The sequence below is a fragment of the Pirellulaceae bacterium genome (assembly GCA_029243025.1).
Lineage (GTDB): Bacteria > Planctomycetota > Planctomycetia > Pirellulales > Pirellulaceae.
The window spans coordinates 1-48,008 of sequence record JAQWSU010000048.1; the positions used below are offsets into that span (position 1 = coordinate 1).

Annotated in this window: 33 protein-coding genes; 16 read left to right on the forward strand and 17 right to left on the reverse strand. The window is 51.9% G+C overall.

All coding sequences use genetic code 11. From position 1 onward, the window contains the following. Positions 1–307 (forward strand): tyrosine-type recombinase/integrase (locus P8N76_23705; GenBank protein ID MDG2384694.1); only part of this gene is annotated, 307 nt, incomplete at its 5' end. Positions 308–332: 25 nt separating this feature from the next. On the opposite strand, the gene P8N76_23710 is transcribed toward P8N76_23705, so the two are convergent. Beyond that, a complete protein-coding gene (locus P8N76_23710) occupies positions 333–1,391 on the reverse strand; it encodes an MBL fold metallo-hydrolase (protein MDG2384695.1) in 1,059 nt (352 codons plus the stop codon). A gap of 327 nt (positions 1,392–1,718) precedes the next feature. Here P8N76_23710 and P8N76_23715 point away from each other — a divergent pair, with 327 nt between their 5' ends. Both P8N76_23715 and P8N76_23720 read left to right on the forward strand, forming a co-directional pair. Further along, entirely contained in the window at positions 1,719–4,787 is a 3,069-nt protein-coding gene (locus tag P8N76_23715; GenBank protein ID MDG2384696.1) for a DUF1553 domain-containing protein, read from the forward strand. A gap of 59 nt (positions 4,788–4,846) precedes the next feature. Then, complete coding sequence (locus tag P8N76_23720) at positions 4,847–6,289, forward strand: DUF1501 domain-containing protein (protein ID MDG2384697.1); 1,443 nt, start codon at positions 4,847–4,849, stop codon at positions 6,287–6,289. A gap of 28 nt (positions 6,290–6,317) precedes the next feature. Here P8N76_23720 and polA read toward each other — a convergent pair whose 3' ends face one another. After that, positions 6,318–9,137 (reverse strand): DNA polymerase I, encoded by a 2,820-nt coding sequence (polA, locus tag P8N76_23725; GenBank protein MDG2384698.1) that lies wholly within the window; start codon positions 9,135–9,137, stop codon positions 6,318–6,320. 230 nt (positions 9,138–9,367) lie between these two features. Here polA and ggt point away from each other — a divergent pair, with 230 nt between their 5' ends. Together ggt and P8N76_23735 are read left to right on the forward strand one after the other, a co-directional pair. Further along, positions 9,368–11,098, forward strand: coding sequence for a gamma-glutamyltransferase (gene ggt, locus P8N76_23730; GenBank protein ID MDG2384699.1), 1,731 nt, complete (start codon positions 9,368–9,370; stop codon positions 11,096–11,098). A 97-nt stretch (positions 11,099–11,195) separates the two neighbouring features. Beyond that, positions 11,196–12,062, forward strand: a complete 867-nt coding sequence (locus P8N76_23735; protein MDG2384700.1) for an oxaloacetate decarboxylase — start codon at positions 11,196–11,198, stop codon at positions 12,060–12,062. An 8-nt stretch (positions 12,063–12,070) separates the two neighbouring features. Here P8N76_23735 and P8N76_23740 read toward each other — a convergent pair whose 3' ends face one another. Then, positions 12,071–12,994, reverse strand: coding sequence for a dihydrodipicolinate synthase family protein (locus tag P8N76_23740; protein ID MDG2384701.1), 924 nt, complete (start codon positions 12,992–12,994; stop codon positions 12,071–12,073). Positions 12,995–13,208: 214 nt separating this feature from the next. Between P8N76_23740 and P8N76_23745 the strand changes: the two genes are divergently transcribed. After that, a complete protein-coding gene (locus tag P8N76_23745; GenBank protein ID MDG2384702.1) occupies positions 13,209–14,321 on the forward strand; it encodes an SMP-30/gluconolactonase/LRE family protein in 1,113 nt (370 codons plus the stop codon). A gap of 76 nt (positions 14,322–14,397) precedes the next feature. Here the strand turns inward: P8N76_23745 and P8N76_23750 are convergent, their stop codons facing one another. From P8N76_23750 to P8N76_23770, 5 genes are all read right to left on the reverse strand, one after another. Further along, complete coding sequence (locus tag P8N76_23750) at positions 14,398–15,762, reverse strand: DUF1501 domain-containing protein (protein ID MDG2384703.1); 1,365 nt, start codon at positions 15,760–15,762, stop codon at positions 14,398–14,400. Between the two features lie 126 nt (positions 15,763–15,888). Continuing rightward, positions 15,889–18,246: a DUF1553 domain-containing protein gene (locus P8N76_23755; protein MDG2384704.1), complete on the reverse strand. Its 2,358-nt coding sequence runs from the start codon at positions 18,244–18,246 to the stop codon at positions 15,889–15,891. A 296-nt stretch (positions 18,247–18,542) separates the two neighbouring features. Next, entirely contained in the window at positions 18,543–19,193 is a 651-nt protein-coding gene (locus P8N76_23760; protein MDG2384705.1) for a hypothetical protein, read from the reverse strand. 190 nt (positions 19,194–19,383) lie between these two features. Then, positions 19,384–20,547 carry a fasciclin domain-containing protein gene (locus tag P8N76_23765; GenBank protein ID MDG2384706.1) on the reverse strand — a complete coding sequence of 388 codons (1,164 nt, stop codon included), beginning with the start codon at positions 20,545–20,547 and terminating at the stop codon, positions 19,384–19,386. 204 nt (positions 20,548–20,751) lie between these two features. Beyond that, positions 20,752–21,690, reverse strand: a complete 939-nt coding sequence (locus tag P8N76_23770; GenBank protein MDG2384707.1) for a sigma-70 family RNA polymerase sigma factor — start codon at positions 21,688–21,690, stop codon at positions 20,752–20,754. A gap of 227 nt (positions 21,691–21,917) precedes the next feature. Here P8N76_23770 and P8N76_23775 point away from each other — a divergent pair, with 227 nt between their 5' ends. After that, on the forward strand, positions 21,918–22,781 hold the full coding sequence (locus P8N76_23775; GenBank protein MDG2384708.1) for a helix-turn-helix domain-containing protein: 864 nt from the start codon (positions 21,918–21,920) through the stop codon (positions 22,779–22,781). A 48-nt stretch (positions 22,782–22,829) separates the two neighbouring features. Here the strand turns inward: P8N76_23775 and P8N76_23780 are convergent, their stop codons facing one another. Then, positions 22,830–23,555 carry an endonuclease/exonuclease/phosphatase family protein gene (locus P8N76_23780; protein ID MDG2384709.1) on the reverse strand — a complete coding sequence of 242 codons (726 nt, stop codon included), beginning with the start codon at positions 23,553–23,555 and terminating at the stop codon, positions 22,830–22,832. Between the two features lie 288 nt (positions 23,556–23,843). On the opposite strand from P8N76_23780, the gene P8N76_23785 reads away from it, so the two are divergent. Next, positions 23,844–27,107, forward strand: a complete 3,264-nt coding sequence (locus P8N76_23785; protein MDG2384710.1) for a hypothetical protein — start codon at positions 23,844–23,846, stop codon at positions 27,105–27,107. Positions 27,108–27,169: 62 nt separating this feature from the next. Here P8N76_23785 and P8N76_23790 read toward each other — a convergent pair whose 3' ends face one another. The 3 genes from P8N76_23790 to P8N76_23800 form a co-directional block, all read right to left on the reverse strand. Continuing rightward, complete coding sequence (locus P8N76_23790; protein ID MDG2384711.1) at positions 27,170–28,627, reverse strand: DUF1501 domain-containing protein; 1,458 nt, start codon at positions 28,625–28,627, stop codon at positions 27,170–27,172. A gap of 3 nt (positions 28,628–28,630) precedes the next feature. Next, positions 28,631–31,117: a PSD1 and planctomycete cytochrome C domain-containing protein gene (locus tag P8N76_23795; GenBank protein ID MDG2384712.1), complete on the reverse strand. Its 2,487-nt coding sequence runs from the start codon at positions 31,115–31,117 to the stop codon at positions 28,631–28,633. A gap of 176 nt (positions 31,118–31,293) precedes the next feature. Beyond that, a complete protein-coding gene (locus P8N76_23800; protein ID MDG2384713.1) occupies positions 31,294–32,004 on the reverse strand; it encodes a PilZ domain-containing protein in 711 nt (236 codons plus the stop codon). 649 nt (positions 32,005–32,653) lie between these two features. Between P8N76_23800 and P8N76_23805 the strand changes: the two genes are divergently transcribed. Both P8N76_23805 and P8N76_23810 read left to right on the forward strand, forming a co-directional pair. After that, positions 32,654–33,811 carry an AI-2E family transporter gene (locus tag P8N76_23805; protein ID MDG2384714.1) on the forward strand — a complete coding sequence of 386 codons (1,158 nt, stop codon included), beginning with the start codon at positions 32,654–32,656 and terminating at the stop codon, positions 33,809–33,811. A 128-nt stretch (positions 33,812–33,939) separates the two neighbouring features. Next, the gene (locus tag P8N76_23810) at positions 33,940–35,178 is read left to right on the forward strand and encodes a PQQ-binding-like beta-propeller repeat protein (GenBank protein MDG2384715.1); all 1,239 of its coding nucleotides are present in this window, start codon (positions 33,940–33,942) and stop codon (positions 35,176–35,178) included. A 128-nt stretch (positions 35,179–35,306) separates the two neighbouring features. Here P8N76_23810 and P8N76_23815 read toward each other — a convergent pair whose 3' ends face one another. From P8N76_23815 to dinB, 4 genes are all read right to left on the reverse strand, one after another. After that, the gene (locus P8N76_23815) at positions 35,307–36,818 is read right to left on the reverse strand and encodes a hypothetical protein (GenBank protein MDG2384716.1); all 1,512 of its coding nucleotides are present in this window, start codon (positions 36,816–36,818) and stop codon (positions 35,307–35,309) included. A gap of 196 nt (positions 36,819–37,014) precedes the next feature. Next, entirely contained in the window at positions 37,015–37,491 is a 477-nt protein-coding gene (locus P8N76_23820; GenBank protein MDG2384717.1) for a hypothetical protein, read from the reverse strand. Between the two features lie 18 nt (positions 37,492–37,509). Next, positions 37,510–38,544 carry a ChbG/HpnK family deacetylase gene (locus tag P8N76_23825; protein MDG2384718.1) on the reverse strand — a complete coding sequence of 345 codons (1,035 nt, stop codon included), beginning with the start codon at positions 38,542–38,544 and terminating at the stop codon, positions 37,510–37,512. 506 nt (positions 38,545–39,050) lie between these two features. Further along, positions 39,051–40,271: a DNA polymerase IV gene (gene dinB, locus P8N76_23830; GenBank protein ID MDG2384719.1), complete on the reverse strand. Its 1,221-nt coding sequence runs from the start codon at positions 40,269–40,271 to the stop codon at positions 39,051–39,053. A gap of 156 nt (positions 40,272–40,427) precedes the next feature. Here dinB and P8N76_23835 point away from each other — a divergent pair, with 156 nt between their 5' ends. The 6 genes from P8N76_23835 to P8N76_23860 all read left to right on the forward strand — a co-directional run bounded on the left by P8N76_23835 (position 40,428) and on the right by P8N76_23860 (position 47,543). Continuing rightward, on the forward strand, positions 40,428–40,889 hold the full coding sequence (locus tag P8N76_23835; GenBank protein ID MDG2384720.1) for a superoxide dismutase [Ni]: 462 nt from the start codon (positions 40,428–40,430) through the stop codon (positions 40,887–40,889). 451 nt (positions 40,890–41,340) lie between these two features. Continuing rightward, positions 41,341–43,284: an extracellular solute-binding protein gene (locus P8N76_23840; protein MDG2384721.1), complete on the forward strand. Its 1,944-nt coding sequence runs from the start codon at positions 41,341–41,343 to the stop codon at positions 43,282–43,284. Between the two features lie 14 nt (positions 43,285–43,298). After that, positions 43,299–44,405 (forward strand): ABC transporter permease subunit, encoded by a 1,107-nt coding sequence (locus P8N76_23845; GenBank protein ID MDG2384722.1) that lies wholly within the window; start codon positions 43,299–43,301, stop codon positions 44,403–44,405. 17 nt (positions 44,406–44,422) lie between these two features. Then, positions 44,423–45,526 (forward strand): ABC transporter permease subunit, encoded by a 1,104-nt coding sequence (locus P8N76_23850; GenBank protein MDG2384723.1) that lies wholly within the window; start codon positions 44,423–44,425, stop codon positions 45,524–45,526. Further along, the gene (locus tag P8N76_23855) at positions 45,523–46,545 is read left to right on the forward strand and encodes an ABC transporter ATP-binding protein (GenBank protein ID MDG2384724.1); all 1,023 of its coding nucleotides are present in this window, start codon (positions 45,523–45,525) and stop codon (positions 46,543–46,545) included. Before P8N76_23850 ends, P8N76_23855 begins: the two co-directional genes overlap by 4 nt. After that, positions 46,542–47,543 (forward strand): ATP-binding cassette domain-containing protein, encoded by a 1,002-nt coding sequence (locus tag P8N76_23860; GenBank protein MDG2384725.1) that lies wholly within the window; start codon positions 46,542–46,544, stop codon positions 47,541–47,543. Before P8N76_23855 ends, P8N76_23860 begins: the two co-directional genes overlap by 4 nt. On the opposite strand, the gene P8N76_23865 is transcribed toward P8N76_23860, so the two are convergent. Further along, on the reverse strand, positions 47,531–48,008 hold a 478-nt coding region (locus P8N76_23865), incomplete at its 5' end, for a hypothetical protein (protein MDG2384726.1). The genes P8N76_23860 and P8N76_23865 overlap by 13 nt on opposite strands.

Consider the following 48,008-nt stretch of genomic DNA (forward strand, 5'->3'; position numbering starts at 1 on the left):
TTTCGTTGCTGACGTCCATACCACTAGAGGTCATCGCCCAGCCGCAACCTGGGCCGCAAGAATCTTGGGCAAAGTAGGCGAAGAAGCCGGCATCATCGTTAACGACTCGGGCAAGTATGCAAGCTGCCATGACCTTCGACGAACCGCACTGCAGAACTGGTTAGACGCTGGGCAAGACTCGGAAACTATTCAGTTTCTAGCCCGTCATGCTAGTTTCGCGACCACGCAGAAATACTACGTCGAAAACAAAGCAGACATCATCGCTGAGCGATTTCGTCAGGTACAGTCTAGGTACAACGGTAGCTGAAACGCTATGTATAGAGTCTAGGCCTTTAGATTTGCAAACACATGCCTTCTTTGGCAACTTCGACGCGGCAATCGTCAGGGCTGCGGCCCTTGTCGACGAGTAGATTTTGAGCGAGCTTGACAGCCATCGTTTCAATTTCGACGAGATCCTGGTCGGTTCGTTGAGGATCATGATGTCCCAGGTGCAGTCGTCGAACTCCCGCCGCAACGGCGCTCTGAACCGAAGATTCGATTGTGCTGTGCCCCCATCCACGTCGACTCATGGCTGACTTGCCTGAAACCCCTTCTTCTCCCTCATATTCGGCCTGACGGTACTGCGCATCGGCATAAAGCAGGCTGGCGTTTTTCGCAAAATGGGTCAGTGTCGGATCTGGCGTCTCCGCCTGTTCGTGGTCGGATGCGAACACGACCGAGCTTGAACCGCGCTCAAATCGGTAACCAACGCAGTCTCCGGGATGATTTAGAGTGCATGTGTGGATTTCAAGGTCTTCGAGTTGGACGGTTTGGTCTACCGACAGTGGCTGCAACCGTTTGACGCCCTTCAATTGATCGAAGTCAATCGGAAAGTAGGTTTGTCGAAGTGAAGAATGCGATCCAAACAAGGTGGTGAGGCTGTCCAGCACATGTTGAGGAGCCCAAATTGTTACGCTATTGGCCGCATCAAAAAATGGCTCCGCAAAAGCTGTTGCCAGCGTGTGATCCATATGGGCGTGCGTGATGAACAGATTGGCTTCGCGATTTCCTTTGTAGTCTTTCGCATTCCAGACTCGATTTAGGTGAGCTCCTAAATTTCGGAGTCCGCTACCGGCGTCGACAATACACAGCGTGTTGGGTGTTTGAATTTGGATGCAGCTTGTATTACCACCGAGGGTTGAGCAGCGATCTGTCGGCACGTTCTGACGGATCATTCGTTCGATCTCATGACGTGAAATCTGTTTGTCACGGTAATGATCGAGCTGATTTGTATCTCGTAAGTATTCAAGCGTCGATGCAATTTTTTGGCCGACGTCGTCTGGCGTTAGCGGACGTGGAATGGTTCCGGTCGTACCCCAGTATCGGATTTCGAAGTCGTACCGTTCAGTCATGAGTTCGCAATATGGATGTCCAAGGATGCACGCGTTGGGCTGCATTGTACCCCGGATCTGACTCGATGTTTGTCCTGGCAGTTCGTGATCCGGCCAATCGGCGTCATTTTTCGCGCCGTTCGAATTCGAACGGTGGGTTGGATTCTGGTATACTGGGCAGGTAACACGATCGGTCTGTCTGAGTGGGTAGAAATTTGTCGCGATCTGATCGTGATTGCGGGAATTCCTCCCCAAGCAAAGATTTTTGTCAAACCACGTTGATTTTGGAAACAGCTGCTGTTGGCTGGTTTTCCTTGCTTTGCCCAGCCACCAACCCATTTGATTGCGATGAAATCAACAAACTCTTTCGTCGTTCCTCTCCTTTTCGTCTCGATACTCCCCGTCTTTTGTGTGGCGAGCGAGGCGCCTGATTACCAACGGGATGTCCGTCAAATTTTGTCGGATAAGTGTTACGCCTGTCACGGACCGGACGAGCAGTCGCGCGAAGCCGATTTGAGACTTGATCGACGTGAAGATGCTTTACATGTTCTCTCGCCTGATACGCCTGCCGAGAGCGAATTATTGTTACGTATCATCAGCCAAGATCCGGATGTGCGCATGCCGCCGCCTGATAGCAAAAGGAGCTTGTCATCGGCCGAAATTAAGATTCTCAGAGAGTGGATCGAAGCGTCTGCGCCTTTCGAGCAACATTGGTCGTTTCAGCCGCTTCGCTCGATCCCACCACCTCAAGTCAAGTCACAGCAATGGGTAACCAATCCGATCGATGCGTTCGTGTTAAATAAACTTGAACGTGCCGAACTCACACCCGCGACAGAGGCGGAACGTGAACAGTTGATCCGTCGCGTTAGTTTTGATCTCACCGGCTTGCCTCCAACGCTCGATGAAATACGTTCGTTTCGGAATGATCAATCGCCCGGTGCGTACGAGCGAATGGTTGACTCATTTTTAGAGAAGCCGCAATACGGCGAGCGAATGGCGGCGACCTGGCTGGATATTGCTCGCTATTCAGACACCTATGGATATCAAGTCGATCGCGATCGATTTGTTTGGCCATGGCGAGACTGGGTTCTTAAGGCATTCAATGACAACATGCCGTATGACCAGTTCATCATCAAGCAATTAGCGGGTGACCTGTTGCCGAATGCGACTGATCAGGATGTGTTGGCGACCACCTTCAATCGATTACATCCGCAAAAGGTCGAGGGTGGAAGTACGCCGGAAGAATTTCGGGTTGAGTATGTGGCGGATCGGAATCACACCTTTGCAACCGCTTTTCTAGGGTTGACTCTTGAATGCGCTCGCTGCCATGACCATAAGTATGATCCCATCACGCAAAGCGAGTATTACCAATTCTTTGCGTTCTTCAACACGATCGATGAGGCGGGGCTTTACTCCTATTTTACCTCTTCTGTTCCGACACCAACGCTCTTGTTGGGTGACGAAGCCACGCGTCGCTCGCGAGCAGAATCCGAACAACTTATTACTCATGCCGAGCGCGATTTGGATGCCTTTATTGCGAAACGCCATGAGTCGTTTGAGGGCTGGTTGTCTGAACGTCCTCAGCAGGTTGAGATGGTGGGGCAAGTCGCTCACCGTAGTTTTGACGAACCAATGGAAGGTGCGAATCACACGGTGGAAGGTCGGTTTGACAAGGCCGTGCGAATGTCGGGTGATGATGGAATCAGTTTGAAAGTGGGCAACTTCAGTCGTAACCAGCCCTTTACTGTCTCGCTTTGGATCCGGGTTCCGGATGTGAAAGAGAGGGCCGTCGTATTTCACCGATCGCGGGCTTGGACCGATGCGGGCAGTCGCGGTTACCAATTACTTTTAGAAGATGGCAAGCTCAGCGCATCCTTGATTCATTTTTGGCCGGGTAATGCCATTCGGGTACGGTCGATCAATCCGGTTGCGGTGAATGAATGGACACACGTTGTTATGTCCTACGATGGTTCCAGTACTGCTTCGGGGTTGAAGCTCTTTGTCGGCGGGCTGCCGGCTGATGTCGATCAAGTGCGGGACAATTTGTACAAAAATATCACGGGAGGGGGTGGTGACAATATTGTGATTGGCCAGCGGTTTCGCGATCGTGGCTTCACCGACGGCGAGGTGGACGAATTTCGTGTCTATGATCGTGAACTGACTGAGATCGAAGTGGCCCAGCTATTCGATGGAAAAACACTGGAAAGCAGTTTGCAAACGCCCGCCGCTCAACTGACCGGAAGCCAGCGTCAGGCTTTGTTTGCCTATTATTTAGCGACGGTTGACTTGGAATATAAGGAGCGGTTAGCGAGTTTGCAGGAGCTACGTCAAAATCGCAGCAAGATGGTGGATGGTGTTCAAGAAATTATGGTCATGCGCGAGATGACACGCCCGCGCAGGACTTATCGACTCGAGCGTGGTGCTTATGATGCACCTGCCGAACAAGTGACAGCCGATACCCCCGATTCCTTACCTGAATTTCCCGCAGGACAGCCACGCAATCGATTGGGATTGGCACGTTGGCTGACTGGGGCGAATCACCCTTTAACTTCTCGCGTCGCTGTGAATCGATTGTGGCAGCAGTGTTTTGGGCAGGGGCTGGTTCGAACGCCCGAGGATTTTGGCAGCCAAGGTGAGATCCCCTCACATCAAGAACTGTTGGACTGGCTCGCTTTTCGATTTGTGGATTCCGGTTGGGATGTAAAGCAATTACTAAAACTGATGGTCATGTCCTCAACTTACCGTCAAAGCTCCGCTGCCGGTGACCTGATGGAAATCGATCCCGAGAATCTGTTGTTAGCTCGAGCTCCAACCTATCGCCGATCAGCTGAAATGATCCGAGACAACGCACTTGCGGTCAGTGGCCTGCTCGAACAAAAGATAGGTGGGGCGCCAGTCAAGCCCTACGAGGTGGCCGTTTCTTTTAAGCCGCTCAAACGCGACTCCGGAAAGGGGCTCTATCGTCGCAGTCTTTACACCTTCTGGAAACGAACGGCGCCAGCACCTGTGATGATGACGCTGGATGCGGCGAAACGGGAGGTTTGTGTCGTAAAACGTGAACGGACCTCTTCACCGCTTCAGGCGCTGGTTTTATTGAACGATCCTCAGTTCGTTGAAGCGGCCCGGGTCATGGCCGAGCGCCTGTTGCAAAAGTTGGGTGATCAACCTGCCGAGATTGTCCGCGAAGCTTTTGAAGAACTGACGAGCCGTGCGGCGACTGAGCGGGAAGTGCAAATTTTGATCCGCTTATGGGATCAGCAGTTGAAATATTTTCAAGCAAACCCGAAACGTACGGCTGCTTTTTTGCAGATGGGAGATTCGGCGCAAGACGAATCGCTCGATGCGGCCACCGTGGCGGCCGCAGCCAGTGTGATGAGTACGTTACTGAACTATGACGAATGTGTTGTGAAACGTTAGTTATTCACGACGATCGTTAGTGAGATGTTTTCACGCTTTAAACCGATAGGGAAATGCAGATGGCAACTCACTCGTGTGTTGGCTACGAAGATTCGCAAGGGATGACCAGGCGTGGTTTTTGGTCGCGATTTGGTATGGGGCTCGGAGCCGTTGCGCTCGGTGACCTTATGCATCGCGATCTCTCGGCTGCTAATTCGACCACGCTTTTGCCTCATTTTCCGCAACGGGCAAAGCGAGTGATTTACCTGTTTCAGAGTGGTGGTCCATCCCAAATGGACTTGTATGATTACAAGCCACTTCTCAACCAAAAACATGGAACGGAATTGCCCGAAGAAATTCGTCGTGGGCAACGGCTGACGGCGATGTCTGGGAACCAAGCCAGTTTGCCGCTTGCAGGTTCGCCTTTCAAGTTTGCTCAACATGGGGACAGTGGTGCGTGGATCAGCGATTTGTTGCCCCATACGTCAACCGTTGCTGATGATCTTTGCTTCGTTAAGTCGATGCATACTGAAGCGATCAATCATGGGCCGGCAGTGACCTATCTTCAGACGGGATCGCAGTTCCCAGGACGACCTAGTATGGGGGCGTGGCTCAACTATGGCTTGGGTGCCGAGACGGAGAATTTGCCCGCCTTTGTCGTGATGGTAACAAAAAACAAAGGTGGCCAACCGCTTGTCTCCCGCCTGTGGGGTAACGGGTTCCTACCTTCTAAGTATCAAGGTGTGCGGTTTCGATCCGGAAAGGATCCGGTGCTGTATCTGAGCAATCCTGAGGGTATTGATGCGGCGAGCCGTCGACGAATGTTGGATGCTCTAAACCAACTTCATCAAAACGAGATGCGGCAGAACCAAGATCCGGAAATCGAAAATCGAATTGCTCAATACGAACTTGCGTTCCGAATGCAAGATTCCGTGCCAGAAGCGACCGATTTATCGAATGAGCCTGAGTACGTCTTCAAGGAATACGGAGATGATGCCAAAAACCCCGGCAGCTTCGCGGCAAACTGTTTGCTGGCGCGTCGTTTGGCGGAACGAGGGGTGCGATTTATTCAGCTTTATCACCCGGGCTGGGATCAACATGGGGGACTGCCGTCCGGGATAAAGAACCAGTGTCGAGAAACGGATCAGCCGGCCGCCGCGCTTGTACGGGACTTGAAACGACGCGGTTTGTTAGAGGACACGCTTGTGGTTTGGGGGGGCGAGTTTGGACGCACGAATTATTGCCAGGGCAAACTTTCAGGCAATAACTTCGGACGGGATCATCACCCTCGCTGTTTCACGATGTGGATGGCCGGAGGCGGCATTCAGCCGGGAGTAAGTTACGGGCAAACCGACGAATACGGTTACAACGTCGCTGAAAACCCGGTGCATATCCATGATCTGCACGCGACTCTCTTGCATTTGTTGGGAATCGACCATGAGCGACTTACCTTTAAGTACCAAGGTCGACGATTTCGGTTGACCGACGTAAAAGGCGAGCTTGTCAAACCGATCATCGCTTAAACCAACCGAGTCGTTTGGCAGCGTTTGGCTAATGGGCTTCGAGCCAGTTCTGGCCGACGCCCATCTCGACAACAATTGGCACTTTCATCGGAAGAGCGCTTTTCATACATGCCTCGATGCGTGGAATCACGGTTTCGCGTTCTGGTCGATAAAGGTCGAAAACAAGTTCATCATGGACCGTTAGCAACATCTTGGTCTTGAAATCACCTGCTCGGAGTTCCTGATCGATTTTGATCATTGCTAGTTTGAGTAGATCTGCGGCTGTTCCTTGAATTGGACTGTTCATTGCCAGCCGTTCGGCCGCTCCACGAACAGAGAAATTCTTCGAGTTAATATCTCGCAGATACCGGCGGCGACCCGTCATCGTCTTGACGTAGCCATGTTCTCGGGCGTATTCGATGGTCTGATCGATGTAAGCCTGCACGCCAGGGTATTTTTCGAAATAGTTTTTGATGAGTGAAGATGCTTCTTTGCGAGGAATATTTAGTCGTTGTTGAAGCCCAAAAGCCGAGATGCCATAGATAATGCCGAAATTGACCGTCTTGGCCTTGTCTCGCATTTCTCGTGTAACTTCCTCCATCTGAACCTTGTAAACCTTGGACGCGGTCACGGCGTGGATGTCGGTATTTGTGTTGAAGGCATCCAGCATGCCTTCGTCTTCGCTCAATTCCGCCATGATGCGTAATTCGATTTGCGAGTAATCGGCGGCCAGCAACAGGTACTCGTCATTGCGAGAGATAAACGCGGCACGAATTTCTCGCCCTCGCTCCTTGCGAACGGGAATGGTTTGCAGATTGGGGTTATTCGATTGCATGCGCCCCGTGGCGGTCCAAGCTTGGCTATAGTGCGTATGAATGCGCCCTGACTTTTCGTCTACCGCCTCTGGCAACTGGTCGACATAAACCGTCTTCAGTTTGACGGCACTCCGATAATCCATGACGTCTCGGACAATTTGATGTCGGCTGCTTAAACGAATTAGTTCTGCTTCTCGTGTCGAGTATTGTCCTGTCGGCGTTTTCTTGGGGTTTTCCTCGATCTGCAATTCCTCGTAGAGGACGACGCCCAATTGTTTGGGGGAATCAATGTTGAACTCGTGGCCAGCAGCTTCGAAAATGCGACTCTGGAGTGATTCGATCTCTTGCGCTAGCTGTTTTGAGTAGGCATGTAATGCATCTGTATCGATTCGAATGCCTTCGTATTCCATCCTGACCAGCACAGGAATCAATGGGCACTCAACGTCATAGCAAACTTGAGCCACACCACGTTTTTCAATGTCAGGACGAATTAGATTGCTGAGTTGTAGGGTGATATCGGCATCTTCACACGCGTATTCGGCGATCTGATCGAGAGGCACGTCTCGCATGTTTTTTTGCTCTTTGTCGCGTTCCCCAATGAGATCGCGGGTGGGGATTGGCTTGTAGCTGAGATAGAGATTTGCCAAATAGTCGAGACCATGTTTCATTTCAGGCTCTTTCATTGAATGAGCCAGCATCGTGTCAAATAATCGTCCCTTGACTTCGATTCCATGCCATTGAAGCAGCGTGATGTCATACTTCAGGTTATGACCGATTTTTTCGATCTTTTCATTTTCGAAAAAAGGCCGGAATTCATCGAATAACTCCAAGGTGGCAGATCGATCTTCAGGGCAGACAACATAGAACCCCGTATGTGGAGTGCATGAAAACGCGAGTCCGAGTGGAGCTGCAGTGCGTGCATCCAAGCCGGTCGTCTCCGTGTCAAAGCAGACCGCGGTTTGATCGAGCAAGGTTTCGAGCAGTTCTGCACGCTCGGTTTCGGAGCGGATGATTTTGTAGTCGTGTGGTGTTGTTTCGATTGTTTCATATTCTTCAGGGACGTCGTCAAAAAGAGTGGCTTGAATCTCTTTTTCGCGTTTCTCGCGAATGACGGCTGTCCGTGTTGCGCTGGCGGAAAATGAGTTTCCAAACAAGCGTTTGCCAAGGCCATCAAATTCGAGTTCGATAAACAGTTCTTTGAGAGCCTCTTTGTCATAGTTTTGGAATTCAAAATCCGTGAGTGAGCTCTCGTGGGGAACATCGGTGATGATGGTGACGAGTTCTTTGGATAGAAGGGCTTGGTCCGCAAATGTTTCGACTCGCTCCTTTTGCTTGCCCTTGAGTTTGTCTGTGTTTTTTAGCAGGTTTTCGACTGTATCGTATTGAGCAATCAGCTTCTGTGCCGTTTTTTCACCGATGCCAGGCACTCCCGGTACGTTGTCAGAGCTATCCCCCATCAAACCCAAAATGTCGATGACTTGATCAACTCGTTTGATTTTCCAGCGTTCCAGGATTTCTTCGACACCCAGCATTTCAAACGTCGCGCCTTGACGACCAGGTCTCCAGATCCAGGTTTTGTCACTCACCAGTTGATGGTAATCCTTGTCAGGAGTTACCAAGAAGGACTCATAGCCCTCGTCCGCCGCTTCGTAAGCGATCGTTCCGATCACGTCGTCGGCTTCGAATCCGGGTAGCCGGATAATTGGCATGCGAAACGCTTCCAGCAATCGAAAGACGTAAGGGATTTGAGCACGGAGATCTTCCGGCATTTCTTGCCGCTGTGCTTTATATTCCTCATACATCTTGTGCCGATGCGTTGGGTCGGATGTGTCAAAGGCGGCGCCAATGTGTGTCGGTGATTCGCGTTTGATAAGATCGAGTAGCGTGTTGCAAAAGCCAAATACCGCGGAGGTGCACAAGCCACTTGAGGTATGCCTGGGGCTCCGAACGAGCGCGAAGTGGGCTCGGTAGATCAACGCCATCCCATCCAACAGGAATAGACGTTTTCGCGGATTGCGATCGGAATCCTCTTGAGCCGCGGACGACTTGGCCATCGCGACCTCCTCATAATCGTGCTTGAAGCGGAAAACCGTATGATAAGATTGGCTTGGGTCGGGCGGTAGGTGGCGATCGCATGGTTCAGCTCACTGCGATCTCGCTGAGCTACCGCATTTCACCGGCCCACTCGTGTTGACCTGCTTGCGGCGGCCGTTGGAATTGTGATCGCAAGTCATTCGAATTCTTCTGCAGCATCGATTATGATGGCCCTAGGAGGACTTTTTCTATGGATCGTCGAGAGTTATTGAAGTGGGCCGGAGCGATGGCATGTGCGCCAGGCATGTGTCGTGATGTTTGGGCAGCACCCGAAGAGAGACAAGCCCCTTTTCTCGATAGGGGAAGAATCCAAGCGAGAAATCAAAACCGTTCAACGGTCGTTTGTCAAAATGGAATCGTTTGCGCGAGTCAACCGCTTGCGGCGATGGCCGGTATCGATGTGCTGAAGGCTGGAGGCAATTGCATTGATGCGGCGATTTGCACCAATGCGGTGCTGGGCGTTACCGAACCAGCCAGTAATGGGATTGGTGGAGATCTGTTTGCGATTGTCTGGATCGAAAAAGATCAGCAGCTTTACGGATTAAATGCTAGCGGAAGAGCGCCTTACGATTGGAATTTGAAGGCCGCCGATCGGTTGGGATTGAGCTCAATTCCTCGCCACAGTCCGCTGAGTTGGAGTGTGCCTGGCTGCGTCAGCGGCTGGGGTGCTTTGAGCGAACGATTCGGAAAACTGACGCTGGACAAATCCTTGCAGCCAGCAATCGACTATGCCCGCGAAGGGTTTCCCCTTTCGCCGATTATCGCGGGGCATTTTGGCTTTGATCCGCAACTCGACGCAGGCCTCGCTGCGCTCTATCAGCCGGGTGGGGAAATTCCCAAGTATGGCGATATCTTTCGAAATCCGCTGTTGGCGAATAGTTACGAGGCGATTGCGAGGGATGGTGCGTCGGCGTTTTATCAGGGAACAATCGCTGAACAAATTGTTAAAAAGTCGAAAGAACTTGGGGGAGTGATGAGTCTGAAAGACCTCAAAGATCATCAACCCACATGGGTCGATCCCGTCAGTTCAAGTTATCGCGGGTGGGATTTGTGGGAGATTCCGCCGAATGGACAGGGCATTGCGGCCTTGCAGATTCTGAATCTGCTCGAAAACTTTGACCTGGGAGAGCTCGAACCTAATTCGGCTGAGCATTTACACCTGTTTGCAGAAGCGAAGAAGTTGGCTTTTGAAGACCGTGCTCAATACTATGCTGATCCGGAATTTGCCGATGTCCCAATCGAATGGTTGATTTCCAAAGCGTATGCAAAAAAACGCGCGGCGCTGATCGATCCAAACCAAGCGAGAAAAGAGCTTCGATTTGGCGATCCGCCACTCGACTCCGATACGGTCTATCTGACGGCGGCAGACAATGAAGGCAATATGATTTCGCTGATCCAAAGTATTTATTACGGCTTCGGATCGGGGATTTGTCCGGATGGAGTTGGTTTTGTGATGCAGAATCGGGGGCAAGCTTTTTCGCTTGATCCCAAGCATCGCAATCGATTGGAACCTCACAAGCGACCATTCCATACGATCATTCCTGCTTTTCTTACTCGTGATGGTCAACCGGTTATGTCATTCGGGGTGATGGGGGGAGACTTTCAACCACAAGGTCACAGTCAGGTGTTGATGAACATGGTGGATTTTAAAATGTCACCGCAGCAGGCAGGTGAACAGCCCCGAATCGCCCACACCGGCAGCAGCAGTCCCTGGGGGGCAAAGGCTCTTGGCGGTGGTTCTTTGGTATTGGAACGCGGAATTCAGCCGAAGGTCAAGCAGCAGTTGGCCGATATGGGACACGTGATTCAGCCGCAGTTGGGCGCCCACGGTGGCTATCAAGCGATTTGGCGTTTGGAGGAACCGCGTCGTTATTTTGGTGGCTCCGATCCACGTAAGGATGGAGCTGCAATCGGCTATTGAGTCGATCGTCAACTACCAACCATCGATCGGGCCTTTGAGAAAACGCTCCGATTCATTTTCGATATTCATCGAATTACGCCAAATTGGAGGTCGTAGTATGCCGCATGCAGGAGTGCAAGCCATCTTGGACGAGGTGGGAACGCTTGTCTTTCCCGGTGTCTACGATTGCTTGTCGGCCCGGATCGTTCAGGACGTTGGTTTTCCGATGTCATTTGTGTCAGGGTATGGAGTGTCTGCGACGTCTCTGGGTGAGCCCGATATGGGGCTGATGACGCAAACTGAAATGTTAGAACGGGCACGACGTATCTGCGGGAGTGTCCAGATTCCGATCCTGGTAGATGCCGATACGGGCTATGGAAACGCGATGAATGTTTATCGCACCGTCTCCGACTTAATCGATGCGGGTGCCGCGGGCTGTTTTCTAGAGGATCAAGTGTGGCCGAAACGTTGCGGGCACATGCAAGGCAAGCGAGTGATTGAGCGGAGCGAGTATGCTGACAAGATTGCAGCAGCAGTCGAAGCACGCGGTGATCGTCCGTTCTTTATCGTGGCAAGGACCGATGCGGTCGCCGTCATCGGCTTCGAAGAAGCTCTGCATCGAGTAGAAGATGCCGTCGAAGCGGGTGCGGACGCAAGCTTTATTGAGGCTCCGGTTACTCGTGACCAATTAGCGCAGATCGGACGTGAAGCTCCCAAGCCGACGGTTGCAAATATGATTGAGGCAGGAAAGACGCCTTTAATGACTCGGGAAGAACTTTCGGAACACGGATTTCAATTAGTGCTTTATCCGTTGTCAAGTTTGTTTTCTGCCGCACACGCGATTCGCGAAGCCTGCCAGCAAATCCGCGATCAACAGTCCACATCAGCGTTGCACTCACGCATGATGACGTTTGGTGATTTCAATTCGTTAATCGGACTCGACGGCCGTCATCAATTGGCCAAGCGATTGGACTCATCCCGTTAGTCGATTTGCTAAACTGTCGCGGTCGAAGCGAGTTCCTCTTCCGCGGCCAAAATCGGTGCAACGATCGAGTCAATCTCGTGTTTCTCAGCGATTGTGAGTCGGCGATACGGAGGACGTGGGTCGCCAAAGTCGAGTCCGAGACTGGTGATCGCGTGCTTTAAGAATGAGACGTTATAGGAGTTTTCAGCACGTGCTCGGTAACTCTCGATGGGAAGAAGAATGCTCTGGAGTCGCAAGGCTTCCGACCAATCTCCTCGTGCCAGAGCTGCATGCATGGCAACGGTTACTCGAGGACAGATATTTCCGGCGCCGCTGGTGTAGCCAGGTGAACCTGCGAGTGCAAAGAATGGAGCGTATCGTTCGGCACTACCGCAAAACCAGTCAAGCCGATTTTGATCACGGGCAACCACATGCTGGAAAGTGCTTATTTCGTTGACTGAGTATTTGATGCCGACGAGGTGGGGGTGATCTGCCAATTCCAGCAGCAACTCATCGGATGGGACCGGTGCCTTTTTGTAGATGATTGACGGGCACTGTAATTCCCCCATGAGTTGCGTGTAGTAATCGTTCGCACCGGTGTCGGATAAATAGGGAAAGTCCAGTGGCATCACCAGCACCCCATCGGCTCCCGCTGCTAACGCTTGCTGGCCTAAGTCAATCGCATTGCAAAGTTGCAGCCCGACAGGACAAAGGACCCTCGCCTGTTCTCCAACGACTTCTCGCGTCATCTTAATTGCCGCAACAATTTCACTTGTCATCAAGGTGTGGAATTCAGAGCTCCCCGCACAGGGGATGAAGACTCGCACCCCCGAGTCGAGTAATCGTTGTGTTTGCTGACGCATGGGATCTAATGCGATTTCACCATTTTGGCTAAATGCAGTGATCGGGACGAGTTGAACGTGATGCAATGACTCGCGTGAAAATCCGGCCATCCGATTTCTAACCTTTCGCTGAATCAATTCCTTAACGTCTTGCGGATTTGCCTATTGCAAATTCAGCCTTCATCTTTCTTCTGCATTTGCCTTCCGCAACTCAACAGCTCATAGTATAGGGTTGTGCGACAGTATCGCCAGCCAGCGCCGTGCCCGCTCGTTCCAAAATGTCAGCAAAACCTTGAATGTATTCCGAGCCTTGAAAGGATCCCCAATGCAGAACGATCGGATCAAACTCGAATCTGTTTCGAATGATGACTTACCTAATGGTCGTCACATGCCCCGTCGCACTTTTTTGGCCGCTTCTGCTGCCGCAACGGTAGCTGCGATTTCCCGGCCGGCCGTTTCACGAGAATATGGTCCTGACGCTCCACCTATCCGGTATCCTGATCCGGATATTGTTGTGCTGGATGAGCGTTTTTCGAAATATAAACTCGGCAATACACCCATCCAACGAGTCCATCGAGGAAACCTTTGGGCCGAGGGACCCGCGTGGAATGGCGTCGGAAAGTATTTGCTTTGGAGCGATATTCCCAGCAATGTTCAACGGCGGTTGAATTTAGATAACAATCAAGTCAGCATCTTTCGAAGTCCCTCGCAAAATAGTAACGGCAACACGTTTGATTTTCAGGGGCGGCAGATTTCCTGTGAGCACGGTACACGACGAGTCGTGCGCTATGAATATGACGGCACCGTGACTGTGCTGGCAAGCGAATGGGAAGGAAAGCCGTTGAACGCTCCGAATGATGCGGTTGTTCATCCGAATGATGGTGCCATTTGGTTTACTGACCCAGGTTATGGCAGCCTGATGAATTATGAAGGAAATCGTGGGCCTTTGCATATTAAAGAAGCCGTTTATCGCATCGACGCCAAGACAGGGAAAATGTCAAAGGTGACGGACGACATCTTTAAGCCAAATGGCCTTTGCTTTTCTCCCGACTACAAAATGCTGTATGTGGCTGATACGGGTGCGAGTCATTACCAAGATGCAAAACGTCAGATCAAAGTCTGGGACATAGCCGATGGCGTGAAGTTAGCCAACGGTCGGACCTTCACCTCGATGGAAATGGACGGTCAAGCCGGGATGGCCGATGGCATTCGATGCGACGTCGATGGCAACATCTGGTCCAGTGCGGGCTGGGTGGGAGAGGGCTATGATGGAGTCCACATCTTTGCGCCCGATGGCGACCGAATCGGATTGATTCGGTTACCAGAAATCTGCAGCAACGTTTGTTTTGGTGGCAAAAAACGTAATCGACTATTCATGACGGCCAGTCAATCAGTCTATGCTGTCTACGTTGAGACTCAGGGAGCTCACATCAGTTGACCCGATCATGAGCGGACCGAGCCCAGCTTAATGAGGTGGCTCGGTCGCTGTAACACGATCGTGAAGCGATCACCGCCTAGCTCAGCACATCGTGCACGATATTGCCGTGTACATCGGTGAGGCGGAAATCTCGGCCCTGCGATCGAAACGTCAGTCTTTCGTGGTTCATGCCGAGTGTGTGAAGCATCGTGGCGTGCAGGTCATGCACGTGGAAGACGTTTTCCGTCGCATTGTAGCCAAGTTCATCGGTCGAACCGTAGCTGGTGCCGCCTTTTGTACCACCGCCTGCCATCCACATCGAAAAGCCTTTGATGTGGTGGTCTCGGCCGTTTCCTTGCGCCATCGGGGTGCGTCCGAATTCTCCGGCGTACACGACCAATGTGTCGTCGAGCATGCCACGTTGCTTTAAATCGGTGACGAGTGCTGCAGTACCTTGATCGACTAGGTTTGCCGTGTGAGCAACAGCATTCTTGATTCCACCGTGATGGTCCCAGCCTCGATGGTAGAGCTGGACAAATCGTACTCCACGCTCCGCCAGGCGACGAGCCAGCAGGCAATTGCTGGCAAACGTTCCATCGCCGCCTTGCGTTCCGTACATATCGAGGATGTGTTGTGGTTCGTCTGACAAATTCATTAATTCCGGAACGCTCGTTTGCATGCGGAAAGCCATTTCGTATTGCGAAATCCGCGTGGCTATTTCAGGGTCGTCGACGACGTCGGCATGCAGTTCGTTCAACCGGTTAATCGCGCCGACTAGCTGTCCTTGATCCTGACGCGTGACTCCACGTGGCTGATCGACATACAATACGGGGGCACCGGTCGATTGAAACTGCACACCCTGGAGTCGACTTGGGAGAAAGCCGCTGTGCCATTGCCTGGCTGCAATCGGTTGGTCTTGGCCACCTCCACTCGAAGTCAGCACCACGAAGCCAGGCAGGTTGTTGGTTTCGCTACCAAGTCCGTACAGGATCCACGAACCCATGCTTGGCCGCCCGGAAATCGCGGTTCCGGTGTTCATGAACGTATGGGCCGGATCGTGATTAATCTGCTCCGTTTTCATCGATCGAATAATGCACATCTCATCGGCAATTTTTGGGATGTGTTTGAAGACCGTGCAAATCTCTTGTCCCGATTCGCCATAGCGGCCGAACGGGTGTTGGGGGGCAAGACAGGTGAGTTTTTTTCCTTGTAACTGAGCGATCGGCTGTCCGTCTGTAAAGGAGGCAGGCATGGGCTTGCCGTGCATCGCTGCCAACTTTGGCTTGTAATCGAATGTTTCCAGATGGGATGGCCCACCTGCCATGCAGAGAAAAATAACTCGACGAGCTCGACGTGGAATGTGGAGTGGTCGGGCCACACCTTCCCACTTGGCAGCAGAAGTGTCTGCGGCCTTGGTGTCGGATTGCAGGAGCGAGTTCAGCGCAATTCCACCGATTCCCATCGCTCCGCGACGAAGAAAGCTGCGTCGTGTTGCAGCGATGATCGACTGTTGATTTCGTTCAAAGTTCACAGCGTCCACCTGCAGATCGAGGTCCTAGGGCCAAAAGGAAAATAGGGTGTGAATTGATCAATAACGAGTGATCGTTTCATGTAGATTCAAGATGACTCGGCACACGGCTGTCCATGCGGCTAACTCAGCTAGGTTATCCGGCTGGTCAGCCCCGAGTGTTTGTGCAATTTGTTTCGCACTTTCGGTATCTTTGCTGTAGCGTTTAAGTTGTTCATCGTAGACGGAAGCCAAAATGTCAGCTTCTTTGCTGGTCGGGTTACGTGCCAAGACTTCGTTGAAGATCCATGGAATGCGATTTTGGGAATCAGAATTGGTTTCTGCGAGAACCCGGTGTGCGAGTTGAGTTGCCGCCTCAACGTAGGTGGGGTCATTAAGGAGCACCAACGCTTGTAGCGGGTTGTTGGATCTTGTTCTTTGCGCCGTACATTCCTCACGAGTGGGCGCATCAAACGCCGCCAAGCTTGGGTGTAAGAATGTTCGGCACCAGTAGGTGAATACACCCCTGCGGTATTGGTTGTCGCCCTGATCCGCGACGTATTTCCGCTTAGGGAAATTTAGCTCTGCCCAATAGCCAGCCGGTTGGTAGGGCTTTGCACTGCCTCCTGTTTTGGAGGTCACCAGTAAGCCACTGACGGCCAAGGCTCCATCTCGAATCATTTCTGCGTCAAGACGAAAACGATTCTGTCGTGCCAGCCATTGGTTTTCCAAGTCGCGCTGTTGCAGCTCCTGATTGGATTCGGACGACTGTTGGTAGGTTCGGGAGGTTACCATCAGTTTTAAAATGTGCTTCGTGTTCCAGCCACTATCGATCAATTCGCACGCTAACCAATCAAGAAGTTGAGGATGAGTTGGATAGTTTCCTTGTGAGCCGAAATCATCTGGGCTACGCACGAGCCCTTCTCCGAACATTAAACGCCAGAGGTGATTGGCGTAAACGCGTGCCGTGAGTGGGTTGTCGGGCGATACAATCCAACGCGCTAGCTCTAATCGACTCGCCGATTCTGCTTCATTTAAAGAACCGAAAATTGCTGGGATTTCCGGCGCGACTTCAGGCCCCGATTCATCCAGCCAATTGCCGCGTGGCAGGATACGTGTCATGCGACGTTCGACGGAAGTTGTCGTTAGCGTCTTCTTGATCTTGCCATTGGCTTGCTTGCGTTGATCTTCAAGTTGCTTCAATTTGTTCTTGAGATCGTCAATCTCACTTTTGGAGTCCGAGTCCTGGTCTGAATTTGTCGTTTCTGGCGACGCGGCTTCGCTGTCAGCTAACTTGGATTTTAACTCAGTAATCTCAGTATCAAACTTTTTCAGCGTGTCAGATTCTTCCTCTGTCGGAAGTGTAAGATTTGCAGGCTGGGCGCCCACAGCGATCTCTTGGACGTCAGCAAAGAACGCCGCGAATCGGTAGAAATCCTCCGCTGAGAATGGATCGAACTTGTGATCATGGCACTGGGCGCAACCGAGCGTGGTGCCGAGCCAGACCGTAGAAGCATTGCGCACTCGATCCGCCGCATAGATTGCACGATACTCTTTGGCTTGAGCTCCACCCTCCTGCGTCGTCTGGAGCAGCCGGTTGTAGCCGGATGCAATACGATCTTGAATCGTTGGATTGGGTAAGAGGTCACCCGCGATTTGTGCAATCGTGAACTTGTCGAATGGCAAATTGCTGTTAAATGCGTCAATTACAAAAGAACGATACGCCGAAATCTCGCGATGTTGATCGCCATGATAACCACATGTATCAGCAAAACGAACAAGATCCAGCCAAAAGGCGGCCATCCGTTCTCCAAATCGTTTCGAACTGAGCAAGTTGTCGACGATTTGATGATAGGTTTCTTGCGATGCGTTGCTTTGATATTGACTGACCACATCAGTCGTCGGAGGCAGTCCGGTCAAATCAAAGTAAACTCGACGAATTAGTGTGCGGGGATCTGCGTCTTTTGACGGTGGCACCGACCTGGATTCGTTCTGTGCTAGTACAAAGTGATCCAGAGCATTGATCGGCCAAGCATTTGCGGAAACGGTCGGCAGCTCGGGTCTTTCCGGTTTGTCGTAGGACCAATGGCTTGTGAATTTTGCGCCCTGATTAATCCACTCCCTGACCAAGGCAATTTGATCCGCATTCAGCCCTGGTCGGTTGGATTCAGGAGGCGGCATTTGCTCTGTGTCGTCGCTACTGGTTAAACGGCGGATGAGTTCACTTGAGTCAGCATCGCCCGGAATGATTGCTGTTTCGATGGCATGCTTGCGGAAATCGAGTCTTAATTCATTCTCTTGATTCGAGCGGTCGGGTCCGTGACATGCGTAACAAGAATTCGATAGAAGAGGACGGATTTGTCGGCTGTAATCAATCTCTTCCGCCGAAAGGCCCTGGGTTGTAAGACCAATCATTGCGATCAAAAAAATTCGGTTCATCCGATTGCTCTCGAAGCTAAGGTCCGTCAATTGTCTTGATTGGCATCCGCTACGTCCCATCCCGATCAAGCATGTGCATCGCGAAGACTCGGGGTAGCCCGAGTTGCCTAAGGTTTGACGAGGCAATACTTGTTGGGAAACCTGACGGTGGATCCTGCCCCATTGTAAGCGATTTGGAGGCAATTTGCGAAGTGATCCCTGCTTTCTCGCCGGTTTCCCCGAGAAGCAGATCGATCAAGCGGATGTCCAAGAGGACTTAGCGTCTCAGTGAGGCTTGCCGCGAATTTAGAAGCTGGTTAGGAGACGTTAGCGGGGCTTGTTGTGAAAGTTCCTGTCTCCAGGAAACGGTGAACGCATTCCGCCGTGTCTCGTCGCCATGGGAGGACACCGTGATGACCGGGTAGCACAATATGCTCCCGTTGGCACTGCAAATGAGTGCTGTCACGTGGGACGACCAGGTCTTCTGCTGCGGCGATAACGCCGATTTCCAGACCGGTGGGTTCGTTGAGCCGATTCACAAAACTATCGCTCACGTCCGAAAGCTCTCTTAAGGGAGGGCAAAACCAGCCGAGTGGACGAGACAGGGCTCGTGCCACGTGCGAACCATGGTTGGGGGGGCCCAGCATAACAATTCGAGAGAGTTTATCGGGAGTGCCGTCAAGCAAGGCGCAGCGGGCGATGATACTTCCCATGCTATGAGTCACCAAATGAATGCTCTCGACGCGTGGATCTCGATCAAGCTCAATCAGGTCGCGACGCAGGGCAGTGGCATGCAATTGAATTGAGCTTCTGAGACTCGCGTAACCCCAATTGCGAGCAAGATAGCCCCGATGATTGAGGTAAGTTGTCAGCCGTGACATGACAAGCCGAGGTGCGGCCAAACCATGGAGTAGGAAAATACTTTCGTTGTTCGATGGTCCTAAACCACTGTCGTGAGTAAGCTTCATGATTGAGATTTTCGGTGCGTTGGTGAAGACACGTGCCAGCAGTCTATCGTCTTGTTGTCTATCCTATTGTATCGCCTGGACTGGCATCATGACCTTAGATTGCTTGGTTGATAACTGGATAAATAGAAAAAGCTGGTAGCCCCGACAGGAAGACTACCAGCTTTTCGTTAACGATTCGGATGGTGACAGCTTACTTCACGTCGTTGTAAGCCATATCCAGAGCGTGGCGTAATGTCCATGCCTGGGTGTGGACACAGGAGGTTGATTCGGCCTTAGCCATTGCCATCTTCATAACTCGCATCGTATGGGGGCTCATCTCAGCTCCCTCCATCTCCATCAGGCGATTCATGGTCGCCATGTAAATAGCCGCACATTGCCCGGGCTTTTGGGCGTTGTAGAGCGGGGCTCCGGTATTGATCGCTTCGACGATCACGTCTCGAGGATTGCCGTGAGCGGCTTGATCCCCGCTCGGGGGCAGAATGACGCTGTCGATGACGTGGATTACACCATTGCTGGCGTCGATGTCGGTTGCAATTAACTTCGCATCGTTAACCTTTGCTTCGCCGTCCACCAGTCGAATTTTTACTTTGGGACCTAGCAGAGTCTTGGCCGCTCCCGCGGACAGTGCTTCGGGGGAATAGACGCGACCGGGCACGACGTGGTACTTCAGAATGTCAGCAAGTTTGCCGAGGTTCTTCTTCTCCAGCAGGCTCGCGACGGTTCCCTCGGGGAGTTTCGCAAATGCTTCGTCTGTTGGGGCGAACACGGTAAAGGGACCGTCTCCAGCCAGGGCACCTGCAAGGCCAGCGGCTTTCGCTGCGGCAAGCAATGTTTTGAATGACCCGGCTTTGGATGCTGTGGTCGGAATGTCATCGGATGCGGGTAGGATCACTTGGTCGATCACGTGGATGATGCCGTTGGAACATTCGATGTCTGTGGCGACGACTTTCGCCTTGTCGACTGTAACTGCTCCGTCCTTTGCCGCGATGTCGACTCGCTGACCGTTCAGTGTTTTGGCACCGTTGAGCTTCACAACTTTCGCAGCAGGAACTTTGCCGGGAATGACGTGGTAAGTCAAAATCGCGACGAGCTGATCTTTGTTTTCTGGTTTGAGTAAAGTTTCCACCGTACCGGCGGGTAGCTTGCTGAATGCTTCGTCTGTTGGAGCGAGTACGGTGACGGGACCATCGGCCTTCAAAGCATCGACGAGACCAGCGGCCTGAACTGCAGCGACTAGCGTTTTGAAATTACCGGCAGAAACCGCCGTGTCGACGATGTCTTTGGACTCTGCTTTCAACGTGGCGGTGAGCAATAGGCTCGCAGTCATTCCCCAAAAAATTGTTTTACGAAGCATTCTTCTGTCTCCTCGATTCCGTATTAATCTAAAAATCCCAGTTGGGTGTCTTTTTCGCGAGCTTGACGGAAGCTACTCGCAGATCAAGACAAAGCATTCAAGCGTTCGCAGCGTGACGACCAGACGTTGGTCGCAGCAATCTATCTCGTTTCAGACGCTCGCCGCCGCACTTTTCGCAGTGGTGAGCGTGACTCGGCCCGGTCGTTAGGCAATTGGTTCTAGTCGGATCGCGTGAGCAACGTCTCTCAGCTTGTTGAGTGCCCGCTGTTCTAGTTGGCGAACTCGCTCCTTTGAAACTCCGAGCATTTCTCCCAACCGCTGAAACGTCGGCTTCTCTCCAATGTCCTCGAATCCGTATCTTGCTTGCACGATGAATTGTTCCCTCTCGTCGAGGGTGGAAAGCATCTTGTTCACGGAGCGGTCGATCTGGTTCCAAATGCGCTCCGGTTGAACAGGCACGTTATCAGTGTTCATTTCTCGGTGAAGGACCTCTGCCGTCCCTGTCGAGAATCGGGTGCGATCGCGATGCTGTCGTTGGACAAGGCGAAAGACCTCTCTTCGAACTGCACGGGTCGCATAGGTGCTAAATCGGAAGCCGCGATCACAGTCGAACTTTTCCACTGCTTTGATCAAACAGCTGATGCCTTCGGAAAGAAGGTCGTCGAAAGGATTTCGCTCGTCCGCGAATTGCTTCACGATCGAGATTACCAGTCGTACATTCGCGTGAATGATGTGATTTCTTACTCGATTCGCTGCGTCCAGCAAATCTTCCAGCTCTTTAATTTTCCTGCGGTTGAGCCGCTGAGAGTTGAGCGTCGAACGAATGACGTTCGCTCGATACTTCAGATAGTTCATGCGTTGGAAGGAGTCCTTCTCCTCCTGCGGAGAGAGGAGAGCGGCAGAGCAAAGTCGCTCCAGGTGGGCCGGCATTCGAACTCGAATTCCAGTGGGTAGCGGGTCGGTGGAACTTACCTGATGTGCCTGACGGATGGCTTCGGCCCAAGCCTTGTCGGCGTCCAATTCTCGAAATGCGAGGCTCGGTATAAAAGCGATCTCCTGTTTCAGGTGCTGCTCCGTCATTGCTTTAATTTGTTGGCGACTTCGTGAATCGGCCTTGGTGGCAGTGATTTGAGCGGCGATCATGATCAGGTCCTTCGTTAAAACGTTCAATTCGTTCACTTTGGACAAACCGCCGGATCACGGTGACTTTAACTGAATTTGTTGAGGAAAACTCATTTTCCTTAGTGTTGATGACTCTAAGTCGTTTAAAATTAGTTATTTGCGATTGATTGTATCGTTGGGTGCGGTAGAATATGCACGCTGGTTAGCGGTTTTCGTCTGATTCCTTGAAACGTTCAGAACGGTCAATCATGTCTCATTGGTTATCCCCCAAGCAGGTTGCGAGTTCGATTGGTGTCAGCGAATCTTCGCTGAAACGGTGGTGTGACCGTGGTGTTTTGCCATCTTCTCGTACGGCTGGTGGTCATCGGAGGCTGCCGCTGGCGGGTGTGATTCGATATTTGCGTGACCAAAAACTTGATCCAAATCGCCCGGAAATCCTGGGGTTGCCTGAGCGTTCGGCTTTTGCGTTCGCGAGTCCGGCGGAAGCGGTCGATGCGCTCGTCCGCAGGTTGCTGAGTGGCGATTTCGAGGCAAGTCGGTCAATCATGATTAATCTCTTCATGAAGGGTGTTTTGATTGCTTCCATCGGGGACGAGTTGATTTCACCTGCAATGAGCATGATTGGTTCGCACTGGGAAGCGGGGGATGGGGAGATTTATCAGGAGCGTCGGGCGGTGGACGTGGTGACTCGAGTTTTGCATGAGTTTTCTCGATTACTGACCGATTCCGATCCGACGGGACCTCGGGCAATTGGCGGCACTGTGGAAGGCGATCAGTATCAAATTGCGACGTTATTAGTCGAACTGACGCTGCGAGAGCAAGGATGGAACGCTTCTTCACTCGGTTCCAATCTTCCCTTCGAAACGCTTGCTCGAGCCGCAAGCGATTTCAATCCGAGGCTTTTTTGGTTGAGTGTATCGAAGGTGCAGGATCGCAAGGCATTCACTCAATGCTTGAATCAATTTCAGGCGCAGCTGCCAGAATCAACGGCACTCGTCTTGGGCGGAAACGCTCTTGATCCGGAGCTTCGCAAGCGAAGCTCTTTTTCCGCCTGTTGTGATAATTTGCGGCAGTTGACTCGCTATGTGGCGACGCTTGGCCAGCGTCAGTGACCGAAGCGGACGCTTAACACGATCTTTTTTGATTCCGAAGTGACCCATTCAGTCGAGCTCAAATTCGGCGATCAGCGGCAAGTGATCAGAGGCGTGTCGAGCAATTTCAGCACGTGATCGATAGCAATTGTGGCATTGCAGCTTGCCACGGAAAAAGAGTTGATCGAGTGGTCGGACGGGGCGAATTGCTGGAAAGGTATTGACGGGTTGGCAAGCAGGTCTGAGTCCTGCTGGTTCGAGGACCCGTCGTCCGAGCGATCCCCATAAATCATTCATGTCCCCCCCAACAATCGTCGCGGTGGATTGGTGAGTGTGTTGAAACATACGATCTGAGGTGATACGTTTTAGCTGGATGGCTCGCTCATAGCCAGCCAAGCCGAGATGGAAGTTCACCAGGAGCAGCGTTCGGCGGTGATGTTCTGTTCGTAGGTGGCAGTGAGTTGCCAGCGCGCGTCTTCGTTTTTTGAGTGGTACGGTAAGCTCGATATGGTGCGTGTCTGCCAGCGGAAATCGGCTCAGGATCGCGTTGCCATAGCGACCCAAGCGAAGTCTCACGTTGGGCTGGTAGATTCGGTGATTGAGTTCGAGAGCGTCACCAAACCATTCCACTTGATTGTGGCCGCGTGAGCGGGGAACTCCATCGTCAACTTCTTGCATGAACACAATATCGGGTTGATAGTGTGCCAAAGTCTCCACGATCCGCTCGGGACGGTATCGACGATCGATTCCCCCGATGCCTTTGTGGATGTTGTAGGTGACGATTCGGAAACGCATACTTCAAGATTATCGGGGTTTTGGTGTTCAGTTTGATATCATACGCGAAATGGTGGGGGCGGTCACTCTGGTCATCAGCATGCTTCCGCTACCAGCGAACGTTCAGAATGCGAGGGAAAGTCGAAAGAATCAGCGCTCACTTGGCCTGATTAAAGGCTCATTACCATAGGAATCAAGGCTCTTGCATCAGAGGGGCCGAGCTGTCGGGCTGAGGATTCTTGTCTCGCGATGGCAAGCCTCAATCAAATTGTTTAACGCCGGATAAGGGGACGAATGATGGTTCGCGGGATGTTCTTTTTAGTAGGTGTTTTTGGTGTTGTTGCGTCGCTTTCTGCTGCAGAAATTAAAGACACGGGTTGGTTTCGACCTGCGAATGCGTCGTCGGCGATTTATCGTGGTCAAATAGACCTTCCTGGGCCGGGTATCTGGCAGGTGCGTTCAGTTTCGGACCCGAAGCAGTTACAGGTTTACGCGATTCCATCGGACGAAGCCCGCCAGGTTCAAGTTGGAAAGCGGATGCAGCTCGTTGTCCGTGAGCGAATGACGGCTAAGGGGCGTTGGAAGGTTGCTGCGGTTTATCGGCCAGCTCTCGACTTTGCGAGGCTCAACAACGGAATTGGGCCGAACACCGTGGATCAGCTCGATGCAGAACAGTACCCGATCATTTCAAATCTCGACAAGTCGCCCTGGATTTCAGAACGCATGCCAGAGAAGCTCAGTCGCTTGGAAGGACCTTTTCTTTTTATGATTCCGAAGGCTCGATTCAAGCTCAGCCGAGTTGAGGGCAGAGCGATCGACCCTGCCATTGGACAAGTCCCAGCTGAACGGAATCCGGAGCAAGTTCCGCCGGCAATTCGACCAGCACGACCTCGAGAGTGGGTCGATGTGAAGGATCGCGAGGTGTTGGCGTTTGAGCTTCGGCCTTACGTGGATGATGGTTTGCATTGGGTCTGCTATACGGATGGTCAGTGTCGGCGCGAGAAGATTGATAAAGATCTTGTCAAACAGCACGGGATGAAAATTCGCCCCATCACGGCGGAGTCTGCGACAAGCGAAGGAGAAGGGGTCTTTTCTTACACATTGCTTGCCCTGCGACCGGTGGATCGTAAGGGGCCAGTAACGGTTGCGTTGTACAACCCGGTTCAGGGTAAAGAGCAACAAGTCAATTGGTCTTTTGCGAAATCAGCAAAGGATTCCGCTGTTGTTGATTCGTTGAATCAGGCTCGTCAACTCGCTTGGAGTCCCTACTTGGCATCCGGTCCCGCGCCAATTTTGAAAGCTTGGGCTTCCAATATCGACTTGGATCCGAGTGATGTGATGCCGCGTCAAAACAGGCGGGGCGGCAATCGGACCAATATGTTTTCAGTCCTGGGCGGGCGGGCTGCTGTGGAGGAGACACTGCAGCTTCAAAATCTAAATGTCGTTCCCAAGAATCAAAAAGCGACTGTGAAGTTGGCGTCGATCGAAGGGGTGAAAGTTAAAGCCCATCCGTTTGAAGAAATGCTCGCAGGAGCCGAGGGCGGTGATCTTCAGTTGGCACAAGTCGTTCCAGAAGATCGCTTTATGGTTTATGTTGCGAAGCCATCTGCGATTCTTCCCTTGCTTGATCATGGCGCAAGTTTTCTTGCCTCGACCGGTGCCTCCTTGACGCAAAATAAATTGCACTACAATCTCGCAGAGCGTTACTTCGATCGTCTGGGGATGAATCGCGAATGGCTAGAATCCGTGTTAGGCTCCGGCCTTATCTCGGAAATGGTGGTCGTCGCTCCTGATCTGTTTTTTATTGATGGAACGGATTTAACCGTTGTGTCCCGACTGCAGCAGCCCGCCATCTTGAAGCGGTTACTGAGCTTCATTGGCTTGGCTGATCTGGGGGAAACGGGTGTCTTGACTCGCGGGGGATCTAACGGACGCCCATCGTATTGGGCTTTGCGCGGTGATTTGTTGTTCGTCAGCTCGAATCGCAATGAACTAGCCGCCTCGCTTGATCTGTTGGAGCGAGATGGGCAGGGTAGCCTGGGGCGTAGTGCTGAGTTTCGATATATGTTGACGCAATTGCCTGTTCGTGCGCAGACGCGTCTCTACACCTATTTTTCGGATCCTTTCGTGCGTCGACTGGTAGGGCCGGAAGTGAAACTGTCGCAGGCTCGACGTCTTCGTGCTCGAGCCGCGATGGAGCTAATTGCTTCGCAACGCATGTTTGCTCATCTGAATGGATTCAAGCTTGATTCCGTTGAAGATCTAAAGCGACTCGCTTATCTACCGAAGGATTTTTCGACGGATGACTATTCTTTTGATGAACAAGGACTTGTGCATTCGAAATCTTATGGTCCTTTGCCGGGAATGAAAACGTTGCCAGAAGTTCCGATCGACGCAGTGACGCCGGCAGAAGCCGAAGCCTATCGTGAATACGTGGAAAACTATTCGCGGTTTTGGCGTCAGTTTTTTGATCCTATCGCGATCCGTCTTGACGACACAGCAGATGGTAGTTTGCAGTTGTCAACTTTTATTCTGCCGCTGATTGATAGTTCAATCTACAACGGGTTGCGGAGTGTTTTGATGACCTCTGAAATGGGACATCCGTTGACGATTCCGAAATTGGAGCCCAGGCCTGTGTTGCAGTTTTCGGCCAATATGCGAGATGAATCGACTCAAGGAATTGTGCGTGAGTTTGCGGGTATGTTTCAGCGATTCGGTGGTGTTAGTTCTGCCTTACTCGATGATCTTGGTCCTACTGCTCATTTTGCTATCTTCGATGCAGATCCTGTCATCGCCTTGGGAAGTGGCGACATGATGGGGGCTTTCGGTGGCAACCTGCTTCGTGCTGGAGATGAGATGATTATGTTGCCTGTCGCGATGTCATTATTGACGCGGCCTTGCTCGATCTTGGTCGAAACCCAGAACGCCGAGCAAACGGCAAGGCATTTGCGGCAGGCCGCTCTTGTCGGAAGTGCCCTGTCGGAAGCGAACGACGGATTCTTTCGTGTAGCGTTCTACCAAATTGACGATCGCGATTCGTGGGTTTGGACAGTCGATATTGAGGGGGTTATCAAATTGAGATTCGGTATTGAGGTCACCGATCGTTATCTTGTGATTCGCAATATTCCCTGGTCGAGTAAAGATCGGATTGTTCAAGTCACCGATGCTGACTTGAATGGTGCGGCTCTGCAGTTATCACCTGCGGCTTGTCGCCTGCAACTTCCCGGACTGTTTGCGAGTGCCTCGGATCAGGAAAGACGATCCACGCTGAGTGGGATGGGGCGATTGTATCCCATTGTTCTCAGTGGGTTGGCCGACGCCGATTCCGCGGCTGAATACCATCAGCAGGTCTTTGGGTTTCGGCCGATCCATCCGGACAATGGTCGCTGGATCTGGAAGGATTTCAATCTGGGAAGCACGGTCTACGGAGACGTCCAGCGCCAGCGACAGCCGGGATTTGAACCGGGAAAGCCATTTGGATTGATGCAAAATATCGAAGTGATCGACTTGCAAATGCAGTTTGAAGATGCTGGACTGCGCAGTCGAATCACTTGGGAATTTAATCAGAACTGATCGCGACGAACGTGGGATGTTGCCGATCTGAGCGAATTATCCATCGTGGGTGGTATGACTTGCTATGCAAATAGTTGGTGGGCAACCGATCCATGCACATCAGTCAGTCGGAAGTCACGACCTTGGAAACGATAGGTGAGCCGCTCGTGATCGATTCCTAGCAGGTGCAAAATGGTGGCTTGCAAGTCATGGACATGAATTGGGTCTTCCACCACGCTCATGCCGAATTCATCCGTTTGGCCAAAACTGATACCTGGCTTCGTTCCGCCACCTGCCATCCAAGTGGTGTAGGCGTAGGGGTGGTGGTCACGGCCCCACCTTGGGCGGTCCTCCAGTTTGCCCTGGAGGAATGGAGTGCGACCAAATTCGCCTCCCCAGATGACGAGCGTGTCATCCAGCAAGCCTCGCATTTTAAGGTCTTGAACGAGTGCCGCCGAGGCACGGTCTGTGTCACGGCACTGATTGTACAGTTCTGTGGTTAAGCTGTTGTGCTGGTCCCAGCCCGCATGCATCAACTGCACGCAGCGCACGCCCCGTTCAACGAGCCGTCGAGCCATGAGGCAGTTGTAAGCGAAGGTGCCGGGCTGGGTGACATCGGGGCCGTATCGTTCCAGTGTGCTTGCTGATTCTTGTGACAAATCGGTTAGCTCCGGCACGCTGGCCTGCATGCGAAACGCCATTTCGTATTGAGCGATCCGTGTATCAATCTCCGGATCGCCGAATTTGCGCAGTTTTATTTGGTTGAGCAAAGCCAGATCATCTAGCTGTTCACGTCGGATTTCGCGACTGATGCCTGCTGGATCGGTCAAATAGAGAACTGGCTGTCCGCTGCCGCGAAATCTCACGCCCTGATGGCGTGTGGGCAAGAATCCCGCACCCCAATAGAAATCGTAAAAGATCTGCCCGCAGGAAGTTCCTTTACTGACCGATGTCATCACCGCAAATCGCGGTAAGCTTTCCGATTCACTGCCGAGTCCGTAGCTGAGCCAAGCGCCGAGGGTAGGGCGACCGGGGAGCTGCGCGCCACTCATCATCAAGCTGATCGCGGGAGCGTGGTTGACTGCATCAGTGTGCATGCTTTTTACAAAGCACAGATCGTCTGCGATGGATGCGGTGTGTGGTAGGAAATCGCTGACCCAAGCGCCACTTTCTCCGCGTTGACGAAATGGCTCTACTGCGCCCAGCAGTAGTTTGCCTTGGGGTTTGCCGGTCATCGTACTGAAGCGTTTACCGGCCACGAATTCGTCTGGTACCGGTTGTCCATGTCGTTTTGCTAATTCTGGTTTATAGTCAAACAGGTCAACATGAGTCGGAGCCCCATTTTGGAACAAGTAGATGATGTTCTTGGTTCGGGGTGCAAAATGAGGAAGTTCTGGTAGACCACTCGTTTCGTTTTTCGCAGCCGAGACCAAGCCGTCTTGCTGGAAGAGGCCAGCCAAGGCCGCAGCGCCCAATCCGGTGCTGGACTGTCCCAGAAAAGTTCGTCGATTGAGGTCTTGAATCTTTGATTCAGATGACATGAATCATTCCCTGCAGAGCGTTTCGTCGAGATTCATAATCAGGTTGCAAAGGCTTGTCATGGCGGCAAGCCGAGCTACCGCATGCGATTTGGACTTGCGGAATTCGCCCACATCAATGAGCTGTGCCGCCAGGTCACCCTGGGTGGCATAATGTTTTTCGAGTCGCGAGAGACTGTTGGTGAGGATATCGAGTTCGGATGGCTCCGGGGGCCGAATCAGAACTCGTCGGAATACTTGTTCTGCCAAGCGTTGGTTAGATGCATCAGGCGATTCATCGAGGATTCGAGTGGCAAGGACCCGTGCGGCTTCTACATAGGTGACGTCGTTCAAAGTGGTCAGTGCGTGCAGTGGCGAATTTGTCAGCGAACGTGTGACGGTGCACACTTGCCGCGATGCGGTGTCAAAGAACAGCGTGGGTGCGACGATGCGTCGCCAGAATGTGTAGATGCTTCGTCGGTAGAGATTTTCACCAGAGTCGCGTCGGTACCCCCGCTTGCCAAACGTGGCGTCCTCCCAAACCCCTGAAGGTTGATACGAATTAACGGGGGCCCCTCCAACCTGATCCACTAAGAGACCGCTGATTGCCAACGCTTGATCGCGAATCATCCACGAGGGCAGCCGGAATCTGGCTCCGCGCGCGAGCCACCTATTCTCAGGGTCGCGTTCACGCAAATGCGGAGTGGAACGTGAGGATTGTTGATACGTCGAACTGGTAACAATCAGCCGATAAAGGTGCTTTGTGTCCCAACCAGAATCTCTGAATTCTGTAGCCAGCCAGTCGAGCAACTGAGGGTGAATTGGACGTTCTCCCTGTGTTCCGAAATCCTCGGCTGTTTTGACAATACCTATTCCGAAAAAGCCTTGCCAGATACGGTTTGTAATAACTCGAGCTGTCAATGGATTGGTATCAGCCATGATCCAATTTGCCAAGTCAAGCCGAGTTGTTACTGCTGCGTCCCCAGATGTTTGTAGGCTCACAGGAAATGCTGCTTCCACCGACTCGCCTGGTTGATTGTAAAGTCCTTTATCGAGCATGAAGGTTGGGCGTCGATCGGAACGTTCCTTCATGATCATGACTTTGGGAAGCGAATTTTGTACGTTGCGGTGTTCGCTGACCGCTTCGCGGAGCTGCTCAACTGTTTTCGCGTACAGGGTCGTCTCAGTGATCAAATCCCGAATGGTTTTGAGTTCATCCGTGTTGCGATCTGCGACTGGTTTGCCAAGCAGTTTTTGAGTCTCTTGCGAGCGTTCAATTCCAACGGGCTCGTTTTGTTGGGACTCCAGTTGTGAAACGCGTTGTTGAAGATTTGAAATCTCTGTGCTGAGCGAATCGAGTGATCGCACCTCGACTCTTGTTGGCGACGCAAGTACCGGAGGGGTTTGCGCACTGCGCCCTTCACCGTTCACGGGTGTTTGATTGAAAAACGCGAACATCGAATAGTAGTCGCGTTTTGTCAGAGGGTCGAACTTATGATCGTGGCAACGACAGCAATTCAAGGTAAGGCCGAGCCAGACAGTTCCCGCCGTCTCCGTCATGTCCATCACGTAATCCACTCGGTTTTCTTCCGGAATGCGACCACCTTCACCATTAATCATGTGGTTGCGGCAGAAGCCGGTGGCTAGCTGCTGGCGGTGATTGGCGGCTGGCAACATGTCTCCTGCAATTTGGTTGATCGTGAATTGATCAAATGGCTGATTCTGATTGATCGCTTCGATGACCCAATCTCTCCAGGGCCACATTGTTCGATCTTGGTCGCCTTGATATCCATTGGAGTCCGCATAGCGAGCGGCATCGAGCCAAGTCCAAGCCATGCGCTCTCCGAAGGCTGGAGAGGCCAATAGCTTGTCGACAAGACGTTCATATTTTTGAGGCGACCGATCACGTACGAATGATTCGGCTTCGCCGCGTGTCGGAGGCTTACCCGTCAGGTCCAAATACAGCCTACGTATCAATCGATAACCATCCGCTGGCTGCGTTGGAACAAGTCGCTCTGTGTCCAGGCGAGCGAGAATGAATTGGTCGATTGGGTTGCGGGGCCAAGCTTTATTTTTGACCGTTGGTAAGGGAGGTTTTTGGATCGGACGAAATGACCAATGGGTAGAGTAAGACGCACCTTGGTTGATCCAGCGAGCAATGATTTCTTTCTCGTCGGCTGTCAGGCTCAACTTCGAGTCTGGTGGTGGCATGATCAGGTCCGGATCGTCGCTTGTGATCCGTTGGATCAGATCACTGTTCGACGAGTCGAAAGCAATAATCGCAGCGTCACCATCCGCGTCGTCTGCCACGGCCGCTCCACGAAGGTCCAAACGAAGATCGGCTTCTCGCGCAGCTTCATCCGGTCCATGGCAGCGGAAGCATTTGTCGGCAAGCAGCGGTTGAATTGCACGGTCAAAGTCAACCGGCTCGGGACTCGGCGATGCAGCAAACACCGATCCGTCCACCAGGGAGCAGGTTAGACCAATCAACGCGAATAAGAAGAGCAGCTTCATCGGATGCCTCGGGCCAATGTCATCGATCACGAGCGACTGGTCGCTTCGACTTCATTATTGTCGCCAGATTTCGTTGTGGGAAGCGATTACCGTCGGGAACGGGCTAAATGCCAAAATTGGACGGTTGCTCGCGAGGCGAAGAGCCGACCATGCTTGGACGGCAACGAGCTGAATCGTTAGTTGCCGAGTCGAAACAAACGCTGCCACAGTGGCCGGGTGTTCGCAGCGATTGTGGATTGATGTAAGTTTCTGATGACGAAGTGCGACGAGGGATCCGAAAATTCACAGCCAATCGTGTAGTTTTCGTTCGTTGCGACTTGCCAGCGGCTCTGGGCGAGTATCGTTTTGGTTCGAGTGCTTCCGTTTTCCTCGAGATCAATCCGAAGCAGAATGCGTGAATTTGGGATGATTGGATCGCTTGACTGCAGGCAAAATCCACCGGAAGACACGTTCGTGAGCCTAATCGGAATCAGGTCGTTGCCCATCTTGTAAGTTGCGGAAATGTCGATTTTTGTGGAGAGACGCTGTGTCATCCGACGCTCAATGGCTCCGGCCGTGGCAAACGCTTGAAGCGTGCTGAGAGGCATTTCCGGATTGAATTTGCAGCCGAGCCACCAATCGGATCCGACCGCCACGCCGGTCCAACATATGGCGGCTGAAATTTCAAGTGTGTCGCGAAGTTGCGGTGCTTCGATACTCAGACACATCTCCGTATTGGTATTGATCTTCTTGTTGACGCGAAGTTTCGCGCCGCCACAGGAGAGATCGACTAAGCTTGCAGATACGGCGCAGCTCTGAGCATTTTTAGATTCAATCATGACTCGGAGATGCTCGTCGCGATCGGGAACGCAGTAGCGAGGTTCACGATTTCCGAGGCTTAGAGTCATGTTTTGGCGTGATGTTCTTGCGGCCATTGATCTAACAAGAGGTGATCGAACAACAGTGTCGAGCGGGGCCCGCCCGAGCAAAAATACCTCAAACCGCGTAGCTTCCGTCTTACGGAATGCGTCTCGATGCGATTTTCTCAGAGCCGGGTGTTAGTTTGTGACGATTTGTGATTCTGTGTCGACTATTGGATACGTTATTTTCCAGATCAGGGTGCGGCGTTGACTGACTGGGCGAAAGGTTGGTTATTACCGTTTAAGCGGGGAACGGCGATCGGTTGGTGTGGGCCGGAACAGTGAATTCCCCCGCTGTCTATTCGGAGCCGGTGCGCAGCGTCAGGAAGTCAGACGAGGGAACGCTGCTGCCGCAGGAACCGACGAGGATCCCTGTTTATGAATCGAGCCGGTTGCGGCGCTTGACTGGATTCTGTGACTTGACGCTGTCTTGCTGGATTCGCCGTCCAGGTTTTTCGAAGTCAAAGCACGCGATTCTGGAGCATGTTTGCTCGGAACGCTCTCCGCTTTCTCTTCCCTTGGTATTCAAATCGCTCTCCCCTTGGTATTCAAATCGAGATTGTCGACAATAGGTCTTCGTTCGCCACGCATGCACCTGGTCAACGATTCTGCCGAAACCTTGAGTGATCGCTTTCCAATGGAAAAAAATACTGTATCTGCGACCCGTTATTTGATTGTGGTCGCATCGTTTATCATTGTAGTTGCTGGTTTACGAGCTGCAAAATCACTTGTTGTACCTTTTTTACTTGCGACTTTTTTCGCCATCATCCTTTCACCTTGGATGCACTTGTTGAGAAAGAAAGGCTTGCCGGGTTCTTTGGCTCTGACGGTGATTATTGCCGTTTGTATCGGCATAAGTGGCTCTGTCTCTTTTTTGATCGGTAGTTCAATCAACCAGTTTCGTGGCAATTTGAGTAACCTACCCCGTCAAATCGATCGCAACCTTGAACCACTTCGCGAACAGTGGTTGCCTGATTGGTCGTTGTTTGAAGAAGGAACTGAAACTGTCGCTACGCCCGATTCTCTGGTCGATGCTAACTCCACACAAAATCCGACTATGGAGAGAGGCAATGGCAGTCGTCCCTCAAGCAAGGTCGCACTGCCGGAACGTTCGTCCCTGACCTCCGATCTGCAACGACTCACAACTGACTATTTTCGTGATTTGCTGAGCGGTCTGGCGAATATGCTCAGCAACGCTTTCATCATTATCATCACCGTGGCGTTCATGTTGTTGGAAGCTTACCGTTTTCCCGGCAAGTTAGCTGCGGCCCTCGGCCACGAGAATCCTGCTTTGGACAATGTGGAGCAAATTGTCTCCGACGTGCGGCGCTACATGGTGATTAAGTCCACGACAAGCGCTTTGACGGGAATTTTGGTTTTTGGCTTGCTGACAGGTCTGGAGATTCCCTATCCGTTCCTATGGGGCGTTTTGGCGTTTCTATTTAACTTTGTGCCCAACATTGGATCGATCATCGCTTCGATTCCAGCCGTTTTGTTGGCGCTTATTTCTGATGACCCGATCATGAAGGCGATGCTTACTGCTGTCGGTTATGTCTCGATTAATTGTTTCATCTCTTACGCAATTGAGCCACGTTACATGGGGCAAGGGCTCGGATTGTCGACGTTGGTCGTTTTCCTGTCGCTCGTGTTTTGGGGGTGGGTCTTGGGGCCAGTCGGAATGCTCTTGTCGGCTCCTTTGACGATGATCGTGAAGATTATCCTGGAAAACTCAGAGGACTTTCAATGGATTGCTGTTTTGATGGGATCGAAGGCCCCGGAAACGAGTGGCGATTGATCATCGAAACGGACAATGTCCAAGTGGTATTGATTTCGAATAAGCGGTAACATTTCTTCCGCTTTACGTTTTCTCGGAAGGTCCTGTATGATGCGAGAAACTCACTCGAATTATCGGAGCTCATTTAGATGACTCGATCCAATCTCGTTCTGATTGTCCTGCTTTGTTCTGTTTCAACGGCCGTTGCAGATGACTGGCTCCAGTTTCGTGGGGCAGACGGCCAAGGTGCCTCGGCGGAGAAGGGGTTGCCACAAGTTTGGAACAGCCAAGAAAATCTCGTTTGGAAATCGCCGCTACCCGGATTTGGTTCCTCCAGTCCGATCGTCTTGGGCGATCGGATTTACTTGACTTGTTACAGCGGATACGGGATTGATCGGGAAGCTGAGGAGCAAATGAGCGATTTGAGGCTGCATCTGCTCTGTGTTTCGATCCGTGATGGTAGTTTGCTTTGGCAACAGGCCGTTCAGCCGGAATTGCCTGAGTCCGAGCGTGTGCGGGATCACGGTTATGCGGCAGCCACACCGGTCACGGATGGTGAGCGGATTTTTGTTTTCTTTGGCAAGACGGGTGTGTTGGCATTTGATTTAGATGGCCAGCAACTTTGGCAAACGAGTGTTGGGACGAAAACTCACGGTTGGGGCTGTGGAACTTCCCCTGTTCTGTATAAGAATCTGGTGATTGTCAACGCGAGTGTTGAGAGCGGTTCGCTTGTTGCGTTGAACAAGGAAACAGGCGAAGAAGTTTGGCGAGCAGGCGGCATGAAACGCTCCTGGAATACGCCACACTTGGTGGAGCTCGAAAATGGTCAGCAGGAGTTGGTCGTGAATGTGATTAGCCGGATTCTGGCGTTTGATCCCGCCACCGGCGAATCTCTTTGGCAGTGCGACGGAATTCCAGACTATGTTTGCCCAAGTGTGATTTCGCAGGACGGAATTGTCTACGCGATCGGGGGTCGTCGGTCTCGGGCGATTGCAGTGAGAGCGGGAGGCCGCGGCGATGTGACTGAATCTCATAAGCTTTGGGAGGCTCAGGCAGGTGCTAATGTTTCCTCACCTGTGATTTATGGGGACCATCTCTATTGGGTGAGTGACCGCAATCGTACTGCTTATTGTTTGGATCGGAGTTCGGGTGAGGTGATTTATCAGAAGCGTTTTGGTGGACAACCGTACGCATCCACAGTTGTTGGGGACGACAAACTGTATGTCGTGACTCGATACAGCGGCACCTTTGTGTTAGCGGCAAAACCTGAATTCGAGATTTTGGCACACAATCAGTTTGACGATGAGAGCACCTTCAATGCGAGTCCTGCCATTGCTGCAGGTAAACTATTGATTCGCAGCGATGAGCATCTCTACTGCATTGAGTAGCGATCCTGATTGGTTCGCTCGGCGGCGGCTATAGAAGATAAGGCCAATTTGCCGCGACAATTTGGCTTCGGAGACGAAAAGTAGCTCATCCTGATTGGTCGATCAGGATGAGCCTGTTTTCTCAAGTTCTAGAATTCTGCGTTGTATTTTTTCACCATTTTGCGACGGACGTCTGTGGTTGCAGATTCGACGCCCCGCATGATGTCGCGAGCATTGGCTGTTCCCGAAACACGTTCTTCGGTTCTCGCGGCCGTACGAGCTTGTTGGGTGCCGTAGCGATCATACGTGGATGAGGCGACACCGCCATAGGCCCCGTAAGCACCCCAGCGGCCGCCTCGATAGGCGTATCGGTCGGTGTACTCCGTGGAATTTAATTCGCGAACTCGACTGCGTCCAGCAATGCTTTTCAGCGAATCCGATGCCTGACGCAGCGTGTCACTGACGTAGGCGCTGTAATCGAGCAGCTCGGGGTCGACGTTGAGCATGGGCAGTTTGTCAATCTTGCGCGAATAGCGATCAAGCCAGGCACCGACCTGTCCCATGGTTTTGGCTTGGCCGGATTTGGTGTCTTGTTGAAGGTCGTCGAGTAAGGTAGTGATCGACTTGAAATACTGTTGGGAGGAAGAAATCTTCAAAGCCTCCGTGTCCTGGCCCGAACTGATTGGGCCTTGCGGCGTGCCGAGAGCGGCGGGAGAGTCGATAAAGCTGAGCAGGCGACGCATGCCGCTGCGATCTAGGTAGCCTTCGATGGATGCCGTCTTCCCTTTCACTACCGGTTTCCAGTCACTGAACTCGTTGATGGAAGCCGAGTGCGTGGCGAGTACGTCCAAGACCAATGGTTTGAAGATGCCGTTTAGTACGCTTGCATCTTCGCCGAAGTCTACCTTGAGTTTTCCAAAAACTCGATCCTTGATAGTAATGCCAAGTGTCACGCCTTGAGCACTAGCAAGCGTTTTTGCCAGCTTGTCGAGGTCAATGGTCGCTTGCTTAAAGAAGTCCGATTGCTTGACACGAGTTTTCACGACCTCTGGCGAAATCACGTCTTGAAGATCAAGTGCCATGATGATGGGAGTCCCACCTTTGTTCGCGTAGTTGACGGCTTTGTTCAGATAGGGCGAGAGCCGACCTCCCTGATTGCTGTCGATTTGACGCAACCAGCGTCCCACCGTTTGACGATTGCCTGGCGACATCGATCCCACCATGCTTTCGCCAAAGCCGACAATGTACGCGTCATGTGGCAACATGACGGCCGAACGTCCGTTGAAGTTGTCAATCGTTCCGCCCCAACGCGTCGCAATCTCTGGCATGCTGGCTTTGCGATTGACATTCAGCAGCGTCACTTCCCACATCGGTTGCATGAATTGCAGGTCCATCTGAGCGGCGAGCAGCAATTGATCGGCTGACGGTGGCATCGCGATCATGCCGGCCTCAAAAGCCTTTTGGCGATCCTGCTTCCAGTTTTCCTTGCTAGCCAGAGGGCTGGCTAAAGCTTTTTGGAGATTGACGGCTACGACTGCATTTGCTCCCGGTGGCACGCGTCGGATCAAATCCGAGAATTGTGCATTAGCGGTGGTTGCGCAGAGACCCACTAACAGCGCGACAGAGCTGAGTCTCAGGCAGAGACGATGCGAGCGTATCATTGAAAAAAGTCCTCTTTGACATGTCTTTGAAACAGATGGCTGATTTCACCATCAATCTTGGCCGTACATCCTACCTCAGTGGGACTTACCGTGCATCCCTTGACCGGTAAGGATTCCGCTGGGATTTGAGCTCTCGAGAGACGACCGATGTCAACTCTGGCTGACATCGGCCGGATCAGAGTCGCTAAAGAGGCCCCTAGCGAGGGCCGTTTTTGTAGTACTTGTTGAAGTATGGATTGACTTTGCCCATGGTGACGCCGGTTTGCGCAGGCACAGGCAAAGCCGTGTGGATCGGGCCGGCCACGACCCCAGTGGGAACCTGAGCCGTTGCGTTGTACACCGGTTTGGGGCGAGGTGCGTTGGCAACCGCTCGACGCTCCAGTTCAGGGCGAGTGTATTGGTAGTAGTTATTCCCGTACGGATTAAATCGTCCCAGCATTGAGTAGGGACTGACGTTGGGATTGCGGAGGTAGTACTTGTCGATGGTGTAATCACGAATATTGACCGGTGGACGGTTGAAGTTCTGCACGTGTTTCATGTAGTAGTCTGTGTAGTTCTTCGGTCCGTAAGGCTGGTACTGCGGCTGCGCAGTTGACACCCAGGTCGCGGTGAGTACTACCGCGATGAGTCCAAGTCGGCCAAGTCGAAGATTTTGAGCGAAGCGTCGGTTCATCAGATTTCTGGCGATGTCTTAAGGGATCGGTACATCAACGGGGATGTCGTCATCGGTGGTTCCGCTCACGTCAACTTTGCCAGGAACCCCTTCAAACCGATGCATGATTTCACGCCAGTCCGTGAAAACGATCTGCTGCTCTGCAAAGACGGCTTTTACTTTTTCATCGACAAGTAACTGCCCATCCCAGACTCGCTGTTGCCAGTCGTGGCTCAACTCCTTGATGCCTTCCGTTTCCAGAGCCGGTCTCAGCATAATGAGCGTCAAGCCTGGCTGCATTCTTCGTAAGAGGTCGCAGAACAGATCACGCTTCTCATCGTAAGTCTTGCCGTCGGGGGCGATCTCCAACTCGTCCAGTTTTGGCAAGGGATAGGTGTGCACCAGTTCAATTAAGTCGTCACTCAGTGGGTAGCCTTGTTGTCGAAATCGTTCTAGGTCTTCTGGTTCCAATTCAACAACAGGGCATGGAATCCAGTACTTGCGTGAGGCTTCCAGGAAGACTTTCGCTGTGTCTGTTCGACTGTACACCGCACCGTGATAACCGCTGATATGGGAAATATTCAATCCCGCCATGCGTGCTCGCTGGATTTGAGCGTGTATCTCTTTACGGACGTCATCCGGTTTTGCATTTGCTGCGAATTGAAATGGGCTCCGCCAAGGAAATCCATCTTGGTTGACCAAGCTCGGAACCTCGTTCCGCGACGAAGCAAAACGCCAATGCAACGGTCGGTAGGGGTTGGTCAAGGCGATGCTGATTCCCACGTTGCTTAGTTGGTGTTTGCGGCAGTAGGCAGCAAACCCATCGAACCAAGGGCCCGTCGGTATTGCAGTGATTGACTGAACGGCCTGTTGCTCGAGCAGCTTCTGGCCCGCCGAATTCATCTCCCAGCAGAGTCCCATTTCTCGTGCGTCGAGAATGACCACCTTTTGGCCCGCTGGGTAGCCGAGACGCTCTGCCCAAGTTTGGGCAAAGCCTTCTGTCGTAAATAGGATCGTCACTATTGTCAAACCTAGCAACATCCTACTCAGATTCGTCCACATTGTACGAGTCATAATCGTTATCCCGTTCTCTCTTCGCTTCAAATGGAACGAACTCTACGTTCCACGCTTTACGAAAAACCTTACATTCGCAATACGATGATGAAGTATAGGATCGACTCCGGGTAGCGGCCACAGAAACCTGAAAAACTGTCTGTTCTCCCATTCTGTCTTTAGTTTTCGCAGTGATCCATGATCTTGCGCGAACGCCGGGTGACAAAAGTGGGTGCCCCCGCAGCGAGGCGATTTGGTGAAAATCCATGTTAATTGAGTCGCGGTCCTGCGAAGTCGCCAGCTGTTTTGCTTGGCAGCAACGAAACGAGTATCCACAACGTCAGCGAATTTACGGCGTCGATGCGATCCGGAAGTCGTGCTTGGCCGGCGCGGCAGCAAGCCGCTTTTCTGTTTGTCCCATCGCTTGGAAGGGGATTTCGATGAGCGTATCTGGCGACGTTCGGTGAATGGTGGATGGCGAGTGTTTTGCTGCCATCAGCAAGCCGCTGGAGACGTATTGCGGAGAGTCATTCTTGCTCGGATTCTGATTGGGGCGAATCAGGCTCATGAGGACGAGGCTGTGGTCGGTGATTTGCTCCGTACATCATGCTGCTGCCGCGCGTTAGTGATGACTTGCCAAATCGGTCTCGGATTTGGTCGGTGGCGGCGTCAATTCGTTGTTGGGTGTCATGCGTTGATTCGTGGAAAAGATTTTTTTGACGGAGTACGTTGTTGTCGAGCCCACTGACGCTGAGTCCGAGCAGGCGAATAGGCTGTGCGAACCGTTGCTGCTCCAATATCCCCAATGCCGTAGATTGGATTTCATCCGTGACATTCGTTGGGGTTGGCAATTGTTGTGCGCGTGTCATCGTCTGGAAATCCGCTAAGCGAATTTTTAGTTGCACCGTGCGACCGAGAAAGTTGTGTTGGCGGAGACGCCAGGCGACCTGATTGGCCAATTCGACAATCCATGCTCGCAGCACGGCTTGGTCCGATATATCTTGAGCGAAAGTGGTTTCGTGGGAAATCGATTTTGCCTGTCGATCAGGTATCACTGGTCGAGGGTCGATGCCATGCGAGAGCTTTGCCAGGTGTGCGCCGTGTTCTCCGAATTGATCGATTAACGATTGCAACGGTAAGCGGCGAAGATCGGCGATTGTGCGAACTCCAATGCGGCTGAAAGCTTGACCTGTAATCCGTCCAACGCCCCAAAGTCGTGACACGGGCAGGGGGGCTAGAAATCCATCCACCTGCTCGGCAGTCACCACCACAAATCCATTCGGCTTTTCCAGATCGCTGGCGATCTTGGCGAGAAACTTATTGGGCGCGATACCTACCGAAGCGATTAAATCCACCTCTGCAGCAATTTCCGCCTTGATCTGTTGACCAATTTGCTCTGACGTTCCAAATAAGGCTTCGCTGCCCGTGACGTCCAAAAATGCCTCATCTAAAGAAAGCGGCTCAATCAGCGGTGTATAACGGTGGAAAATCTCACGGATTTGTGCCGAGATCTCGGCATAATGACTCATCCGCGGAGAAAGGAAGATCGCGTGGGGGCATTGACGTTTCGCCTGCGCAGCCGGCATCGCGCTGTGGATGCCGAACTTGCGAGCCTCGTAGCTGGCCGCACAAACAACCCCACGTCCGGCGGAGGAACCGCCCACGATTACGGGCCTGTTTCTCAGTTGAGGGGCGTCGCGTTGTTCTACGGATGCGTAAAAAGCATCCATGTCGATATGTAAAATCATCGAGATTTGTACGTTGTTTGTAAGGTATCCTTGATCCAAGTGAATGCCGTCGTGGGGCAGAATTGTTGCCGTCCCGGGGCGTTGACCGACCGCGGAAAAAGCGGATAGACTACGCCATTGACACAGATTGAATCCCTTGAGACTGGAGGACATTCGATGAATAAGACTATTTTAACCGTTGCCGTTCTGGTTGTCGCGGCTGCTAACGCTCAACAGGCTCTGGCACATTGTGAAGTTCCCTGCGGTATTTATGCGGACCAACGTCGCTTCGAGCAAATGTTAGAGGATCAAATGACGATCCAAAAGGGAATGATTAGCATCGCAGAACTTTCGAGTGAATCCGATGCACTCTCGAAGAATCAGCTTACGCGGTGGGTAATCACCAAAGAAGAGCACGCAACGAATACCCAGCATGTCATCGCTCAGTATTTCATGACCCAACGAATTAAGCCGGGTAGCGAGGGTTACGCAAAGAAACTTGCTGCAGCCCATGCTGTTATGGTTGCGGCGATGAAGTGCAAACAAACGGTCGACGTCAGCAATGCCAAAGTGCTGCGCAAAGCGATTCTTGATTTTTACCGCGCTTATGAAGGTAAAGAGCCCAATCTCGAGGGCTAGGCCCTGCCCGTGAATGATACTTTTACGTCAGTCTCGAAAAACGAGATCGACGTTTTTTTGTGCACGCTTGCCGACCTGTCGTGAAGGTGGGATATCGATCGAGTGAGCTTGCGGTGCTGTTCTGCCTTACCAACTGTCTTTGATTCTATTTTCGAGCTTTTGGCTAGATTGCCAGTTGGTAGCTCGTCTTTTCGGATTTGCGAACAAATTCACGAGCCGAACGGAACCGCTCTTGTCTGACGTGCGTAGGACGGAACAGCCTGCCTGCGGGAAAAGCGAAGTGGTGGCGATCTTCGGGATTTGCCTGGATCTCCACCATCGCAAACCGTTCAAGAAGGGTTTGTCTTTAACGATTTTGGCCAAAGTCGTATACTCACCAACAATTCAATTGCCAACGTTTCCCGAGACTGAGTCAGATTGGCCAGTGTCGCCCCAAAACTCGGAGCTTCTGATGAACAGTAATTACCGTCCCTGGTTTTGGATGAAATTTGGAGTTGCGACTCTGAGTCTTGGGTTTTTGTTCCTCGTGATCGGCTGTACATCAAAGTCGTCAGATTACTCGAATTCGAACGAATTGACCGAGACTCCGGCCGTAACCATTGAGTTTCCCGACGGTGACCCGTCCGTTCCGGCAGACTTGGGGGGGCCAGGATTCACGGGTGAAGGATGGACAACAGCTAAGCCAGGAGTCGTGGGGGATCCCAATGCGGTGAAAGGGGGAGTGATTAGTACATCGATTCCCAACTGGCCTGACAATCTGCGACGTTTTGGGACCGGGTCGAACACTTGGTTGAATTATCTGGTACGAGATCTTTGTTACGAGTCACTCTGCAATGTGGATCCGATGTCTTTAGAGATCGTACCCGGTCTGGCATCACACTGGCAGATTTCGGAAGACAATCTAACGTTTCGCTTTCGCATTGATCCGCGAGCTCATTGGTCAGATGGTTCTCCTGTCGTGGCCGAAGACTGGGCTGAGACTTATCGGCTGATTGATGATGACACGCTCATTGACCCAATGACCAAGCAAACGATTTGTGGAAAGATGGAAGCGCCGAAGATTTTGTCCAAGTACATGTTGGAGGTCAAATGTAAGGAGAAGAGTTGGCGAAATTTTCTCTCTTTTGCCGGCATGACACCGTTGCCCGCTCATGAGATCAACGGCATGACCGGGACGGAGTTTTTAGAGAAGTATAACTTCGCATTTACAGCCACCAGCGGTCCTTATCTTGTGCGGCCGGCAGACATCAAAAAGAATGAATCACTGACGATTACTCGTCGTGATGATTACTGGGCCAAGGATAAAGAGGCTAACAAAGGGCTTTATAATTTTGACAAAATTCGGCTCGTTGTGATTCGAGATCGCCGCTTGGGTTTCGATAAGGCATGCAAGGGGGAAATCGATTTCCACCCTGTGTTCACTGCCAAGTGGTGGGTTGAGGATGTGACGCCTCTACCCGCCTATGAAAACGGTCAACTGATTCGCAGTGAAATCTTCACGCGATATCCAAAGGGGTTTCAAGGAATGGCGTTCAATATGCGGGAACCGCCATTGAACGATGCGCGGGTACGGAAAGCGATTGCGCACCTTTACGACCGGAAGACTTTGCTCAAGAAATTTGCCTATGACCAATATGACGCACTCAAGTCCTATTATCCCGGAAGTGATGCGGCGAATCCAAATAACAAAATGATTGAGTACGATCCGGCAACTGCAGTCAAGTTGTTGTCGGAGGCTGGTTGGACCGAACGCGATGGTGACGGCATCCTGACCAAAGATGGTAAGCGATTGAGCTTCACCATTATGTATCGAAGCGAAGCATTCGAGAAGTATTTAACGAGCGTTCAAGAGTCGTGCCGCAAGGTCGGAGTCGAAGTAATTCTCACGCGAGTGACTCCAGAAACGCTATGGAAAAATATGATGGAGAGAACTTTCCAAGTTGCCAGTATGGCATGGGGAGCCACGCTCTACCCGAATCCTATTTCCAATTGGTCGACTGAAATGGCCGATCAAAAAGGAAGTAACAACATTACGGGATTCAATAATAAAAAAGCAGATGGAATCATTGCAAAGTACGATGCGGAGTTCGAAATCAGCAAACGTACTTTGCTGCTGAGAGAATTGGATGCTTTGATCCATGATCAAGTGCCCTATGCCCTGGATTGGTATAATCCATGTGAACGAATTTTGTACTGGAATAAGTTTGGTATGCCGGCCTACGGTCTGCCACGTTACGGTGAATATGAATCGGCGTTCGTCTACTGGTGGTATGATCCCCAGAAGGCGGATCGGTTAAAGGCCACACTGAAAAATGGTGAGTCCATGGCACCGATTCCCGAGTTACAGATACGTCCTTGGGAAAATGATTCCACGTCTAACCAAGCCACGAACTGAGCCGTACGTTAACTATGACAACGTATTTTATCCGTCGTCTCTTGTTGACGATTCCAACTTTCATCGGCGTTACGCTGATCGTGTTCATGATCACCCGCATCGTTCCTGGCGGTCCCCTGGAGCGGCGGATCATGGAGTTCCGCATGGCCTCGGTTTCTCAGGGGGGGGGTGGCACCACCATCGTTGATTCGACGTCGATGATTCCGGAAACGGCTCTCGATGAATTGAAGAAGACGTTCAATCTGGATAAGCCGGCGTATATCGCTTACGCCATCTGGTTGAAGAACGTTTTTCAACTCGACCTGGGACAGTCGTTTTTCTACAAGGAACCGGTCTGGAAAATGATCACCTCCCGGTTCCCGATTAGTATGACATTTGGACTAACTGGTTTTGTGCTGGCCTATCTGGTTTGTATTCCGCTGGGGATTTACAAAGCACTGAAGCATGGATCTCCATTCGACTTTGTTAGCTCTGCAATTGTCTTTATCGGCTACTCCATTCCCGGTTGGGCGATGGGTGTGTTGTTGCTATTATTTTTTGCGAGTGGACGGTTTCTTGATGTGATGCCGTTAGGTGGCGTTCATGGCATGGGCTACGACGAGTTGCCTCGTATGGTTCAAGCCATGGAAGATCGCGACGAAGTATCTGACGAATTCGGATCTTTTCAATGGGAACGTCTTTCGCCTCTTTCGAAAGCGATTGATACTGGCTATCACATGGTGTTGCCAGTCTTTTGTTATATGTTGGGTGGATTTGCCACCTTAACCGTCTTGATGAAGAATGCTCTGATGGAGAATCTGGGGCAGGACTATGTGCGAACTGGATTTGCCAAAGGTTTGACCGAGCGGCGAGTTGTTTTTGTGCACACGCTGCGTAATTCTTTGATCCCTTTGGCGACCGGACTGGGACATGCGTTGTCGCTGATCATGGCCGGTTCCTATCTGATTGAGTTTGTTTTCAATATCGATGGGTTGGGCTACTTGGGATTCAATGCAATCGTGCAGCGTGACTATGCGGTGGTGATGGGGATACTGGTCATCAATACGCTGTTGACTTTGTTTGGGAATATCTTCTCAGATGTTCTTTACGCCGTGATTGATCCACGGATTCGCTTCGATTGAGTAGATGGGACCTTAGGGTGGCAAAAGAGAAATCGGCTTCTCTACTACGATTGCGGATTCGGAAATTCCGCCGTTTAAAACGAGGCTATTACAGCTTTCTGTTCCTGTTTGGGCTGTATGTGATTTCGTTTTTTCTGCCATTCATCATGGGCTATCGACCGATCGTTGTGAAATATGACGGGCATTATTACTTTCCAGCAGCCGCGTCTTACGTTCGTGATACGTTTGGAATCGGACGTAGTAGGGTTTATCTCGCTTCCGAATTAGGACAGCAAGAGGTCAATGGCCAACCTGTTTTTGGTGAGGCCGAATTTCGAGCTTTGCAGAAACAATACAAAAAACAGGATGAGGGAAATTGGTTGATTATGCCACCCATTCCCTATGGTCCCACGGAGCAATTTTTGGAAGCGGATGGGGTGCCTCCCTACCCGCCATCGCGTGCCCACTGGATGGGGACGGATGGTTCCGGCCGCGACGTCTTGGTTCGATTGGCTTACGGCTATCGTGTTTCGATCTCCTTTGCTTTGTTGGTGACGATCTTTGGGTACACGCTGGGCACGCTTGTCGGAGCCTTTCTCGGCTTCTATGGGGGGTGGCTCGATATCCTCGGGTTACGGTTTGTCGAGATTTGGGGTTCCGTGCCATTTCTCTATACTGTGATCATTCTGGCTTCGATTTTTCAGCCCAGCTTTACGCTGCTTGTCTCGATTTTGGCAGCCTTTGGTTGGCTGGGGATTGCCTATTACATTCGAGGTGAATTCTATCGGGAGAAAAATAAGGACTATGTGGCGGCTGCTATTGCCGTGGGTGAGAGCAACTGGACGATCATCCGAAAGCACATTTTGCCCAACGCATTGACTCCGATTATCGCTTTTGCTCCCTTTGCAATTGTGGGCATGATCAGTGCCTTGGTGTCGCTTGATTTTTTGGGATTTGGCTTGCCGGTCCCCACCCCAAGTTGGGGTGAATTGTTGCGTCAAGCCAAGGATGGCGGCATGCAGGCGTGGCACATTGTTGTGTTCCCACTGGGCGCCTTGTTCCTCACCTTGCAACTGATTGTCTTCATCGGTGAGGCTGTTCGTGAAGCATTTGATCCGAAGGTTTTTAGCAGGCTGCGATGAATTCCAATCTCACACCGTCTGATCCTCAGTCTGCTCTGGAACCGCTGCTCAGTGTGCGCGATTTGAAGACCTATTTTCGTGTGGAAGGTGGGATTGCCAAGGCCGTCGACGGTGTTTCCTTTGATCTGTTTCCCGATGAAGTTTTGGGGATTGTTGGTGAATCTGGCTCGGGGAAGAGCGTTACCTCACTGTCCGTCATGCGACTGATTCCTGATCCGCCCGGTTTTATTGCCGGAGGTGAAATCTGGTTTAACGGAGAAAATCTGGTTGAAGTGAGTCACGATCATATGCGCCAAGTGCGCGGTAATGAGATCGGCATGATTTTTCAGGAGCCCATGACGGCGCTGAATCCCGTTTTTACCATTGGCATGCAAGTGATGGAGGCCGTCAGGACGCATCAACGCCTCAAGGCAAAGGAAGCTCGTGAGCGTGCAGTTGAAATCCTGCAGCATGTTGGGATTCCTGATGCGGCGAAACGGCTTAAAGATTATCCACATCAGTTTTCCGGGGGGATGCGGCAGCGAGTCATGATTGCCATGGCTCTCGTCTGCAATCCGCAATTACTGATTGCGGACGAGCCGACGACAGCATTGGATGTGACGACACAGGCTCAGATCCTTGATCTGATGTTGCAGCTAAAAGCGGAGCAGGACCGCGGATCGATCATGTTGATTACACACGATTTAGGTGTCGTCGCCGAAACCTGTGATCGTGTGGTCGTGATGTATGGTGGGAAACTTCAAGAGGTTGGTACGGTTGAGCAGATTTTTTCTGAACCTCGACATCCTTATACGCAGGGGCTGATCGCTTCACTCCCGTCGCAGCAGCACGCGCCGAAAAGTCGCTTGCATGCGATTCCTGGAAATGTGCCCTCGATCATGGAGCTTCCTGCGGGGTGTAAGTTCTGTAATCGTTGCGAGCAAGTCCTGCCGCAATGTGAAGAAACGGAACCGCCTCTTTACGATGTGGGTGATGGCCATCTCGTTCGGTGTCATCTGTTGGAGGATGACGCACAATGACGACTCCCCTGTTAGAAGTCAAAAATCTCTGTGTGCGTTATCCCATTTGGGGCGGTATTTTTCGTCACAAGGTCAACGAGGTGTCAGCCGTCGATGATGTATCCTTCACGATTGATGCGGGAGAAACCTTGGGGCTTGTCGGAGAAAGCGGTTGTGGGAAAACAACCATTGCCAAGGCAATTGTGAACATTCATCGAGCAATGACTCCCGGAGTCGAACAGACGGGGCAAGTAATCTTCCATTCGGACGATGGGCCGATCAACATTCTGGAATTGAGTCGGTCCGAGATGCGACCCCTGCGATCTCAACTCCAAATTATTTTTCAAGATCCCTTCTCGTCGCTCAATCCTCGCATGACGGTTGGCAATATCATTGAAACTCCCCTGCGGTTGCATAGCAAGCAAACAGCGAAAGAACGTCGGGACCGCGTCAGCTACCTTTTGGATCGAGTTGGATTGCAGCCCGAACACGCGACTCGTTATCCACACGAGTTTTCGGGTGGGCAGCGGCAACGAGTTGGAATAGCTCGTGCACTGGCCGTTCAACCGAAGCTGATCGTTGCCGATGAGGCGGTTTCGGCGTTGGATGTTTCCGTACAGGCGCAGGTCTTAAATCTACTGGGCGATCTGCAGGAAGAGTTTGGACTTACCTACCTATTTGTGGCCCATGATTTGTCGGTAGTGCATCACATTAGTGATCGAATCGCGGTGATGTACCTTGGGAAACTTGTCGAATTCGGCGGTTCCGATCAGGTTTACCGGACACCCTTGCATCCTTACTCAAGAGCTCTGATTTCTGCGGTGCCTCAACCCGTCCCCCGACGTGATCGCACCGATCGCATTCAATTGATCGGTGAAGTGCCGACTCCATTGAACAAACCGAGTGGCTGCCCATTTCGTACACGGTGCTCGATTGCTAAAGATGAATGTGCCGATGCGATGCCCGATCTGGTCGAAAAAGAATCGAACCATCGTGTCGCTTGTCCCTACTCGGAGTAGCCCGAGAAGTGGCAGAGCAGCCCGACCAAACGGTGTCTTCTCTGATCCTCTGACGCCGCCCGTATCCGCCACGTAGCGAAAGAGTCGATGCACGGCTCCTTGCCATGGGATGGCTGGCCTTTTCTCGCGTTGGTGATCATCGATATTTCGATTTCAAACTGGATGCTTTCCGCTGATTCGAATTCCAGCCGACCCGCTTCTCGCTTGGGTTGCCAACCGGTGCCCGGTCCAAAAAGGGCTGCAATAATCGCCCTCTGCTGCCACGAATTGTAACGACGTTTGAGTTTTCCCGGAAAATAAGTTGGATCATGATACACTTGGCTGACCTTAGTTGTGTGGCGATGATCGAATAACGATGATCGAATAACGATGATCGAATAACGATGATCGAATAACGATGATCGAATAACGATGATCGAATAACGATGATCGAATAACGATGATCGAATAACGATGATCGAATAA

Excerpts from the sequence above, each read along its gene's own strand:
- P8N76_23710 (MDG2384695.1), bottom strand. The coding sequence starts at position 1,391 with ATGACTGAACGGTACGACTTCGAAATCCGATACTGGGGTACGACCGGA.
- P8N76_23715 (MDG2384696.1), top strand. The coding sequence starts at position 1,719 with ATGAAATCAACAAACTCTTTCGTCGTTCCTCTCCTTTTCGTCTCGATA.
- P8N76_23720 (MDG2384697.1), top strand. The coding sequence starts at position 4,847 with ATGGCAACTCACTCGTGTGTTGGCTACGAAGATTCGCAAGGGATGACC.
- polA (MDG2384698.1), bottom strand. The coding sequence starts at position 9,137 with ATGGCCAAGTCGTCCGCGGCTCAAGAGGATTCCGATCGCAATCCGCGA.
- ggt (MDG2384699.1), top strand. The coding sequence starts at position 9,368 with ATGGATCGTCGAGAGTTATTGAAGTGGGCCGGAGCGATGGCATGTGCG.
- P8N76_23735 (MDG2384700.1), top strand. The coding sequence starts at position 11,196 with ATGCCGCATGCAGGAGTGCAAGCCATCTTGGACGAGGTGGGAACGCTT.
- P8N76_23740 (MDG2384701.1), bottom strand. The coding sequence starts at position 12,994 with ATGGCCGGATTTTCACGCGAGTCATTGCATCACGTTCAACTCGTCCCG.
- P8N76_23745 (MDG2384702.1), top strand. The coding sequence starts at position 13,209 with ATGCAGAACGATCGGATCAAACTCGAATCTGTTTCGAATGATGACTTA.
- P8N76_23750 (MDG2384703.1), bottom strand. The coding sequence starts at position 15,762 with ATGGGAATCGGTGGAATTGCGCTGAACTCGCTCCTGCAATCCGACACC.
- P8N76_23755 (MDG2384704.1), bottom strand. The coding sequence starts at position 18,246 with ATGAACCGAATTTTTTTGATCGCAATGATTGGTCTTACAACCCAGGGC.
- P8N76_23760 (MDG2384705.1), bottom strand. The coding sequence starts at position 19,193 with ATGAAGCTTACTCACGACAGTGGTTTAGGACCATCGAACAACGAAAGT.
- P8N76_23765 (MDG2384706.1), bottom strand. The coding sequence starts at position 20,547 with ATGCTTCGTAAAACAATTTTTTGGGGAATGACTGCGAGCCTATTGCTC.
- P8N76_23770 (MDG2384707.1), bottom strand. The coding sequence starts at position 21,690 with ATGATCGCCGCTCAAATCACTGCCACCAAGGCCGATTCACGAAGTCGC.
- P8N76_23775 (MDG2384708.1), top strand. The coding sequence starts at position 21,918 with ATGTCTCATTGGTTATCCCCCAAGCAGGTTGCGAGTTCGATTGGTGTC.
- P8N76_23780 (MDG2384709.1), bottom strand. The coding sequence starts at position 23,555 with ATGCGTTTCCGAATCGTCACCTACAACATCCACAAAGGCATCGGGGGA.
- P8N76_23785 (MDG2384710.1), top strand. The coding sequence starts at position 23,844 with ATGTTCTTTTTAGTAGGTGTTTTTGGTGTTGTTGCGTCGCTTTCTGCT.
- P8N76_23790 (MDG2384711.1), bottom strand. The coding sequence starts at position 28,627 with ATGTCATCTGAATCAAAGATTCAAGACCTCAATCGACGAACTTTTCTG.
- P8N76_23795 (MDG2384712.1), bottom strand. The coding sequence starts at position 31,117 with ATGAAGCTGCTCTTCTTATTCGCGTTGATTGGTCTAACCTGCTCCCTG.
- P8N76_23800 (MDG2384713.1), bottom strand. The coding sequence starts at position 32,004 with ATGACTCTAAGCCTCGGAAATCGTGAACCTCGCTACTGCGTTCCCGAT.
- P8N76_23805 (MDG2384714.1), top strand. The coding sequence starts at position 32,654 with ATGGAAAAAAATACTGTATCTGCGACCCGTTATTTGATTGTGGTCGCA.
- P8N76_23810 (MDG2384715.1), top strand. The coding sequence starts at position 33,940 with ATGACTCGATCCAATCTCGTTCTGATTGTCCTGCTTTGTTCTGTTTCA.
- P8N76_23815 (MDG2384716.1), bottom strand. The coding sequence starts at position 36,818 with ATGATACGCTCGCATCGTCTCTGCCTGAGACTCAGCTCTGTCGCGCTG.
- P8N76_23820 (MDG2384717.1), bottom strand. The coding sequence starts at position 37,491 with ATGAACCGACGCTTCGCTCAAAATCTTCGACTTGGCCGACTTGGACTC.
- P8N76_23825 (MDG2384718.1), bottom strand. The coding sequence starts at position 38,544 with ATGACTCGTACAATGTGGACGAATCTGAGTAGGATGTTGCTAGGTTTG.
- dinB (MDG2384719.1), bottom strand. The coding sequence starts at position 40,271 with ATGATTTTACATATCGACATGGATGCTTTTTACGCATCCGTAGAACAA.
- P8N76_23835 (MDG2384720.1), top strand. The coding sequence starts at position 40,428 with ATGAATAAGACTATTTTAACCGTTGCCGTTCTGGTTGTCGCGGCTGCT.
- P8N76_23840 (MDG2384721.1), top strand. The coding sequence starts at position 41,341 with ATGAACAGTAATTACCGTCCCTGGTTTTGGATGAAATTTGGAGTTGCG.
- P8N76_23845 (MDG2384722.1), top strand. The coding sequence starts at position 43,299 with ATGACAACGTATTTTATCCGTCGTCTCTTGTTGACGATTCCAACTTTC.
- P8N76_23855 (MDG2384724.1), top strand. The coding sequence starts at position 45,523 with ATGAATTCCAATCTCACACCGTCTGATCCTCAGTCTGCTCTGGAACCG.
- P8N76_23860 (MDG2384725.1), top strand. The coding sequence starts at position 46,542 with ATGACGACTCCCCTGTTAGAAGTCAAAAATCTCTGTGTGCGTTATCCC.